46 protein-coding genes and 2 riboswitches (2 of these 48 cut by a window edge) are annotated in these 57671 nt (G+C 70.8%); of the genes, 18 read left to right on the top strand and 28 right to left on the bottom strand.

Features of this window, described 5'->3' with window-relative positions:
* On the top strand, positions 1–771 hold the 3' portion of the coding sequence (locus AB0D32_RS14150; protein WP_357089307.1) for a transposase. The gene continues 450 nt to the left of window position 1, outside the view; the window shows 771 of its 1221 coding nt (coding positions 451–1221); its start codon lies off the left edge, out of view; the stop codon is at positions 769–771.
* Here the strand turns inward: AB0D32_RS14150 and AB0D32_RS14145 are convergent.
* From AB0D32_RS14145 to AB0D32_RS14085, 13 genes are all read right to left on the bottom strand, one after another.
* Positions 768–1838 (bottom strand): ABC transporter ATP-binding protein, encoded by a 1071-nt coding sequence (locus AB0D32_RS14145; RefSeq protein WP_357089304.1) that lies wholly within the window; start codon positions 1836–1838, stop codon positions 768–770. The genes AB0D32_RS14150 and AB0D32_RS14145 overlap by 4 nt on opposite strands.
* A 27-nt stretch (positions 1839–1865) precedes the next feature.
* The gene (locus AB0D32_RS14140) at positions 1866–2816 is read right to left on the bottom strand and encodes an ABC transporter permease (RefSeq protein ID WP_357089301.1); all 951 of its coding nucleotides are present in this window, start codon (positions 2814–2816) and stop codon (positions 1866–1868) included.
* On the bottom strand, positions 2813–3754 hold the full coding sequence (locus tag AB0D32_RS14135) for an ABC transporter permease (RefSeq protein WP_357089298.1): 942 nt from the start codon (positions 3752–3754) through the stop codon (positions 2813–2815). The genes AB0D32_RS14140 and AB0D32_RS14135 overlap by 4 nt, the downstream gene beginning before the upstream one ends.
* Before the next feature lie 154 nt (positions 3755–3908).
* Entirely contained in the window at positions 3909–5483 is a 1575-nt protein-coding gene (locus AB0D32_RS14130; protein ID WP_357089295.1) for an ABC transporter substrate-binding protein, read from the bottom strand.
* A 129-nt stretch (positions 5484–5612) separates the two neighbouring features.
* Positions 5613–6794 carry a lipid-transfer protein gene (locus AB0D32_RS14125; protein ID WP_357089291.1) on the bottom strand — a complete coding sequence of 394 codons (1182 nt, stop codon included), beginning with the start codon at positions 6792–6794 and terminating at the stop codon, positions 5613–5615.
* Position 6795: 1 nt separating this feature from the next.
* Positions 6796–7221 carry an acyl dehydratase gene (locus tag AB0D32_RS14120; protein WP_357089289.1) on the bottom strand — a complete coding sequence of 142 codons (426 nt, stop codon included), beginning with the start codon at positions 7219–7221 and terminating at the stop codon, positions 6796–6798.
* Positions 7218–8345 carry an acyl-CoA dehydrogenase family protein gene (locus AB0D32_RS14115; protein WP_357089286.1) on the bottom strand — a complete coding sequence of 376 codons (1128 nt, stop codon included), beginning with the start codon at positions 8343–8345 and terminating at the stop codon, positions 7218–7220. Before AB0D32_RS14115 ends, AB0D32_RS14120 begins: the two co-directional genes overlap by 4 nt.
* Entirely contained in the window at positions 8345–9370 is a 1026-nt protein-coding gene (locus AB0D32_RS14110; protein ID WP_357089283.1) for a MaoC family dehydratase N-terminal domain-containing protein, read from the bottom strand. The genes AB0D32_RS14115 and AB0D32_RS14110 overlap by 1 nt, the downstream gene beginning before the upstream one ends.
* Positions 9367–10551, bottom strand: coding sequence for an acyl-CoA dehydrogenase family protein (locus AB0D32_RS14105; protein WP_357089281.1), 1185 nt, complete (start codon positions 10549–10551; stop codon positions 9367–9369). The genes AB0D32_RS14110 and AB0D32_RS14105 overlap by 4 nt, the downstream gene beginning before the upstream one ends.
* Positions 10552–10605: 54 nt before the next feature.
* On the bottom strand, positions 10606–12303 hold the full coding sequence (locus AB0D32_RS14100) for an AMP-binding protein (protein ID WP_357089279.1): 1698 nt from the start codon (positions 12301–12303) through the stop codon (positions 10606–10608).
* Between the two features lie 91 nt (positions 12304–12394).
* The gene (locus tag AB0D32_RS14095; RefSeq protein WP_357089276.1) at positions 12395–13555 is read right to left on the bottom strand and encodes a CaiB/BaiF CoA-transferase family protein; all 1161 of its coding nucleotides are present in this window, start codon (positions 13553–13555) and stop codon (positions 12395–12397) included.
* On the bottom strand, positions 13552–15192 hold the full coding sequence (locus tag AB0D32_RS14090; protein ID WP_357089273.1) for an AMP-binding protein: 1641 nt from the start codon (positions 15190–15192) through the stop codon (positions 13552–13554). Before AB0D32_RS14090 ends, AB0D32_RS14095 begins: the two co-directional genes overlap by 4 nt.
* 75 nt (positions 15193–15267) lie before the next feature.
* Positions 15268–16848 (bottom strand): ABC transporter substrate-binding protein, encoded by a 1581-nt coding sequence (locus tag AB0D32_RS14085; RefSeq protein ID WP_357089270.1) that lies wholly within the window; start codon positions 16846–16848, stop codon positions 15268–15270.
* Positions 16849–17247: 399 nt separating this feature from the next.
* Between AB0D32_RS14085 and AB0D32_RS14080 the strand changes: the two genes are divergently transcribed.
* The 6 genes from AB0D32_RS14080 to AB0D32_RS14055 all read left to right on the top strand — a co-directional run bounded on the left by AB0D32_RS14080 (position 17248) and on the right by AB0D32_RS14055 (position 22266).
* The gene (locus tag AB0D32_RS14080; protein ID WP_357089268.1) at positions 17248–17895 is read left to right on the top strand and encodes a PaaI family thioesterase; all 648 of its coding nucleotides are present in this window, start codon (positions 17248–17250) and stop codon (positions 17893–17895) included.
* Positions 17892–18767 carry an SDR family oxidoreductase gene (locus AB0D32_RS14075; RefSeq protein WP_357089265.1) on the top strand — a complete coding sequence of 292 codons (876 nt, stop codon included), beginning with the start codon at positions 17892–17894 and terminating at the stop codon, positions 18765–18767. The genes AB0D32_RS14080 and AB0D32_RS14075 overlap by 4 nt, the downstream gene beginning before the upstream one ends.
* Entirely contained in the window at positions 18764–19912 is a 1149-nt protein-coding gene (locus AB0D32_RS14070) for a TIGR03617 family F420-dependent LLM class oxidoreductase (protein ID WP_357089261.1), read from the top strand. Before AB0D32_RS14075 ends, AB0D32_RS14070 begins: the two co-directional genes overlap by 4 nt.
* Positions 19909–20805: an LLM class F420-dependent oxidoreductase gene (locus AB0D32_RS14065; RefSeq protein ID WP_357089258.1), complete on the top strand. Its 897-nt coding sequence runs from the start codon at positions 19909–19911 to the stop codon at positions 20803–20805. Before AB0D32_RS14070 ends, AB0D32_RS14065 begins: the two co-directional genes overlap by 4 nt.
* Positions 20806–20873: 68 nt before the next feature.
* Positions 20874–21392, top strand: coding sequence for a nuclear transport factor 2 family protein (locus AB0D32_RS14060; RefSeq protein WP_357089255.1), 519 nt, complete (start codon positions 20874–20876; stop codon positions 21390–21392).
* A 4-nt stretch (positions 21393–21396) separates the two neighbouring features.
* Positions 21397–22266 (top strand): TIGR03619 family F420-dependent LLM class oxidoreductase, encoded by an 870-nt coding sequence (locus AB0D32_RS14055; protein WP_357089252.1) that lies wholly within the window; start codon positions 21397–21399, stop codon positions 22264–22266.
* Between the two features lie 46 nt (positions 22267–22312).
* Here the strand turns inward: AB0D32_RS14055 and AB0D32_RS14050 are convergent, their stop codons facing one another.
* The 5 genes from AB0D32_RS14050 to AB0D32_RS14030 all read right to left on the bottom strand — a co-directional run bounded on the left by AB0D32_RS14050 (position 22313) and on the right by AB0D32_RS14030 (position 26875).
* Positions 22313–23143, bottom strand: coding sequence for an SDR family NAD(P)-dependent oxidoreductase (locus tag AB0D32_RS14050; protein ID WP_357089249.1), 831 nt, complete (start codon positions 23141–23143; stop codon positions 22313–22315).
* Positions 23140–23616, bottom strand: a complete 477-nt coding sequence (locus AB0D32_RS14045; protein WP_357089247.1) for a nuclear transport factor 2 family protein — start codon at positions 23614–23616, stop codon at positions 23140–23142. The genes AB0D32_RS14050 and AB0D32_RS14045 overlap by 4 nt, the downstream gene beginning before the upstream one ends.
* Positions 23613–24536, bottom strand: coding sequence for an NAD(P)-dependent oxidoreductase (locus AB0D32_RS14040; RefSeq protein WP_357089507.1), 924 nt, complete (start codon positions 24534–24536; stop codon positions 23613–23615). Before AB0D32_RS14040 ends, AB0D32_RS14045 begins: the two co-directional genes overlap by 4 nt.
* Before the next feature lie 388 nt (positions 24537–24924).
* On the bottom strand, positions 24925–25221 hold the full coding sequence (locus AB0D32_RS14035; protein WP_357089244.1) for a hypothetical protein: 297 nt from the start codon (positions 25219–25221) through the stop codon (positions 24925–24927).
* 169 nt (positions 25222–25390) lie between these two features.
* Positions 25391–26875, bottom strand: a complete 1485-nt coding sequence (locus tag AB0D32_RS14030; RefSeq protein ID WP_357089240.1) for a hypothetical protein — start codon at positions 26873–26875, stop codon at positions 25391–25393.
* Positions 26876–27086: 211 nt separating this feature from the next.
* Between AB0D32_RS14030 and AB0D32_RS14025 the strand changes: the two genes are divergently transcribed.
* Genes AB0D32_RS14025 through AB0D32_RS14015 form a run of 3 tightly spaced genes read left to right on the top strand, consistent with a single transcriptional unit; the run spans position 27087 to position 31852 of the window.
* Positions 27087–27896 (top strand): FHA domain-containing protein, encoded by an 810-nt coding sequence (locus tag AB0D32_RS14025; protein WP_357089237.1) that lies wholly within the window; start codon positions 27087–27089, stop codon positions 27894–27896.
* Between the two features lie 7 nt (positions 27897–27903).
* On the top strand, positions 27904–31563 hold the full coding sequence (locus AB0D32_RS14020; protein WP_357089234.1) for a protein kinase: 3660 nt from the start codon (positions 27904–27906) through the stop codon (positions 31561–31563).
* Between the two features lie 49 nt (positions 31564–31612).
* Positions 31613–31852, top strand: a complete 240-nt coding sequence (locus AB0D32_RS14015; RefSeq protein ID WP_357089231.1) for a hypothetical protein — start codon at positions 31613–31615, stop codon at positions 31850–31852.
* A gap of 99 nt (positions 31853–31951) precedes the next feature.
* Here AB0D32_RS14015 and AB0D32_RS14010 read toward each other — a convergent pair whose 3' ends face one another.
* From AB0D32_RS14010 to AB0D32_RS13980, 7 genes are all read right to left on the bottom strand, one after another.
* A complete protein-coding gene (locus AB0D32_RS14010) occupies positions 31952–32923 on the bottom strand; it encodes a pyridoxal-phosphate dependent enzyme (protein ID WP_357089228.1) in 972 nt (323 codons plus the stop codon).
* Between the two features lie 237 nt (positions 32924–33160).
* Positions 33161–33814, bottom strand: coding sequence for a hypothetical protein (locus AB0D32_RS14005; RefSeq protein WP_357089225.1), 654 nt, complete (start codon positions 33812–33814; stop codon positions 33161–33163).
* Positions 33811–37281, bottom strand: a complete 3471-nt coding sequence (locus AB0D32_RS14000) for a S8 family peptidase (RefSeq protein WP_357089222.1) — start codon at positions 37279–37281, stop codon at positions 33811–33813. The genes AB0D32_RS14005 and AB0D32_RS14000 overlap by 4 nt, the downstream gene beginning before the upstream one ends.
* A 294-nt stretch (positions 37282–37575) precedes the next feature.
* Complete coding sequence (locus AB0D32_RS13995) at positions 37576–37719, bottom strand: hypothetical protein (RefSeq protein ID WP_357089219.1); 144 nt, start codon at positions 37717–37719, stop codon at positions 37576–37578.
* Between the two features lie 53 nt (positions 37720–37772).
* Positions 37773–40694: an AAA family ATPase gene (locus AB0D32_RS13990; RefSeq protein WP_357089216.1), complete on the bottom strand. Its 2922-nt coding sequence runs from the start codon at positions 40692–40694 to the stop codon at positions 37773–37775.
* Between the two features lie 269 nt (positions 40695–40963).
* The gene (locus AB0D32_RS13985; protein ID WP_357089214.1) at positions 40964–41236 is read right to left on the bottom strand and encodes a hypothetical protein; all 273 of its coding nucleotides are present in this window, start codon (positions 41234–41236) and stop codon (positions 40964–40966) included.
* A 178-nt stretch (positions 41237–41414) separates the two neighbouring features.
* Entirely contained in the window at positions 41415–44708 is a 3294-nt protein-coding gene (locus AB0D32_RS13980) for a DEAD/DEAH box helicase (RefSeq protein WP_357089211.1), read from the bottom strand.
* Positions 44709–45136: 428 nt separating this feature from the next.
* Here AB0D32_RS13980 and AB0D32_RS13975 point away from each other — a divergent pair, with 428 nt between their 5' ends.
* From AB0D32_RS13975 to AB0D32_RS13945, 7 genes are all read left to right on the top strand, one after another.
* Positions 45137–46174, top strand: a complete 1038-nt coding sequence (locus AB0D32_RS13975; RefSeq protein ID WP_357089208.1) for a helix-turn-helix domain-containing protein — start codon at positions 45137–45139, stop codon at positions 46172–46174.
* A 258-nt stretch (positions 46175–46432) separates the two neighbouring features.
* Entirely contained in the window at positions 46433–47026 is a 594-nt protein-coding gene (locus AB0D32_RS13970) for a CHAP domain-containing protein (RefSeq protein ID WP_357089205.1), read from the top strand.
* Positions 47027–47561: 535 nt separating this feature from the next.
* Positions 47562–47735, top strand: a riboswitch (cobalamin riboswitch).
* A gap of 30 nt (positions 47736–47765) precedes the next feature.
* Positions 47766–48752 (top strand): ABC transporter substrate-binding protein, encoded by a 987-nt coding sequence (locus AB0D32_RS13965; protein ID WP_357089203.1) that lies wholly within the window; start codon positions 47766–47768, stop codon positions 48750–48752.
* 56 nt (positions 48753–48808) lie between these two features.
* The gene (locus tag AB0D32_RS13960) at positions 48809–49813 is read left to right on the top strand and encodes an iron chelate uptake ABC transporter family permease subunit (RefSeq protein ID WP_357089201.1); all 1005 of its coding nucleotides are present in this window, start codon (positions 48809–48811) and stop codon (positions 49811–49813) included.
* Positions 49813–50574, top strand: coding sequence for an ATP-binding cassette domain-containing protein (locus AB0D32_RS13955; protein ID WP_357089199.1), 762 nt, complete (start codon positions 49813–49815; stop codon positions 50572–50574). Before AB0D32_RS13960 ends, AB0D32_RS13955 begins: the two co-directional genes overlap by 1 nt.
* The gene (locus AB0D32_RS13950) at positions 50571–51275 is read left to right on the top strand and encodes a (2Fe-2S) ferredoxin domain-containing protein (protein WP_357089197.1); all 705 of its coding nucleotides are present in this window, start codon (positions 50571–50573) and stop codon (positions 51273–51275) included. Before AB0D32_RS13955 ends, AB0D32_RS13950 begins: the two co-directional genes overlap by 4 nt.
* A gap of 38 nt (positions 51276–51313) precedes the next feature.
* The gene (locus AB0D32_RS13945; RefSeq protein WP_357089195.1) at positions 51314–52093 is read left to right on the top strand and encodes a cobalt-precorrin-6A reductase; all 780 of its coding nucleotides are present in this window, start codon (positions 51314–51316) and stop codon (positions 52091–52093) included.
* Here the strand turns inward: AB0D32_RS13945 and AB0D32_RS13940 are convergent.
* From AB0D32_RS13940 to AB0D32_RS13930, 3 genes are read right to left on the bottom strand one after another with little or no spacing between them, the layout of a single operon-like run.
* A complete protein-coding gene (locus tag AB0D32_RS13940) occupies positions 52081–53595 on the bottom strand; it encodes a precorrin-2 C(20)-methyltransferase (protein WP_357089191.1) in 1515 nt (504 codons plus the stop codon). The genes AB0D32_RS13945 and AB0D32_RS13940 overlap by 13 nt on opposite strands.
* Positions 53596–53597: 2 nt before the next feature.
* The gene (locus tag AB0D32_RS13935) at positions 53598–54227 is read right to left on the bottom strand and encodes a precorrin-8X methylmutase (protein ID WP_357089188.1); all 630 of its coding nucleotides are present in this window, start codon (positions 54225–54227) and stop codon (positions 53598–53600) included.
* Complete coding sequence (locus AB0D32_RS13930; protein WP_357089184.1) at positions 54227–55423, bottom strand: precorrin-3B synthase; 1197 nt, start codon at positions 55421–55423, stop codon at positions 54227–54229. Before AB0D32_RS13930 ends, AB0D32_RS13935 begins: the two co-directional genes overlap by 1 nt.
* Before the next feature lie 67 nt (positions 55424–55490).
* Positions 55491–55573, top strand: a riboswitch (cobalamin riboswitch).
* 51 nt (positions 55574–55624) lie between these two features.
* Between AB0D32_RS13930 and cobN the strand changes: the two genes are divergently transcribed.
* On the top strand, positions 55625–57671 hold the 5' portion of the coding sequence (gene cobN / locus AB0D32_RS13925; protein ID WP_357089181.1) for a cobaltochelatase subunit CobN. 1592 nt of this gene lie beyond the right edge of the window; 2047 of the gene's 3639 nt are visible here — the first part of the coding sequence; it begins with the start codon at positions 55625–55627; its stop codon lies off the right edge, out of view.

The raw sequence follows: 57671 nt of genomic DNA, 5'->3' as shown, positions 1-57671 counted from the left end.
CTCGGCCACTGGTACGCCTCGTTCGTGGTCCGCCGTGAGATCACCACCGCACCCGAGTCGGACTCGCCGGGTATCGGCGTCGACTGGGGCGTCAAGACCACCGCCGCCACGACAGACCCGGCGTTCGACCTGCCGAACCTCGGCCATCGCCGCCGGTGCGCCGCCGAGATGGCCAAGGCCCAGCGCAAGATGGCCCGCCGCCGTCGTCCCAAGGGACACGCCCCGTCGAAGGGCTACCAGACCGCGAAGCGGCAGGCCGCCCGGGTCGCGAAGAAGGCCGCCCGACAGAACACCCACGACGCCCGCGTCTGGGCCAAGAACGTCACTGACCACCACGCGCTGATCGCGGTTGAGGACTTCAAACCGAAATTCCTCGCCCGCACCACAATGGCCCGCAAAGCGGCCGACGCGGCAATCGGCGCGTGTAAGAAAGAACTGATCGAGCGTGGTAGGCGGGCAGGCCGCAAGGTGGTGCTGGTACCGCCCGCCTACACCACGATGACCTGCTCCGAGTGCGGCGAGAGAGCCAATCTTCGCCTCGGACTGGGTATCCGTACCTTCGAGTGCGCAGCATGCGGCTATACCGCATGCCGCGACCGAAACGCCGCGAGGACGATCCTCGCCACGGCCGAACGCGACCGTGCCAGTGCCGACGACGTAAGACATCTGATCGCCTCCTTCCGCGACGGTGGATCAGGTGCGGTCCGAGCTGGGAATCCAGGGCCTGGCCCCGGAGGAAAATCCCCCGGATCCATCCGTGGGGATCGTTAACAGACCGTCACTCCATCCAGAGAGAGCTCCGCGGCGCGCACGCACCGCGCATGGTGCTCGGCGGCGCCGTCGAGACGGACCAGGCTCGGGTGGGCCACGTCGCACCGGCCCGGCTCGGCGTACTCGCATCGGCTGTTGAACCGGCACCCGTGCGGCCAGGCGCCCGGGGCCGGGATGCCACCGGGAATGGCGCGCAGCCGCCGGTCGGTGCTCAGGCCCGGCTTCGGAATCGAACCGATCAGGCCGGAGGTGTAAGGGTGCCGCGGGTTGAAGAACAGCTGCTCCGAGGGCGCGTTCTCGGCCACCTCGCCGGCATACATGACCACGATCTCCTGGCACAGCTCGGCCACCACCGCGAGGTCGTGGCTGACGAACAGCAGCGCCACACCGGTCTGCTCCTGCAGGTCGCGCAACAGCTCGAGGATCCGCTCCTGCACCGTCACGTCGAGCGCCGTCGTCGGCTCGTCGGCGATGAGCAGGCGCGGGTTGCACGCCATGACCATCGCGATCATGACGCGCTGGCACATGCCGCCGGAGAACGCGTGCGGGTACTCGTCGACCCGCTGCGCCGCCCGCGGGATCTGCACCATCTCGAGCATCTCGACGGCGCGGGCCCGGGCCTGCTTACGGTTCATGCCCAGGTGCTTGCGCACCGACTCCGCGATCTGGTCCCCGACGGTGAAGGCCGGGTTCAGGCTGCGCATCGGTTGCTGGAAGATCATGCCCATGCCCGGGCCACGCAGGTCCCGCCACTGCTTCTGGGTGCCCGCGGTGAGGTCCACGCCGTCGAAGACGATCCGGCCCGAGGCGATCCGCCCGCCGGTCGCCCCGGTCAGGCCCATCACCGCGATGGAGGTCACCGTCTTGCCCGACCCGGACTCGCCGACGAGAGCCATCGACCCTCCCGGCTTGAGCGAGAACGAGACGTCCTGGACGGTCGTCTGCCACCCACCCGCGGGTGCGGGGAACTGGACGTTCAGGTTCTCCACGCGCAGCAGGTCCGCCGCCCCGCCGGTGGCGGCGGTCCTGGTGCCGGCGATCACGCCGGGTGCTGTTTCACGTGCCATGTCAGCTCCTGGTGGTTGCCGGGCCGGTCAATTGCCCGACCGGGTGCGCACGAGGGCGCGACGGACACCGTCACCGAGGTAGGTGAAGGCGAGGACGGCGAGGAAGATCATCACGCCGGGCGGCCACACGAGGTACGGCGCGAGGCGCATGTTCGAGGAGGCCGTCGAGAGCATCGAGCCCCAGCTGGCCGCGGGGGCCTGGACGCCCAGCCCGAGGAAACTCAAGCTCGCCTCGGCCGCGACGGCGGTACCCAACGATACCGAGGTGACGAGGATGATCGGCGGCAGCACGTTGGGCAGCACGTGCCGCACCGCGGTGCGCAGGGTGCTGCAGCCCAGAGCGATCGAGGCCTCGATGTAGGTCTCGTGCCGCACGTCCATCGTGCCGGCGCGGGCCACCCGGAAGAAGCGCGGGGCCATGACGAGGCCGATGGCGAGCATCGCGTTGGTGATGCCGGCGCCGAGGACCGCGACGATGGTGATGGCCAGCACGAGCGACGGGGCGCTCATGAGCGCGTCCATGACGCGGGTGAGGATCGCGTCGACCCAGCCGCCGCGGTAGCCCGCGATCATGCCGAGAGGCAGGCCGAGCACGAGCGCGACGGCCGCAGCCTGCAGCGCCGCCCACAGCGAGACCCGCGCCCCGAAGATGAGCCGGCTCAGCACGTCCCGGCCGTAGTCGTCGGTCCCCAGCCAGTGCTCGGCACTCGGTGGCTTGAGCCGCTGCAGCAGGTTCTGCACGTCGGGGTCGTACGGCGCCAGGGCCGGGGCGAAGATCGCGATGAGGGTCAGCACGGCCAGGAAGACGCCGGCCACGATCGTCGCGGGGCGACGCACGATGCTCTTGAGGATGCCGGGGGCGGCGACCGGCTCCGGGTCACCCGTGCCGATGGCCGCCCTGGGCACCTCGGCGAGACCGCTGGCGTTGTGCGAGTCGTTCCCCGGCACCGGAGCCGTGGGGGTCTGGTTCGCGCTCATGACCGCACCTTCGGGTTGAAGTAGCCGTAGGAGATGTCGACGATGAGGTTGACGAGCACGACGATCGTCGTGCTGAACAGGACGAAGCCGAGCAGCACTGGGACATCGCGCCCCTGCACGGCCTCGACGGCGGTGCGCCCGAGGCCCGGCATGTTGTAGATCATCTCGATGGTCACCGACCCGGCGAGGACCTCCGCGACACGGAAGCCGAGGACGGTGACGACGGGGATGCACGCGTTCTTCAGGGAGTGCTTGAACACGACGCTGGCGCGCGACAGCCCCTTGGCCTCGGCGTTGAGGACGTAGTCGGTCTTCATGACCTGCCCCAGCGCCGAGCGCAGCTGCAGGGTCACCTCGGCGGCGGGGAGCAGGCCGAGGGCGATGCCCGGCAGGACGAGGTGCGAGAGCCACGGCCAGAAACCGTCGGACAGCGGTTGGTAGCCGAACGCCGGGAACATCTGCAACCCGACCGCGAAGACCGAGGCGAGCACGAGGCCGAACCAGAAGCCCGGGATGGCGATCGAGATCGACGCGAACCAGTTGACGACCCGGTCGACGATGCCGCCGGAGCGCAGCGTGGCCACGAGCGCCAGGGTGGCACCGAGCAGGATCGCGAAGATCATCGCGACGAGGACCAGCGACATCGTCGTCGCCATCCGTCGCGTCAGCAGGTCGGTCACGCTCTGGTCCGAGACGAAGGACGTGCCGAGGTTGCCTTGGAGGACGTCGCCGATCCACTGGAGGTAGCGAAGGAGGAGCGGATCGTTGAGGTTGAGTTCCTCGCGGATCACCGCGATGCGTTCCGGGGTCGGTTCTTCGCCGGCGAGGATGGTGGCCGGGTCCCCCGGCGCGAGCTCGATCAGAGCAAAGACGAGCAACGGGACGAAGAACAGCAGGGGTATCGCTGCGAGCAGTCGCCTGCTGGCGTATCGGAGCATCTCTTACCTCGGCTCTGAGCGTGGCACGTGCCTGGGAGTGAGCCCCGCACGGCCTGGTGCCGGCGAGACCGTGCTGGTGTCGCTGCCGGCCCCGGCCACAGCGGGTGGCCCTGACCACCCGGCGGCGACACCACCGGGTGGTCAGGCTCGACGGTTACTTCTTGACGGCGATGTTGCGCAGGTCCCAGATGCCGATGTTCGACATCGGGATGTTGTCAATGCCGACGATGTTCGACTTCGCGACGTTCGCGTTGGTCTGGTTGCACAGCGGCACGTACCAGCCCTGCTCGAGCGTCGTCTTCCAGATGTCGTGGTACAGCGGGGCGCGCTTGTCCATCGACAGCGCGGGGTTGGCGGCCTCGGCCGCCTTGGCCGCGACGAGCGAGGGGTCCGCGGCGAGCTTGTAGGTGTTCAGCAGGTAGCTGTTCACCGTCGCCGCCGGGTCGGCCTTCGGGCTCCACGACGTGGCGACCATCAGCTCGAAGTCGCCGGCGATGAAGCGCGGCTCGTTCTCGGTGTTGGGCACGGGGTTGAGCGTCGCGTCGATGCCGGCGGCCCGCAGCGACGCCTGCACGACGTTGGCGGGCTGCTCGGCGTTCGTGCCCGCGGCGAAGGTGACGGACACCTTGGCGCCGCCGGCCCGCTGCACCAGCGCCTTGGCCTTGTCGACGCTGAACTCGTACGGGTAGGTGTAGTTCGGGATTCGGCTCGGGTCCGTCTCAGGGACGAGCTGACGCGTCGGCGTGCAGTAGCCGCTGAAGAGCGCGCTGATCGCCTCCGGGTCGACCGCGTGGGCGATCGCCTGGCGGACCTCGGGCTTGGCGACGTCGCCCTTGTTGGCGCGCATGTAGACGCCGACGAGGTTCTTGAACTTCACCTGGTGCTGCTGCAGACCGCTGCCCGGGGTGACGATCTTCTCGACCGTGGCGATCTCACCGGCCGAGCTGAGCGGGGCCAGGTCGACCTGGCCGCTCTGCAGGCCGTTGAGGCGGGCCGCGGCGTCGGGCACACGCTGCAGCTCGATGCCACCGAGGCGCCCGACGTTCGGGTCCCAGTAGCTGTCGGCCCGCTTGAGGACGAGCTTCTCCTGCGGCACGAGCTCGGTGGCGATGTACGGGCCGGAGCCGGCGTTGCCGGGGTTGCTCTTGATGTTGACGCCGTCCTTGACGGCCTTCGGGCTGACCATCATGCCGGCCGTGCCGGTGAAGGACGCGGGCAACTGAACGCCTCTGCCCTTGACCAGCTTGAGGCGCACGGTCGTCGCGTTGGCGACCTCGACCGACTCGATGTCGGCGAGGTCGGCCTTGAGGGTCGAGCCCTGGAGGGTCTTGCCCCGCTCGATGTTGACCTTGACGGCCTCGGCGTCGAACGGCGTGCCGTCGTGGAACTTCACGTCGTCACGCAGCTTGAGCTCGAGGACGCTGCCGTCCTCGACGAAGTTCCACTCCTTGGCCAGGCCCGGCACGATCTTGTCGTCCTTGTCGAGCATGGTCAGCCGGTCCCACACGAGGAACAGGTAGCCCCAGCCGCCGTAGCTCGTCTGGAGGGCCGGATCGAGGTCGCGCAGCGGACCCGCCGACGCGAACTTGAGCACGGCCGAGGTGTCGATCTCGCCCTGCCCAGCGCTGGTGCTGCCGGAGCTGTCCGGTGAGCCACAACCGGCCACAGCGAGAGCCCCGATGGCGATCAGCGCGACCAGACGACTCCTGGCCTTGTTGTTGACGCCCATTCTCATCCTTCCAAAACGCGAGCCGAATCGTTCCGGCTGATCGAGAGGTGGTGTTGCCCGTTCGGCGGCTGCCGGTCGGGATCCGTGGGTCGCTGACGGCCTTCAGGGTCTGTGGTGGTGGCCGGCGTCTCAGCCTTCCGCGGAGAGGATCAGTGCGCTGGTCGGAACCCCGACGCCCGCCGTCACGAGGACGTTGCGTACACCGTCGGGCTGGTTGGTCGAGGTCCCCCGGACGAGGCGGACGCCCTCCGCGACGCCGTTCGTGCCATGCAGGTAGGCCTCACCGATCTGGCCACCGTGGGTGTTGGTCGGCAGCGAGCCGGTGACCTCGAGGTTGCCGTCGGCGATGAAGTCCTTGGCCTCACCGCGACCGCAGAAGCCGTACTCCTCGAGCTGGTTGAGCACGTACGGGGTGAAGTGGTCGTAGAGGATCGCCGCATCCATGTCGGCGGGTCCGAGGCCCGACTGGGCCCACAGCTGCCGGGCGCAGAGCTCGACCTCGGGGATCCGGGTCAGGTCCTCGCGGTAGTAGCTGACCATCTGGTACTGGTCCGGTCCCAGGCCCTGGGCCGCCCCGACGATGTAGGCCGGGGTGGCGGGCAGGTCCTTGGCGCGCTCGGCGCTGACGATGACCATCGCCTGGCCGCCGTCGGTCTCCTGGCAGCAGTCGAACAGGTGCAGCGGCTCGGCGATCCAGCGGGAGGCCTGGTGCTCCTCGAGGGTGAGCGGCTTGCCGTGGAACCACGCCTTGGGGTTGTTCGCGGCGTGCTTGCGGGCGAGCACGGCGACCCGGCCGTAGTCCTCGCTGGTCGCGCCGTACTCGTGCATGTAGCGACGGGCGAACATCGCGGTGTGCTGGGCCGGGGTGAGCAGGCCGTACGGGTTGACCCAGGAGCGGTACTCGTTGTCCGAGGTGGCCTGGGTCTTCGCCGGAGGCGGCCCCTGCCCGAAACGGACGCCGGAGCGCTCGTTGAAGGCGCGGTAGGCCACGACGACGTCGGCGACGCCGCTCGCGACGGCCATGGCGGCCTGCTGGACGGGGGCACAGGCGCCACCACCGCCGTAGGGGATCCGGGAGAAGAACTTCAGCTCGGGGATGCCGAGGCTGCGGGCGACCATGTTCTCCGGGTTGGTCTCCATGGTGAAGGTCGTCATGCCGTCGACGTCGGCGGGGCTCAGGCCCGCGTCGGCCAGGGCGGCCGAGACGGCCTCGACGGCCAACTGCAGCTCGCTGCGGCCGGAGTTCTTGGAGAACTCCGTCGCGCCGATGCCGACGATCGCGGTGCGCCCCGACAGGAAGTTGGACGTCACGTCACTGCTCCGTTCCGCGGGGCAGGCGCACGGTCACCTCGGAGATGGCGTGCGCGCCCTTGCTGTTCATGCCACGCACCGCGACGCGCACGGTGTCCTCCTCGACGCCGACGACCTCCCCGGTCAGCCGCATCACGTCCCCCGGGAAGTTCGGCACCCCGAGGCGGGTACTCAGGCGCACCATGCGCGCGGCGGGGCCGGCCCAGTCGGTGACGTAGCGGCCGACGAGCCCGTTGGTGTTGTTGATGCTCATGTAGGTGTCGGGGGTGCCGCGACGCTCGGCCTGGGCCGGGTCGTGGTGCACGTCCTCGTAGTCGCGGGTCGCGAGGGCGCCGGCGACGATGAGGGTCCGGGTCAGCGGGATCTCGAGCTCCGGCAGCGTGTCGCCGAGGCTCACCTGCTCGATGGTGATCTGCGTGCCGCTCACAGCTGCTCCCCTGCGTCGACGAGGTCCGCGAGCTGCTGCAGGTGCCAGGCCCCCGAGCCGGCGGTGTTGGCCAGCTGGGTGGTCCAGAGCATGTAGCGGTGGATCGGATAGGTGACGTCGGCCCCCATGCCGCCGTGCACGTGCTGCACGGTGCGCGCGACGCGGTCGCCCGCCTCGGCAGCCCAGTGCTTCGCGACGTGTACGGCCGCGCGAGACGGCCGCGCGGTCGTCTCGCGCCAGAGCGCGTTGAGGTAGGTGACCTCCATCGCCTCGGTGTCGATGTGGCAGTTGGCGATCTGGTGGGCGACGGCCTGGAAGGTCGCGATCGGCACACCGAACTGCTCGCGCCCGGAGGTGTAGTCGGCGGCCTGGCGTACGGCGGCCTGGCTGATGCCGCTCTGCAGGGCGGCCACGGCGATCCAGACCTGGCGCAGCAGCCAGTCGATCCGGTCCTCCCCGGGGCCCTCGGCGAGCAGCTCCGCGGCGGCGCCCTCGAGGTGCACGTCGGAGGCGAGTCCCCGGTCGGTGCGCTCGAAGGTCTCGCGGCGCACCCCGGCGCCAGCGGTCGGCACGAGGTAGAGCCCGACCGTGCCCTCCTCGTCGGTGGCCGGGACGACGATCGCGTCGGCGAGGTGCGCCGAGCGGACGCCGACGGCGGTGCCGCTCAGGGTGACCCCCGCACCGCCGGGCTCGGCGCCGGACCGCGCGCGGACGCGGGCGCCGTACGGCCGGGCGTCGGCCAGGTCGTCGACGGCCACGGTGAGAACCGTGTCCCCGGCCGCGACGCGGGGCAGCCACTCGGCCTGCTGCTTGGCGTCGCCGTAGCGCACCAGCGGCAGGACGCCGCCGACAAGGGTCTCCCACAGCGGGACGGTGCCCAGCGTGCGGCCCTGCTCGACGAAGACCCCGGCGACCTCCCACAGGCCCAGCCCGGCGCCGCCGTGTTCCTCGGGCACGAGCAGCCCGAGGACGCCGGACTCGGCAAGGTCGCGGTACAGGACGCGGTCGAAGCGGTCCTGCCCGGCCTCGATGTCGAAGAGTCGCTGCGGGTCGCCGTTGCGCGAGAAGACGTCGCGCGCCAGGTCGTTGACCGTGACCTGGTCCTCGGCGAGCTGGAAGTCCATCAGTTCTTCTCCTCTTCGGCGGGCTCCGATGCGGAGGTCGCGGCCCGGAAACGCGGCAGGGTGAGGTTCTCGTCGTAGTCGAGCCAGTCGACCTGCACGGGCATGCCGATCTCGACCTCGTCGGCGTTGCCGACGAAGTCGGCGACGAGGCGCGTGCCCTCCTCGAGGTCGACGAGCACGACGGTGAGCGGGTAGTCGTACCCGGGAGCCTTCGGGTGGTGGCTGACGACGTAGCTGTGCACCGTGCCCCGTCCGCTCGCCTCGACCTCGTGCCACGCGTACGAGTGGCAGGAAGGGCAGATCGGGCCGGGCGGGTGGCGCAGCGTGCCGCAGTCGGTGCAGGCCTGGATGACGAGGCGACGCTGTGCGGCGGCCTCGAACCAGAAGGCGTTGTCGCGCAGGATGAACGGCTTGTGCCGCAGTGCCGGGTCGGCGGCGGCCGGAGCCGCGGGCTTGGCGCCGGACGGGTCGAAGCGCAGGATGCGGAAGCGCTGTCGAGCCACGACCTCGTCGTCCTGGTCGGTGTAGGTGCGCAGCGTCGTGATGAAGTGGCCGGTGCCCAGACCCGTGGTCTTGCGCGGGGAGACGTCCTCGATGACCGTCGCCATCTTGATCTCGTCGCCCAGGCGCAGCTCGCGCACGTACTCGTGCTCGTCGTTGGTCGCGACGACCCCGACGAAGCCGGCCTCGGCGAGGATCGCGAGCAGCCGGGCCATGGGGGTGTCCGGCGTGGCGCCCGCGGCGGCGGCCGTGTGGGCCTTGTATCCGACCATGAGCCAGGTGGACAGCATCGGCGGCGGGGCGACGACACCCTCGCGGCCGGTGTCACGGGCGGCCCGCTCGTCGACGTAGACGGGGTTCTCGTCACCCATCGCCTCGACGAAGTGGCGGATCATCGCCTGGTTGACGGCGTCCTGGGCGTAGCGGGTGGGCGTGGCCTCGAGGCCGACGAACTCGCGCAGGCGGGCGAGGAAGGCCTCGTCGTCGGTGGCGTCGGGGGCCGGGATCTGCGTCGTGCTGCTCATGCGGACCGTCCCTTCCTCGGCATGCCGAGGCCGGCGACCGCGATCATGTCGCGCAGCACCTCGTTGGTGCCGCCGCCGAAGGTGTTGATGTAGGAGCCGCGGGTGTAGGCCTCGAGCTGTCCGCCGAGGACGGCGTCCGGGGCGCCGGGTCGCCGCGTCGCGCGGGGCCCGACGACGGAGACGAGGTTGCGGCAGACCCGGTCGTGGGTCTCCGTGCCGTAGACCTTGGCGACCGACGCGGCGGCGGGGGCCGGGTTCTGGCCCTCCTCCACGACGGCGATCTTCCAGTTGAGCAGGCGCATCGCGGTCAGCTCGGCGTAGTCGCGGGCCAGCTCCGTGCGCACCCACGGCTTGTCGAGTACGCGGATCCCGTCGGCGTCGGGCTCGGCCGCCCACGCGGCGACGTCGGTCCACAGCTGCTCGGTACGCCCGCCCATGGCGGCCAGGCCCACTCGCTCGTGACCGAGCTGGCCGGTGATGAGGCGCCAGCCGCCGTTGACCTCGCCGACGAGGGCCTCGGGGCCGACGCGCACGTCCTCGTAGTAGGAGGCGTTGGTGTGGGTGATGCCGCTGGTGGCGATCGGCGTGCAGCTGAAGCCGGGGTCCGACGTCGGCACGATGAGGATGGTGATGCCCTTGTGCTTCGGGGCGTCGGGGTCGGTGCGCACGGCCATCCAGACGAAGTCGGCCTGGCTGACGCCGCTGGTGAAGACCTTCTGGCCGTTGACGACCCAGCCCCCCTCGGGCGTGGCCTCGGCCCTGGCGCCCAGCGAGGCGAGGTCGGTGCCGGAGCCCGGCTCGCTGTAGCCGATGGCGAAGATGACGTCGCCGGTGAGCATGCCCGGCAGGTAGGTGCGCTTCTGCTCCTCGGTGCCGTAGCGCATGAGCATCGGGCCGATGTTGTTGATGGTGACGAAGGGGAACGGCGCCTGGGCGCGGTTGATCTCGTCGAAGAGGATGTACTGGTCGACCGCCGGGCGGCCCTGGCCGCCGAACTCCTTGGGCCAACCGAGCCCGAGCAGGCCGTCCTTGCCGATCTGACGGATGATCTCGCGGTAGGCCGGACGGTCCTCGTTGGTGCCGCCGAGCGCCTCGCGGACCTCAGGCGTGAGCAGGCGCGCGAAGTAGGCGCGCAGCTCCCGGCTCAGCTCTCGATGCTCCGGGGTGTACTCCAGGTACATGGATGTCCTCTTCTCGGGGCGTGCGCCCGTCGGTGTGCCGGGCGGGCCGGCGGGTCAGGTGGTCGGCAGGAGCGCGGTGCGCCCGTTGTCGGCGAACTGCTTCTCGAGGTCCTGGACGTCCGCCGTCGTGAGCGGGCGGTACGCGGTGGACGCCCCGTCCCGGACGTAGACGGGGTCGGTCGTGACCCAGGCGGCACGGCGCAGGACCTGCTTGGCGACCTTGCTGTTGCCGGTGGTGGGGATTTCGGTGACGATCCGCACGAAGCGGGGCCGCCACTTGGTGCCGAGGTCGGCCTGCTCGTCGAGGAAGGCGGTGAACGCCTCGGGGTCGAAGCTGGCGCCGCCACGCAGTTGGAGCGCGCACATGACCTGGTCGCCGGTGCGCGGGTCGGGCACGGCGAAGACGGGGGCGACCGCCACCCGGTCCCAGCGCTCGATGATCCGCTCGGCGGGTCCGGCAGCGAAGTTCTCGCTGTCGACGCGGATCCAGTCCGAGGAGCGGCCGGCGAAGTAGAAGTAGCCGTCGGCGTCGCGGTAGGCCAGGTCCCCGGACCAGAAGTCCTCGCCGCGAATCCGCTCGGCGGCGGCCTCGGGGTTCTTGTAGTAGCCCTCGAACCGGGCAGCCATGCCGACTCCGACGAGCTGGCCGATGGCCTCCTCGGCGTTGACGAGCCGCCCGGTTCCGTCGAGCCTGGCCGGCGGGCACTCCAGCCCGGTGGCCTCGTTCATGACCTTGATCTCGGCGCCGGCGACGGCCACGCCGAGCGCCTCGTCGGGCGTCTCGGGGGTGCGGTTGATCCGCATGACGCCCTCGCTGGAGCCGTAGCCCTCGGAGATGACGGCGCCGAAGCGCCGGGTGAAGCGGGCGATGTCGGCGGCCGAGGCCTCGGTGCCGACGGCGCGGCGCAGCGTGCTCGTCGCGTCGCGCGGGTCGACCGGCTGGGCCAGGACGTAGGCGAGGGCCCGGCCGACGTAGTTGAAGTAGGTGACGCCGTGCTCGTGCACGTCGCGCACGAAGCCGGACGCGGAGAACTTGCGGACCATGCAGATCGTCGCGCCGCAGACCATGGCGGGCCCGAGGTTGAGCATGACGGCGTTGCCGTGGAACAGCGGCATCGACAGGTAGCTGACCGAGTCGCGGGTCAGCTCGGTGCGGGCCAGCAGCGCCTCGGAGACCGCGGCGAGGCGCCCGTGCGAGCAGATGACCGCCTTGGGTGCCCCGGTCGAGCCCGAGGAGAACATGAGCAGCAGGTTGGCGCCGGGGTCCACCTCGTCGACGGGCACCGGCGCGCCGGCGTGCCGGGCCAGCCAGGCGGCGTACTCCGGGGAGTCGATGTTGCGCACCTGCTCGGCGGGGATGCCCAGGTCGAGCCCGTCGACGAGGCCGGCGAGGCGGTCCTCGGTGATGAGCAGGTCGCAGTCGGTGTGCCGCACGTCGTGGGCCAGCTCGGCGCCCCGTCGGGTCGGGTTGATCCCGACGACGGTGGCGCCGGACAACGCGGCCGCACAGATCCAGTACACGTGGTCGGGGGTGTTCTCCAGGAGCACCCCCAGGTGCAGCGGCCTGCCCGCGGGCCGGGGCACGTCGGCCAGGGCGGCGGCCCGGTCGGCGGCTTCCTGCACGACCTGGCCCCAGGTTATGGTGCGGCCCTCGAAGAGGAGGCCCGGGTGGTCGTCACCCGTGCGCCCGCGCACGATGTCACCGAAGACGGCGGGCCCCGAGGTTCGGGCTACCGGGGTCTGAGTCGTCATTGACGTCGCTCCGTCTCGTTCGTCGTCGAATGCGGATCAGCGGCAACAAGCAAGCGCTTGGTCGAGATCGTAAGGTCGGGTGTGACGCAGGTCAAGGCCTTGACAGGGCTTCCCACGGGCTGGCCCCGGCGAGCGCCGAGCGCACCCGGTCGGTGTCCTCACCACGGCGGCGCGGGGCCCGCGGGATCCCGGCGGGCGTCCGCGAGAAGCGGGGCACCGGGGCCGGCTGGGCGACCCCCTCGACCTCGACGACAGCGCCCCGGGCACGCACCTGCGGGTGCTCGGCCGACTCGGCGACGTCCAGCACCGGATGCACGCACGCGTCGACGCTCTCGAAGACGCTGCTCCACTCCCGCCGGGTGCGTTCGGCGAAGACCGGCGCGATCCGCCCGGCCCAGCCGGCCCACCCCGACTCGTCGAACTGCCCCGGCCCGTCCTCCGGATCGAGGCCGAGGGTGAGCAGGAATGTGCGGTAGAACTTCGCCTCGATGGCCGCGACCGACATGAACTTGTCGTCGGCGGTGCGGTACACCCGGTAGAAGTGCGCCCCACCGTCGAGGTAGTTCGTTCCACGGGTGAGGTTCCAGGCACCCCGCGAGAGCATCGAGTGGATGACGACGGTGAGCAGCCCGCTGCCCTCGAGCATCGAGGAGTCCACGACCTGCCCACGCCCGGAGGAGACGCGCTCGTGCAGGGCGGCCAGGACGCCGAAGGCCAGCACCATGCCGCCGCCGGCGAAGTCGGCCAGGTACATCGGCGGCACGACGGGGCCGGCGTCGGGCAGGCCGATCGTGTCGAGCACCCCGGAGACGGCGATGTAGTTGAGGTCGTGCCCGGCGGCCGCGGCGAGGGGGCCGTCCTGGCCCCAGCCGGTCATCCGCGCCACGACGAGGCGCGGGTACCGCTCGGTGAGCTCGACCGGGTCCAGGCCGAGACGTTCGAGCACCCCGGGACGGAACGGGTCGAGCAGCACGTCCGCGTCGGCGAGCAGCCGGTGCACGAGCAGCCGGTCGGCCTCGGACTTCAGGTCGAGCGTGACGGTCGTACGACCGCGGTCGATCGCGTTGACCTGCGCGCGCTCCCGCCGATCGGGCTCGCCGGGCGGGTCGACCCGCACGACCTGGGCACCGAGGTCGGCGAGCATCATCGTCGCGAACGGCACCGGCCCCTGCCCACCGAGCTCGAGGATACGCAGGCCGGCCAGCGGCCCCGCGGACCGCTGGCCGGTGACCGGGCCGGGGGTGGCACTCACGACTGCTTCCCGGCGCCGGCCGGGACCGGGTTGCCGGTCACGGCGCGGGGGTCCGTGCTCCACGTCTGCGGGGTCACGCCCTCGTCGCGCAGGACCCGCTTGAGGATCCGCCCGACGGCGTTCTTGGGCAGCTCGGTGCGGACCTCGATGTGGGAGGGGACGGCATACCGCGGAACCCGCGGGTGCAACCACTCGAAGAGCTCTGCGGGGTCGATCTGCGCGCCGGGCGCGGGCACGACCGTCACCTTGAGGTCGTCCTCGGCCAGGGGGGAGGGAACCGCGTGGACGGCGACCTCGCCGACGGCCGGGTGGGCCGCGACGACGCCCTCGATCTCGAAGCTGGAGATGTTCTCGCCGCCGCGGCGCAGGTAGTCCTTGCCGCGGTCGACGAAGTAGAGGTAGCCGTCCTCGTCGAGACGGCCGTAGTCACCGCAGTGGAACCACAGGCCCCGGAAGACCTCCAGGGTCTTCTCCGGCTGGCGCCAGTATCCGTTGAACATGATCGCCGGGCGGGTGGGGCGGGCGACGATCTCGCCGACCTCGCCGACGGGCAGCGGGTTGTCGTGCTCGTCGACGATGCGCACCTCGAAGGATTCGTTGACCTTGCCGGCGGCCCCGGCGCGGTACCCCCCCGGCGGGGTGAGCGTGATCAGGCTGGCCTCGGTCAGGCCGTAGGCGCCCGAGCCGACCCGCTCGACGCCGAAGCGCTCGGTCCAGCGAGCAGCGAGGTCGGCGGTGACCGGCGAGCCGGACACGACGCGCAGCTGGCCGAAGGCCTTGCGGGCAGCCTCGGACTCGGGGGCGCCGACGATCATCGGCAGCATCGAGCCCATGAGCGCGGCCATCGTCGCGCGGGAGCGCAGGATCTCGTCCCAGAAGCCACTGACCGAGAAGCGCTGCGCGAGGTCAATGGCCGAGCCGAGCTGGAGCGAGCCCATGACGTGCCCGACGGCGGCCATGTGGAACAGCGGCATCGCCGACCACAGGACGTCACCGGAGTGGCGCTCGAGGTTCTCGTGCATCTGGCGGGCCATGTTCGCCACGAAGCCGTGGCTGACCATGCACGCCTTGGAGGGTCCGGTCGTGCCGGCCGTGTAGATGAGGTGGCTGGTGGCATACGCGTCGAGGTCCGGGGTGGTCGTCACCGCCGAGCCCTCGGCGACGGCGGCGTCGAAGTCGATGACCTCGGTGGCCCAGGCGGGCACCGGGCCCGAGGAGAGCCGGCCGCCCTCGGGGGCGCCGACGAGGACCGGCGCCCGTAGCCCTGTGCCGACGAGGGCGTCGTCCAGAACGGGCACGAACTCGTCCTCGACGATCATCGCGACCGGGTCGGCGTCGAGCACCTGGTGGGCCAGTACGGGGCCGCGGTTGCTCGTGTTGAGCGGAGCGGCGAAACCGCCGCAGAGCGTCGTCGCCCACCAGGCGAGCAGGGCCAGGCGGCCGTTGCGGGCGAGGATGACGACGCGGTCGCCGGGAGCGACGCGGTCGGCGAGGAACCCGGCGAGGCGACGCGACGCGGCATCGAGCTCAGCGACGGTGAACGGGGTGCCGGCGAGGGTGAGGGCGAGGCCCGGCTGCTCGTCGAGTAAGCGGGACAGAGCTGGCAGGAGGGGGGTGGCTGCGGTGGGACGGGTCACTGACTCTGGCTACCTTTCTTCGGGCCGGCCGGTCGCGGTGGGCGACCGGCCGGCCAACGGGTGGGGACCTGACACTCAGCCCTTAGTCATCGCGACGGTGCGCAGGTCGAACAGGCCGAGGTTGGTCCACGGCAGCTGCTCGGCCCCGACGACCTTCGGGGAGGCGATGGTGGCGTTGGTGAGGTTGCAGACCGGAATGAACCACGCCTCGGTGAACAGCTGCTCCCACAGCTGGTGGTACTGCTTGGCGCGCTCCTCGACGCTGGAGCGGGGGTCGGCGGCCTTGGCCGCGATCGGGGCGATGGCCTCGGGGTCGGTGGCGAGCTTGTAGTTGCCGGTGAGGTAGTTGTTCACCGTGCCCGCCGGGTCGAGGCGCGGGTTGAAGGTGTTGGACACCTCGAGCTCGAAGTCGCCGGCGATGAAGCGGGCCTCGGTCTCGGAGTTCGGCGTCGGGTTGAGCTTCGCGTCGATGCCGGCCTGGGACATGGCGGCCTGGATGGCGGTGGCGGGCTGCTCGGTGTTGGTGCCGGCGGAGAAGCTGATCGACACCTTGGCCCCGCCGACCTCGGCGATGAGCGCCTTGGCCTTGGCCAGGTCGAACTCGTACGGGTAGGTCGCCGCCGGGTCCTCCCACGGGCTGCCCGGGTAGATGCTGCGGGTGGGCGTGCACGTGTCGGCGAAGAGCGCGCGGATGGCGGCCGGGTCGACCGAGCGTGCGATGGCCTCACGGACCCGCTTGTCCTTGAGGTCGCCCATGTTGGCGCGCAGCAGGACGCCGAGGACGTTGCGGAACGGGCGGGTGGTCACCTTGAGCTGGCCGGCCTCGCCGTACTGGCGGGCCTGGACGACCTCGTTGGCCGAGGAGACGAAGCTGAGGTCGGTCTGACCGCTGATGACGCCGTTGAGCCGGGTGGCGCCCTCGGGGACGCGGGTGATCTCCATCCCGGCGAGGCGCCCGGCGTTCGGGTCCCAGTAGGTGCCTTCGGCGCGCTTGAGGACGTACTTCTCGTTGGGCACGAACTCGGTGGCGACGTACGGGCCCGAGCCGGCGTTGCCGGGGGCGCGCTTGAGGTCGACGCCGTCGGCGATCGCCTTGGGCGAGACCATCATGCCGGCGGCGGTGGCCAGGGCCGAGGGGAGCACCGCGCCGGTGCCCGGCTTGAGGTTGAGGCGCACGGTGCGCGCGTCGACGACGGTGACGCCGGTGATGTCGGCGAGGTCCTGCTTGATGGTGCTCGTCGGCAGCGTCTGGCCGCGCTCGATGTTGACCTTGACGGCGTTGGCGTCGAAGGGCGTCCCGTCGTGGAAGGTGACGTCGTCGCGCAGGGCGAGCTCGAGGTAGGAGCCGTCCTTGGCGTAGGTCCACGAGACCGCCAGGCCGGGGACGATCTCGTCCTTGGAGTCGACCATGGTGAGCCGGTCGTAGATCAGCGTGAGGTAGGGGTAACCGCCGGGGGCCGGCTGGGCCGGGTCGAGGTTCTGGAACGGAGACGAGGCCGTGACCCGCAGGACGGCGTTGGGGTCGATCTCACCTGTGGCGGCACCGGTGGCGCCGGGGTTACTGGTCGGGCTGCCGGAGCAGGCTCCGACGGCGAGGGTGGCAAGCAGGCTGACGGCGACGACGGCGAGGCGTCGGTGGTGCGGGAGGCGAGACACGGTGCTCCTTTCCTGACCTGCGGTCCGAGCCGGGAGCGGCTCCGCGGCCGCCGGCGGGCCCCGGCGCCTGGGGCGGCTGGGTGCCGGCGGCCGTTCGGCAGTGGCCGTGTGGGCGCGGTGGTCACGATGGGTGATGGATGGCGTCGGCGGCGTGGTGCGCGCCTGGGGTTGATCGGCGCCGGCGTCCCACGAGGCTGCCGGCGTGATGCCACCCCGCGATCCAACCAAGCGCTCGATTGGGAACGGTAAGGGCAGGATGCGGGTGCGTCAACGGGGCGGACGCCACCGCGACCAAAGGGGGACGACGTCAGGGCGCAACCGTTGCCAGGGTGCCGCCGGATGGCTAAGGTCGGTCAAGCAAGCGCTTGGTTGCCCTGACCGGCCAAAGGAGTCCGCCCGGTGGAAGCCACCCTCGCCACGGCACAGCCCCGCGACACCGGCATCGACGCCGTCGCCTCAGCCACCCGCCGGCTCGTCGACGCGATCACCCGCGCGGGCGGGGCCATCGACGCTGACGCCGACCGGATCGTGGCCGACCTCGACGTGCTCACCGCCCGGATCGACGCCCACGCCCCGGACCTTCCCGAGCGGATCGCGACGATGTGGCGCCAGCCCGGCCCGGGCCGTTTCGACCCCGCCGGCGGCACCGAGAACCCGCTGTCGCCGCCGGTGAGTCTCTGGGTCGAGCCTGACGGCTCACTGCGCGGCGAGGTCACCCTGAGGCTGGCCTTCCAGGGGCCCCCGGGGCACGTACACGGCGGCACCTCGGCCATGCTCATGGACCACGCCCTCGGCATCGCCAACGCCCGCGCCGGATATGCCGCGGTAACCGTCGGGCTCGACGTCTCCTTCCGCGCGGCCATCCCGATCGGCTCGACGATCACGATCCTGGCCCGGCACGACGGGCGCGACGGGCGCAAGGTGCGCAGCTCCGGCGAGCTGCGCGTCGGGGACCTGACGTGCGTCACGGCCACGGGCACCTTCGTGCTCATGGACGACCCGTCGACGCAGGACAAGTTCCGACGACTCCCGAGGGAGCAGGCATGAGCACGAGTCCCGACCCGACCAGCGCCGCACCCGGTCCGCTCGCCGGCCACGGTGCGCTCGTCATCGGCGGGGGCGGCGGATTCGGCCGCGCCATCGCCGCCGCGCTGGCCACCGACGGGGCCGCCGTAACGATCATGGGGCGCACCGAGGCGACGCTGCGGGCGGCGGCCGCGACGATCGCCGCAGCCGCTCCCGGGGCGCTGCCGGTGCGGGTCAGCGTCGGCGACTCCACCCTCGAGCAGGACGTGGCCACCGCGGTACGCGTCGCCGACGAGACCCCGCTGGCGGCCGTCGTCACGACGGTCGGCGGCGGCACCTTCCGTCCCGTGCTCGCCCTCGACGCCGAGACCCTCGAACACGACTTCCGGCGCAACGTCACGACCGCGCTGCACGCGATCCGGCACGGCGGACAGGCCCTGGCCGCGCACGGTGGGGGCTCGATCGTGTGCACCTCCTCGAGCGCGGGCGGACACTCCTTCCCGTTCATGCCGTCGTATTCGGTGAGCAAGGCCGCGCTCGAGGCGCTCGTCCGGGTCGCCGCCGACGAGCTCGGCCACCTCGCGGTGCGGGTCAACGTCGTGCGCCCCGGCATCGTGGCCACCGACGGGGAGAACCCGGGCCTGCTGCTGGCCGACCCCGAGCTGGCCGCCGCGACCGTCGCCGAGAAACCCCTGTCGCGGGTCGGACGCGCCGAGGACGTCGCCGCCGCGGTCCGCTTCCTGTGCGGTCCCGAGTCCTCGTGGATCACCGGCGCGTGCCTGCCAGTCGAGGGCGGGGCGCACCTGCGCCGCGCGCCCCGGCTGGAGAAGCTCGCCCGGATCGTCAGTGGCGACGAGGTCGTCGACGCCGCCCTGGCGGGCCGCATCCCATGACGGCACCACAGGTGCCCGCCACCCGGATGGAACTGGCCACGACGCTGCCGGCGACGACGGCGCTGCGCGAGGTGCCCGCAGTCGTGGCGCGCATCGAACGGCTCGGCTTCGACACCGTGCACGTCCCCGAGACGACGCACGACTCTCTGGCGGTCGCCCTGCTCGCAGCCGAGCACACCAGCCGGATCACCGTGCGCACCAGCATGACGCTGGCGTTCCCCCGCAGCCCGATGGTGACCGCATACGCCGCATGGGACCTCGCGCGGTTCTCCGAGGGTCGCTTCCAGCTCGGGCTGGCCACCCAGGTACGCGGCAACATCGTCGGCCGCTTCTCGGTGCCGTGGGACCGGCCAGCCGAAAACCTGCGCGACTACCTCGCCTCGATCCGGGCGATCTTCGCCGCGTTCACCACGGGCGGGCCCCTGGAGCACGAGGGCAGCCACTACCGCTTCACCCGGCTCCAGCCCTACTTCAACCCCGGCCCGCTGTCGACCGCGGCCCCGGCGCTCTACACCGGCGGGGTCAACCGGCGCGTCTGCGAGGTGGCCGGCGAACTCGCCGACGGCTTCGTCACCCACGCGACGAACTCGCACCCGAGTCACCTGCGCACGGTCGTGCTCCCCGCACTCCGCGCCGGGGCCCGACGGGCCGGACGCGCCGGGATCCCTCGGGTTGTCGTCGTGTCCAAGTCGATCACCGGTCCGACGCAGGCCGCACTCGCCGCGAGTCGCGACTCCGCCCGCCAGGAGCTGGCGTTCCTCTTCTCCACTCCGGCCTACCGCACGACCCTGGACCGGCTCGGCCTGGGCCGGGTCGGCGAACGGCTCGCCGAGATGGCCGCCTCCGGGCGCTGGGCGGGACTCGCCGACACCCTCGACGACGAGACCCTGGCCACGCTCATCCCGCACGGCACCTATGCCGAGCTGCCGGACGTACTCGAGCAGGCCTACGGCGGGCTCGCCGACGGGCTCGGGCTCGGGCTGCCGCTCGACCCGGACGACGACGAGGACTTCGGCGCGCTGCTCGTACGCCTCCGGAGAATCCCGACGAGTACCACCGCCTGCGACCCGCCCGCGACCGGCGGCCCCAGCGACGAGGCGACCAGCGCGACGCGCGGCGGCGCCGGATCGGAGACCTTGCCATGACCGCACGCATCGGGCTGCTCACCCCGGTCGTCGTCCAGCACCCGCGCACCGCTGCCGCCTGGGAGCGGGACGTCCTGGCCGGCCCCGACGTCGGCGGCGCGCTGCTGGCCATCGCCCGCGCCGCCGACGACCTGGGTTACCACCACCTGACGTGCAGCGAGCACGTCGCGGTGCCCGCCCCGATCGCCGTCGAGCGGGGCGCGACGTACTTCGACCCCGTGGCCACGCTGTCGTTCCTCGCCTCGGCGACGCGCCGCGTCCGGCTCGCGACGAACGTCGTCGTCATCGGCTACCACCACCCGTTGGCCCTCGCCAAGACCTACGGCACCCTCGACCTGCTCAGCGGCGGGCGCGTCATCCTCGGGGTCGGTGTCGGCAGCCTCGAAGAGGAGTTCGATCTGCTCGGCGCCGAGTTCGCCGAACGCGGCGCGGTCGCGGACGAGGCGATCGCGGCCCTGCGCGCCGCATGGGGCCGTGCCGTGCCGCACCACGAGGGACCCCGGTTCACGTTCACCGACTTCGTCGTCGAACCGCACGCGCCGCGCACAGCGGTGCCGCTGTGGTTCGGTGGGCGCACCCGCCGCTCGCTGCGCCGCGCCGTGGCGCACGGCACCGGGTGGGCGCCGTTCGGCCTCGGGCCGCAGGAGTTGACCCGCCTGTGGACCTCCGTGGAGCGTCCGGACGACTTCGACCTCGTGCTGCAGATCCCGCCGCTGGACCCGCTCGGGGACCCGGACGGCTCCCGCGAACGCCTGCACACGGCCGATGCGGTCGGGGCGACCGCGGTCAACGTGAGCCTCGTGGCCACCTCGGCGGCCCACCACCTCGAGCAGATGGCCGCGCTGCGCGAGCTCACCCCGGAACGCTTCGAGACGAACACGTCCACGACCTGACCGGCCACCGACCGGGTCAGCCACTGGCCGGCTCGGCCCGCGAGAAGCCCCTCCGAGAGGAACCCACCATGACCGACTCGCAGCCCGACCGGCTCGCCCTGCTCGAGGCGCGCCTCGAACAGGCCGAACGGCGCCTCGCCGCCGCCGAGGACCAGCTCACCCTGTGGCGGATCGTCGCCGGCTACGGCCCCGCCGTGGACAGCGGCTCAGCCGAGGTCACCGCCCAGATGTGGACCGAGGAGGGCGTGTACGACACCTACCCGGTCGTGCTCAACGGCCGGGACGCGCTGCGCGGCATGGTGGTCGGCGAGCAGCACCAGGCCCTGATCCACTCCGGCGCCGCCCACCTCATGGGCCTGCCGCACATCGTCGTCGACGGGGACCGGGCCGTCGTGACGAACTACTCGCAGCTCGTGCTCAAGGCTCCCGACGAGAACGGCTACCGGATCTGGCGCACCGGCTCCAACCGGTGGGAGTTCACCCGCACCGACGAGGGCTGGAAGGTGACCCACCGCTGGAACCGCCAGCTCGACGGCACCGACGAGGGCCGCGACATTCTCGCGCGCGCTGTCGACTCCGAGGCCTGAGCCCGTGCGCATCGGCCTCAGCTCCCCGGTCCTGGCCGACTCCGGGCCCCGGCCCGCGTGGGAGGCCGAGGCCGGGGTCGCCGAGCTGCGGGAGGTCTTCACGACCGCCGACCGGCTCGGGTACGAGTTCTTCACCTGCCCGGAGCACGTCAGCGTGCCAGCGGGGCTGCCCCGGGGTGAACGCTTCTACGACCCGGTCGCGACGTTCTCCTACCTCGCGGCGATCACGGAGCGGATCCGCTTCCTGCCGTACGTGCTCGTGCTCGGGCTGCACCATCCGCTCGAGCTGGCCAAGCGGTACGGCACCCTCGACCACCTCAGCGGGGGGCGGGTCGTCCTCGGGGTGGGCGTCGGCAACCTCGAGGAGGAGTTCGCGTTGCTCGGGCGCCCGTTCGCCGACCGCGGACCACGGGCGGACGACGCCCTGCGGGCCCTGCGGGCGTCGCTGTCGGTGCGGCTCGCGACCTACCACGGGGAGTACTACGACTTCACCGAGCAGGTCATCAACCCGCACGCGGTCCAGGAGAAGGTTCCGATCTGGGTCGGCGGTCACAGCAAGCGTGCCCTCCGGCGCGCGGTCACCCTGGGCGACGGGTGGGCACCCGCCCCGGTGACGTATCGCGGCCCGGACCTGCAGACCCTGCCGCGGATGCTCGCCGAGCACGACCTGCCGGAGGGGTTCGAGGTCGTCATCACGCCTCCGGCCCGCCTCGACCCGATGGGCGACCCGGAGGCCACGCTCGACCTCGTCGGCCGGCTCGGCGAGGCGGGGACCACCGTGGTCAACCTCGTCGTGCGGCACCGCGAGCTGGCCGAGTACCTCGACCAGCTCGCGGCGGCAGCCGAGCTCTTCGGCCTCGACCGCCGCGACTGAGCACGGCCGTGGGCGCCGGGACCCGCGTGGGTCCCGGCGCCCACGGTCAGGCCTCGTTGGGCATGTTCGACCAGCCCTTGCCGTCGACCCGCGCGTACCAGCCCGAGGCGGCCAGGGTCCCTCCGTCGACGGGGATCGTGTGCCCGGTGACGAAGCGGGCGTCGTCACTGGCGAGGAACTCGACGACGGCGGCGTAGTCGTCGGGCTCACCGAAGCGCCCGACGGGGATCCACGTGCGGATGAGCTCCGGGTCGCGTCCGCGCAGCATCGCCGCGGCCGGGGTCTGGGGCGTGTCGGCGAGGTCGGGCGCGATCGCGTTGACCCGTACCCCGTAGCCGGCGACCTCGACGGAGAGGCTCCTGGTGAAGGCGCTGACCCCGGCGTTGTAGGCGGAGTACGGGGCGCACGCCGGGATACCCCGGAAGGCCTCGACGGTCGAGTTGTTGACGATGGCACCACGGCCTCGCTCGACCATGCCGGGCAGCAGCGCATGGGTCATCGCGAGCACGTGCCACAGGTTGATCTCGTAGAGCGCCTGCCACTGCTGCGGGGTCGAGTGCAGGAAGGTCTTGGAGGCCGGGCGGAAGTCGCCGACGTTGTTGACGAGCACGTCGACCCGCCCCGAGTCGAGGGCCGACGCGGCGGCGACCGCGGCGGCGACACCGTCAGCGGTGCGCACGTCGGCGAGGACGACCTCGACCTCGCCGCCGGCGCTACGGATGTCGGCGGCGGTGTCGTCGGCGGCCTCCCCGTCGATGTCGACGAGAACGACGTGGGCACCCGCGGCGGCGAGACGGCGGGAGATACCGCCGCCGATCCCGAGGGCACCGCCGGTGACGACCGCGATCTGGTCCTCGAGCCTGCGGGTGGCGCTCATCTGCCGGTTCCTTCCTCGTCGGTCCTGGTCACGGAGACGCGATGGCGTTCGATCCAGTTGATGGTCACCGCGCGACGCGTGAAGGCCCATCCTTCGCCGGTGCGCGCGTACTCGTCGTCGTAGTGCAGGAACCAGACGAGGTCCGAGGGCCCCTCGCGACCGGGCAGCAGGTGGTGAGCCGTGCCGCGGACCCGGCCACAGGCCCCGGTCGACGTCGGCAGGTAGCGCGCCCCGGCCACGACGTGGGTCGTCGCCAGGGTGGAGGCGAGTGCCCCGAGCGCGGCTACGACAGCGGGGCGGCCGACGTGGGACACGTGGGGGTCGAGGTGAGCCGGCGGCTCGGGAACGACGAGGACGCCGTCCGGGACGAAGAGCGCGCCGATCGCGGCTGCGTCACGGTCGTCGGCGGCCGCCGCGTACGTCTCGGAGAGCAAGCGCAGCGCGGTGAGGTCGGCCGCGTCGAGGGTGGTCACGCCGCGGGCGCGGTCGCCGCGCGCACGACCTCGACGAGCTCGGCGACGGCCCGCTCGCAGTCACCGCGGGTGTAGCCGAGCAGTGCGGTCTCGGCCGGATCCGGTTCGTAGGCGAGGACGTTCCCGCGGCCCTGGACGATCATCGAGTCGGGCATGAAGGGGTGTGGCTCGTCGAGCTCGGCGATGGTGCGGTTGCCCCCGGCCGCGTCGACGAGCAGCTGGAAGAACTGCGCGAACGTGAGGTTGGCGTCACCGATGAGGTATGCCGCGCCCGCCGTGCCGCGGTCGAGCGCGCCGCCGATCGCCTCGGCCAGGGACCGGACCGACATGTAGTTCGTGCCGCCGGCCGGTGCGTGGTCGGGGATCTGCGGCTCGTTGCCGGCTGCCCAGGACACCATGCGGCGGTAGCGCTTGGCCGTGATGCCGGGGATGGCACCGATGATCGAGGGCGGGTTGAGGGTGCAGACCGTGAAGGAGGCGTCAGCCAGCGCCCGGGCTCCCTCGTCGGCGTCGCGGCGGGCGGCCACGTAGGCGCTGGAGTCGGCCAGGGCGGGTTGCACGTGGTGGTAGTAGCTGCCGACCTGGACGAAGCGGGAGACACCAGCGCTCTTGGCGAGCGCGGCGAACGCCGGCACCCCCGCGCTCTGGGTCTCCTTCCAGAACCGGGTTTCGTCCACGTCGCGGGGCAGATGGCGCACGTCCTGCCCTGCGGCGAAGACGACCGCGTCGAAGGGGGTCAGGTCTTCCCGGGTGAAGGTCTGGCGGGTGTAGTCCCCGCGGAGGGCGGGCAGGTCGGCGACGGGCGAGTCCGCATCAACCGGCCCTCGGGCGGCGACGATGACGTCGTCTCCCCGATCCCGCAGGTAGCGGGCGGTGTGGGCCCCGATCATGCCGGTTCCACCGACCACGAGCACCTTCATCGTGAGGGTCTCCTTGCGTAGCGAGGCGACTCCCCCGGCGCGGATCTGGGAGTCAGCATGGCCGCTGAGTCTACCAAACAAGCGATAGGTTGGTGATCGTGTGACAGTGCGCTTCGACGTGGTGTCGGCAACAGGGCAACCCTCCGACGTCGAAGTGCAGGCGCTCAAGCGACAGCCACCCGGCCCTCCGGCCCGGCCTTCACGCAGCAGGCCGGTGAGGGCTTCGCCGGTGTTGTCCAGGAAGCACAGCAGCGGGTGGTAGCCGAAGGGTCTTCTTCCAGTGCGGGTCGCCGACTTCCGTCGAGGAACCGCTGGGTCTGCTGCACCAGCAGCCACCTGGCGGTGCATCAAATCATCGCGCAGAAAGAGACCAAGCGGCGACCTTCGGTCACGGCAGGGCAACGCCGGTCATCGCCGCGTCGAAACGACCGGCGAGAACGAGAAACTCCTCAGCCCATCCGCTGGACAGCGAGACCTCCTGGATCGGACCTGTCGGCGCGAACAAGACCGTGAGCATCAGCAGCGGCGGATCACCGGCACGAACCGCAGCGCTCAACCGCTCGACCTCCTGCAGCGCGGCATCCGCATCAGGAAACGACGACCACGAAAAGTCATTGCCTTCCCGCGTCAGGATTGCGTGCACATCCGCGAGCACGGCCAACAACGCCTCAGTGTCAACGCTCATGGTGCCGCCTTCCTGTTCGTGTCACCGGGCCCCGCGATCTGTCCGGTGGTCAGCAGATCCCCGGCGGGTTCGTCGATGATCGGCAGCCAGGGCGGGCCCGGATATGCGCGAGGGCTCGACTGCGGTGACGCTGTGGCTCGCGCGACCCGTACCGCCGGGTTGTCGTGGCTCAGCCGGTCAGCAGACCGGCCAGGTCGAGTTGGTTGACAGCGGTGTGCACGTCGGCGTCGGGCCTGTCGGCGAACAGCGCGGCCACCTGGCCGGCAGTGGCGCGGTGGCTGATGGCCGCGCTGAGCAGCGCCCCACACTCCCGCGCCGTACGCGGACCGGTTCGGCTGACCATCGCCTGGAGGGTCGCGTCCAAGGTCCAGACGTGAGGGAGGGAGACGTCAAGTTCGCCGAGGGTGTCGGTGGTGCCCCGGTGCCACCGCCCGTCGGCCCACCACCAGCAGAACGTCAGCAGGCCGTTTCGGTTGCGGGTGTTGAGAACGCTGTCCGTGACCCAGGCCGGAGCCCCTGTGTAGAGGTCGGGCAGGCGTGCACCACGGTTGTAGGCGGCCTCCAACAGCGCGGAGTTCCATCGTCCACCGGAGAGCACCGCGCGTTCGCCGGGGAGCAGGAAGAGGACGGATCCGTTGCGCTGGCCGTCCTCGTACCACGCGTGGCCGGGGAAGATGTGTGGCCCCGACTCCGCCCGGAGGCCGGCTTCGATCGCCGAGAGCACCGCCCAGCGCGCCCAGACCTCCGGGAGCGGAGGGACTGCGTCGGCAGCCACAGCGCCACGATCCGCGACGGCCGCGACAGCGGCCTGACCGGGGTCGCGACCCTGCGCCCCGGGCCCGGCAACGTACCCGGCGAGCCATACCGGCACGCGGGTACGCGGATACTGCGCCAGGTCGTTGCGGTAGTGCTCCGGAAGCATCAGTTGGTCGTCGGGAAAGGGTTGGTCGCCGTAGTCGTAGTTCACAGTCGTCTCGCCGCGGTTAGTGACAGTCAACAGCAGTCGCCACCAGGGCCCGGCCGGCATCCGCGCGGCAACCTCGCGCTGGCGGCGGACCAGCTCACCGAGCGGATTCGGCACCGGTACGAGCCCTGATCGGCCCTGTACGCGGAAGTGCAGTTGGGCGATCTCAGCGGAGACGGTGTACGCGAACTCGGCCGAGAACCGGTCCCAGCCGGCGGGACCGAGCTGGGCCAACTGCTGCACGATCGGGTCGATCAGCCGGGAGGCTTCGGCTGCGGTCTCGGCGTTGTCGGTGGGGGCGTCGACGATGCTGAACCCGCTGATCACCGGTGCGCCCTCGGACGCGGCCTGGTTGACCAGTCGCTCGAACTCGGCCATGAACTCCGACTCGTCGGAGCCGCCGCACCCGCCCCCGCTGCGGAGCTCGACCTCGATGAACTGGCCGTAGGCCTGCTGCGGCGGTACGGAGGACGAGACCTCCTCGATGCGCCCGGAATCACCGATGAGAAACACCGACCGCCCCACCGGCATGTCCAGGAAGGCCATCGGATCGCTGTCGTCGATTTCCACCGGCGCGTACACGGCCCAGCCCACCTCGAAACGGTCCGCCTCCAGCCCCTCCGTGGGGTAGTCGATGTCCTGGGACCTGATCCAGTCCACCACCCGCGAAATCGCTCGCGCCTCATTCATCCGCGTACCCTCCCGTGCTTCGCCATCGAGGACGCCGCGCGGCAGTCGTCGCCGCCGGAGCGGATGTTCTCGCGGCCTCCGGCGAGCCCTCAACAGCGAACCACGGCACGCCCGTTGCCCTCCTTCGAAGGCGACATTGCAGCACACGGTGACCGGGACCGGTCCCGAACCGGATGGGTTAGCGTGCGGTGGGGCCGGAAGGGAGTGCGAGGTGGCGATGAAAGAGTTCGTGCCGCAGGTGTTGCCTGCGTCCACCCGCAGCCTGGCCGGCGGGGTGCCGCCGGCGCCGCCGGGCACGATCTTCGCGCTGGGCGCCGATGGCGGGTTCGCCGTGCCGCCCCGGAAGTTCACGCTTCACTTCGGTCGCGACAGGGACGACGTCCATGTGCCGATCGGCCTCGACGATCCCTATGTCAGTCGACTGCACGGCATGATCGTGGGCGACGGGCTGGAGTGGCGAATCCGCAACAAGGGCAAGCTGCCGCTCCAACTGTCCGGTGATGCGATGCTGCTGTCCGGTCACGAACGGCTGATCGAACCGGGTTACAACCCGCTGTTCATCGGCTCCCCGAAGGGCCGGTCACATCTGCTCGAGGTTTACGTCGTCGGGTTCCGGATCACCGACGCCTACGTCGAACAACGCAGCCGGACGAGGACGCCGGAGGTCTACGACCTGAGTCTGGCGGAGCGGCTGGTGCTGACCGCGCTCGCGCAGCGGTACCTGCGCCAGGAACGCTATCCCCAACCCGTGTCCTGGAACCAGGTGGCGAGCGACCTCAACCGGGTACCGGACGGCAGGCAGTGGACGCCGAAGACCGCGGCGCACCTCGTCGCCGCGGTGCGCGAGCGCCTGGCCGAGGGCCCCGATCCGATTCCCGGGCTCCGGCGCGAGGACGGGGTCGGCGAACCGGTGGGCAACACGCTGAACCACAACCTGATCCAGGCGCTGCTGCTCAGCACCACGCTGATGCCGTCGGATCTGCGCCTGCTCGGCGAGGAGCAGGACGAGGAGCAGGGGTGAGCGTGCAATGACGTGGCAGGTCGGCGAGGTGATCGATGGCCGGTACCGGGTGACCCTCGTACACGAGCAGGGCGGGATGGGCCTGGTGTACCGGGTCCAGCACCTGACCTGGGGCATCAACCTCGCGGTGAAGAGCCCCCGGCCGGAGCTGTTCTGGCGACCGAAGGATCAGCAGCGGTTCATCGCCGAGGCGGAAACGTGGGTGTCGCTGGGCCTGCATCCGCACGTGTGCAACTGCTACTACGTCCGGGTGCTGGACGGTGTACCCCGGGTGTTCGCCGAGTACGTCTCCGGCGGCAACCTGTACGACTGGATCAGAAGCCGGCGGCTGTACGACGGTGACCCGACCGAGGTGACGGCCCGGATCCTGGACGTGGCGATCCAGACCGCGTGGGGACTCGACCACGCGCACAGCCGTGGCCTGGTGCACCGGGATGTGAAACCGGCCAATGTGCTGCTCGACATCGAGGACGGCGCGGTCACCGCGAAGATTACCGACTTCGGCATGGCCCGGGCCCGGGAATTCCCGATCACGGTCGGCACCGACGCGCCGGCCGGCGCCAGCATCCTGGTGCCCGGCGGCAGCGGAATGACACCGTTGTACGCCTCGCCCGAGCAGGCCGCAGGGGAGCAGGTGGGGCGGCGTACCGACATCTACAGCTTCGCTGTGTCACTGCTGCAGATGTGCGCCGGCAAGGTGACCTGGATGGCGGGTACCGCCGCGGGGGCGGCGCTGACCGGTCTCCGCATGGACGCCGTGGCAGGCGCCGTCGCCATTCCGCCGGCCCTCGGCGACCTGCTCGAGCGGTGCCTCCGCAAGGATCCCGCCGACCGGCCGAGCTCCATGCCCGACGTCGCCACCGAGCTGATCGACATCTACCAGGCGGTCACCGGCCACGCCTACCCGCGGGCGGCACCCGCCATGGCCGACCTGCTCACCGATGAACTCAACAACCGGGCGGTGTCGCTGCTCGACCTCGACCGACCGGACGAGGCCGACCAGGCGTTCGCGCAGGCGCTGGCGGCCGACCCACGCAACGCGCGGGCCATGTACAACGCCGGACTGGTGAAGTGGCGCCGCGGCGCGGTCACCGACGACGCGCTCCTCGCCGAGATCGAGGCGACCCTCGCGGACAGCAGTGATCCCCTGGAGGTGCGGTACGCGCTCGCCCAGATCCATCTGGAACGCGGCGACCTGGTTACGGCCCGCACGCTGCTCGCCGAGGTGGCCCGTGAGCGACCGGATGAACGCGAGGTCATCGAGGCCCTGGATCTGATTGCCTCCCCCGAGTTCATCGACGCGCGCTGCACCCGCGAGTGGCAGGTACCCTGGCCCCGGCGCCAGCGTGACCTCTACTCGGTCGGCGAGGATCCTTACCGGATCCCGCTCGCCGTCACCCCCGACGGACGGTTGATGCTCTCCGGTGGCTGGGACGGCGCGCTCAGACTCTGGGATGTCCACAGCGGGCAGTGCGTACGGACACTCGGCGGGCACCGCCGGCCGCTGCACGCGGTCGACCTCACGCCGGACGGACGCTGGGCCGTCTCCGTATGTGAGGACGAGTCCGTGTGGTTCTGGGAGCTGACCAGCACCCGCTTCCGCAGGTCGCCCAAGGGCCGCCGCCTGTACGCCAGCCCCAACCCGCCGAACTGGGGCAGCGGCGACCGGATCGGGGAACTCGCCCTGCGCGTCGACCGCACGGCGATCCGGCTGACCCCCGACGGGCGCTACGTCCTCTACGCGGGCCTGGACGGCGTGCTGCGCATCTGGGACACCCCTGGCCGACGGATGCGGACGCTCGACGAGGCCGCGACCGGACGGTTGGTGTCGACAAGCGACGACGGCCGCTGGGCACTGTCGGTCGGTTGGCGCGGGCGCGAGCAGGAGCGGGAGCGTGTCGTGCGGCTGTGGGATCTGGCCGACGGACAGTGCCGGCAGGAGTTGGCCCCGCACGAGTCGGGGGTGACCAGCCTGTGTTTCAGCGCCGACGGTCGTTACGCCGCCACCGGATGCCACGGCGGCACGATCCGGGTTTGGGATCTCGGCGATGGTCGCTGCGTACGCGTTCTGAAGGGAGGAACCACCCCCGACGCCCTTTCCTTCGACGCCGGTGCGCGACTCCTGATCTCCGGCGGCGACGGCCGCAGTATCCGGCTGTGGGAACTGGACAGCGGTCGGTGCCTGCGGACGTTCGGCGCTCACCAGGGCGGCACCACCCTGGTCCGGCTGGATGCCGACGGCCGTTCCGCGCTGTCGACCGGACAGGACAGGACGGTACGGCGGTGGGAGCTGCCCGGCCGGTACCGGGGCACGCCACGATTGAGCCGGCCGCGCCGGCACATCGAATTGAGCCGGCTCGGCGGCCGGGTGGACTCGCTGGTGGCCGAGGCGGAGCAGGCGATGGCGGGCGGCCGTTTCCCGGCGGCGCTTGACCTGTTGCGGCAGGCACGCTCGATCGAAGGGTACGAGCGGGCGCCGCGCCTCATATCCGCCTGGTGTGCACTGGGCCGCCACGGCGTGCGCACGGGTCTGCGATCGGCCTGGTCGTCAAGACTCCTGACGGGGCAGAGCAAGTCAGTGCAGGCGGTGGACCTGTCCGATGACGGCCGGATCGGGTTGTCCGGCGGCAGCGACGCAGCGGTCCGGGTGTGGGACCTCGAGGCGGGTACGTGCCTACAGGTTCTGGAAGGCCACCAGCACATGGTGGAGTCGGTCCGCCTGAGCGACGACGGACGGCGGGCCCTGTCCTCGAGCCGGGACGGCACCGTTCGCCTATGGGACCTCGACACCGGCCGGTGTCTACGCATCATCGAGCGCAACCGAGGGTTGACACACCGTTCATCGCCGGTGCGGTTCAGCCCCGACGGCACGCAGGCCGTGGTCGGCGGTAAGGACGGCACGATCCGATACTGGGACCTGGAGACCGGGGCTCCCGTCGGGGAACTGAGGGGCCGCGTCTGGGGCATCGACGACATGTGCGTCGGTGAAGACGGCCGTCTCGTCGTGACCGCGAAGGGCGGCGAGGTCGAAGTGTGGAGCCTGGCGGACGGCGGATCCGTGAGCCGGTTGCGAGGGGAGGAAAGCCGCCTGGCCGCCGCCCGGATGCGTACCGTGTCGCTCAGTGCCGACGGAGGTTCCGTGATGGCCGGCGGCGACGACGGCTTCCACCTGTGGAATGTCGCCACAGGGAGGATCACGCGGACCTTGGACGGGTCGCCGGCCCGTGGATTTCACACGGTCCGGATGACCGCGGACGGCCGCTTCGCCGTGTGCGCCGCCTTCTGGTCACCCATCGAGGTATGGGACGTCCATAGTGCACGGCGCGTACGGGTCCTCGACGGTCACGAACAGGGTGTCAGCTGCCTCGCGTTGACGCCCGACGGTCGCTTCCTACTGGCCGGAGTCGGTGACAACCTGCGGTGCTGGGAGCTCGACTGGGAGCTCGAGGCCCGGGCCGTGGCCGACTGGGATGACGGCGCAACACCGTACCTCGAAATGTTCCTGCGCCGATACGGTCCGCAGTGGACGACCCACAACGTCGACGTCCTGCTGCGCCGGCTTCAGGACGTCGGATACGGCTGGCTGCGCCCCGACGGCGTGCTGGCCCGGCTCGACCGCATGGCGGCCGACGAGGCGGCCCGGCAACAGGCCGAGGTCGGAAACTAAGTCGAGCTGCCGTCTCGAGGCGACAGCCTTGTCAGGATTGTGAGGATGCATGGACCCGCGACGAATCGAACTCAACCGCCGGCACAGCCGGGAAATGGGTCGGCTGTTCGCAGCGTTTCTCGACGCCCATCCAGATATCGAGTTTGAAGTCGACGGAGGCGACATGACAGCGGAGCAGGATGCCGCGTGGCGAACGTACAGCGATGAACTGCTCCGCCGGCATCAGGCCGAGCGGGCCGCCCTCGCGACCGTGCTCGAAGCCGAGCAGCGACAGCGCGCAGCACCGTGACCACTGCGGACTCGTCGACAGCTTGAACGTGTCGGCGCGGTGAGGTTTGAGGGGAGATCCGGAGCCCTGCGGTGGCCGACGGTGCGGCGATCCGCTCGCTCACTGCCTCGGGCCGTAGGTGTTCAGGAACAGCACCGGGCCGTCCAGATCGGCTGCCAGTGCGGCGGCGAACGCCTTGGCGGTGTACACGGGGTCCAACTGCAGCCCGGCGGCCGCGGCGACGTCCGCAGCGGCGGCGGCTTCGGATGTGGGGTGGCCGTAGCCGTTGCCCAGGTAGGCGCGGGTCGAGGCGAGCCGCAGCGGTGGAATGCCGAATGCTGCTCCGCGCTTGCGCAGCACGATCGCGGCCCGGTCAGCGAGCCGGGTCAGATCGCTCGCGGCGAGCGGCAAGGTGTCGTTGACCACCACCCCGAGCACCTGCGACCGCAGTCCGGCCAGCGCGCAGCCCAGTGCCAGACCCGCGGCGGTCCCACCCGAGCCCACGGCGGTGACTATGTGCCAGGGCTCCGGCAGCTCGCCCGCCGCCACTTGCTCCCCGAGTTCCAGTCCCACCTCGACGTAGCCGAGCACACCGATTGACGCGGAGCCGCCGGCGGGCAGGTAGCAAGGCAGCCGCAGTCCGTGCGCGTGTCGCAGGAACAGCCACGGTGCGGCGGCGATTGTCAACAACTTGGTGCGGGTGAAGTGGATGGTCGCGCTGGACGACCGCAACCTGCGCTGCTGCTCGCGCACATGCTCGTCCTCGGGCTGGTCGATGAGGGCGAGGACGGTGTCGATGCCGAGTTCGCGCGCGTACAGCGCCGCCGCCAGGCCCCAGTTCGTCCCGGTCGCGCCGACGGTCAGGACGGTGCGCGCCCCACGCCGTCGCACCTCGGGCAGGAGCCACTCCAGCTTGCGAACCTTGTTACCGCCCCAGCCGCCCGAGCCGTATCCGCTTTCGTCCTTGCACCACAGGTCGTTCCGGATGGTTCCGGTGAGCTCTCGCACCGGAGTCGGGCCGTCCCCGAGCCGGAGGAACGGCAGCTCTCGCTCGAGCGCGGGACAACGCCTGTGCAGCAGCGCCGTGTTCATACCTCTCCCAGCACGCAGCGGATATTGGAAGTGTTGCATGCGCGCCGTCAGCGGCGACCCACCGCACCTCAGCACCACCGGGATGAGCCCGCGCCCCTACCGCTCGCCGTATTGGCGCCAGCTTGCCACAGGGTAGACAGCCGGGTGGCGGATCATCCTGGACGAGGCGGTGACGCATGTCGCTGAGGGAAGAGGTGCCCGCGGCTGAGACCGCGGGCACCTCTTTGTTGGGAAGGGTCAGCTCAGTCGGTACGCCGTCGGCATGGTCTGCTTCACGGTGTTGCCCTGGCTGTCCGAGGCGGTGGTCCGCAGCGACACCGCGCCGGTTGCGTCCTTCTTAGGATTCCGGATCGTGGCGCCGAACGTGTTCGTGCCCTTCGCCGACACCGTCACCGGCTGCCAGGTCTTCCCGCCGTCGAAGCTGGCTTCGACCTGCATATTGGTCACCGTGGGCGGGGTGCTCAGCCGCTCCTGGTAGTACCCGGTGATGGTGATGGGGTGGTCGCTGCCGGCCTTGACCGTGTTGTCCAGCTCCAGACCGAGGTCGTAGCGCAGGAAGATGAGCGGCTCCGGCCGGCATTCGCCCTCGATGCCGAGCACCTCGCCCATGCAGGGCTGGCTTTTTGTGACGTCATCGGCGGTCGGCTTGGCGGATAGGTACTCCCACTGCGTCTTCACGCCGTCGGTCTCCGCCTCGAACGTGTACCGGGCCGACTCTGCCGGCAGGTCGTACGTGACGGCTTCGCCGGTTACCGAGCAGCCCAACCCGAACAGACCCGCCGCGATCAGCGTCGCTAGCACCATGCCCGAGCGGGACCGGCGGGCCGGCTCGGCCACGGACGGCGCTGTCGTCTCGGTCACCTCGATGTCCCTTCTCAAATCGGTGGTCATCGCTGTCCTCTGGAAGTCGTCGTGGACACCGCGCTGGAGCCGGCGCCGATGGTGAAGCCGAACTTGATCACCTTCTGCTCGTACTCGACGCCGGAGGAGTCGTAAAGGCTGACGTCGCAGTTACCGCAGTACGAGATCCCGTACAAGAAGGACAGGATGCCCTGGTCGTCCTTGAAGCCGGCCATGCTCTGCCGCTTACCGCTGCTACTTGTCGCGAGGAAGCTCGGCAGGAAGGTGTTGCCCTGCCGGCAACCCGCACACGGCAGCCCTTCGTCGAGCCCGAAGCCGGATGCCGTGCGGACCGGTGAAATCGCGCCCGGAAGGGTCGGCCCGGTGTTCCAGCGCACCGTGTTGTTCCTGCCCAGCATCAGTTCCTGGGTTTCCTGGCGGTTTTGGTCCGAGCCCACGGAGTCCGCCCAGTTGAGCTGGAAGTAATGGATCGCGTCGGCCTGACGGTTGGTGAAGGTGGTCAGCGTGTCGCGCGTCGCCACGGTCGGCAGCGGCAGCATCTGCGGAGCGGAGCGGAGCTCGACCCACGGGGACCACACCAGGCTCGTGACGTGGCCGGGCCGGTCGGCGTGAAGGCGGTGCTCAATCTTGCTCAGGTCACGCTGCTTCAACCGGTACGTAGGATCCGGGATCCGTCCGGCGGTGTGGAACGCGAGGGTGTAGACCTCCGGCTTGGCCTTGCCGCCGAACTTGATGTCGACGTCGGAGCCCTTTTTCAGCCGCGAGACCAGCCGGTCGGCCTCGCCCGCCGGAACCGAGACGGTCGGCAGCGCGAGGAACGCTTCCGGCGCCGGGCAGCTGTCGGGCCCGTCGGGGCATTCGACGTTAGTGGAGTCGTCCGGCATGCCCATACGGGTCATTCCGGCCGGGCCCGCGACCATGACACCGATCGCACCGGCTGTCGCCGCCGCCGCAACCCGCTCGCGCAGGGCCTGGAACGTGCAGCCGTTGATGGTGCAGATGTCGGTCGGGGTGAGCAGCACCAGTTTGCCGCGGGCGTTTACCTTGGCGAGCTCTCCGGGGGTACCGGTACCGGCGTGGACCACGCCGGCCTTTCCTCGGGTGGCCAGGCGCGGGACAGGGGCCACCAGGCTACGGAACTTTGTCTTCTGTCCTTCCATCCAAGACTGGGTACCGATGGTCAGGCCGGTGTTCGGAGCGTGGTAGCGGGCCTTCAGGTCGACCGGTGCGCCGCCGCCGAGCGCGGTCATGGTGACCACCGGGGTGACGAGCACCGCGAAGGTGTCGTGCTCCAGCGTGCCGGTCCGGACGGGACCGGTCGGCAGCGCCCACGCCGTGACATCGTAAGCACCGTAGGTCGGTGGCGACAGCTGCGCGGACATTTCCCGGTCACCCTTGGCCGACACCCGGCTGTAACGGACGGCCGAGCTGTATCGCTCGGTCGCCGGCAGGCCCTGCACGGTGACCGGCTTGGCCTTGCGCAGGTCCAGGGTGACGGTCGTGTCCTTGGTGAGGTTCACCTCGGGAACCAACGGCGCAGCCTCGTGCCGCCGCCCGGCGGAGTCCTTCCACGTGACGGCGAGGCCTGCGGCGAAGACACCGTTGAACAGCCGCGCGGAGAAACCCGGGCCGGACGGCGTGGTGGGCGTCTTCCCATGCAGATCCGACTTGTCGTCCACGTTGACAAGCAGGGGATTGCTGGAGGCGAAGTCGACGGCGCCGTCGGGCGGGATGACCTTGACGGACAGCGTGTGGCGGATCGGCTCCAGGAAGGTGTTGATGCTTGCGCTGGACCGCAGCTCACCGGCACTGTCGTGCGCGTTGAGCCGACCGTTGAACTTGCCGTACGGTCCGGCCTCACCCAGGACGCTGCCGTCGATCGTGACCGTGACGTCGGCGGACCCCTTCGCGGCGACGGTCAGCTCCGAGGCGCTGAGGGTCAGCAACCCGGCCGGCGCGTTCTGGCCACCGTTCGTCAGCGTGGTGGACAGCTTGAGGGTGATCGGCTGATCGGTGTGGTTGGTGTAGGTGTGCGTCCGGGTCATCGCCGAGTGCGGATACTCGTACCGGCCGAAGCCGAGGCTGCCCGTGCCGATGACGGTCGGGTCGATGGCGCGGACCAGGTCCACGCTGCCGACGCCCTGGGAGTAGATGTCGTGCCCGAGGTCTCTGGCACTGCCCATCAACAGCGCCTTGATCTGCGCCCCGGTGAGGTCCGGGTACTTGCTGGCGACGATCGCGGCAGCCCCGGCCACGTGCGGGGTTGCCATGGAGGTGCCGTTGGCGGAGGTGTAGTGGTCGTCGACCACCCTGCCCATCGCGGTGCCCGACGCGCGGGCGGCCACGATGGCGACCCCCGGCGCGGCGATGTCAGGCTTGGCCTCGCCGTCGCCCACCCGCGGGCCACGGCTGGAGAAGTCCGCCATGCCGTCTTCTTTGTCGATCGCGGCGACGGTAAGCGCCTCGTCCGCCGCGCCCGGCGTCCCTACAGTCCCCGCGGTCGGGCCGGAGTTGCCCGCGGCCACCACGAAGAGCTTTCCGGTGGTACGGCTCAGGTGGTTCAGCGTCTGGCTCATCGGGTCGGTGCCGTCGGTGGGCCCTCCCCCGAGACTCATGCTGATGATCTTCGCCTCGGACTGGGCAGCCCACTCCATCCCGGCGATGACGTCGGCGTCCGTGCAGCCGCCAGCGTCGGTGCAGACCTTGCCCACCAGCAGTTTCGCTGCGGGTGCCACGCCCTTGCGCAGCCCGTTGGAGGCCGCGCCGGTGCCCAGAACGGTCGCCGCCACGTGGGTCCCGTGTCCGTGACCGTCCTTGGCCTCGGAGTTGGTGCCGGTGAAGTCGACCTTGTCGATGAGCCGGTCGGCCACGTCGGGGTGGGTGGCGTCGATGCCGGTGTCCAGCACCGCCACGGTGACGTTGAAGCCGTTGAAACCGCGCGCCCAGGCGATCGGGGCGCCGATCTGGGGTACCGAATCCTCCAGCGTGATCTTGGTCTGCCCGTTGAGCCAGATCTTTCCGACCCCGGCCAGGGGGCCTGCCGCCCGGGCCGACGCGGCGGATCGGGTGTTGCTCTTGGCCCGAACCTCACGCCACCACTGGCCGCCGCCCTTGACGGTCATCGCCTGGCCGTTGATGCTGCGCAGGGTGCGCCCCTTGGCCGCGCCGGCCATCGGGGCGGACTTGGGGGCGGCCGACCGGGCGGCGATGGCCTTGTCGGTGTAGGTGATCAGCGTCGGCACCTGACCAACGGTGCCCCCCGCCGCCACCTTGGCAAGTTCGGCCAGGTCGAACAGGCCCCAGTCCAGCAGGCCGGTGCCGATCAACGACAACGCGTCGCTGGGCACCACATGCACGTTGCCCTTGTAGGTGATGGTGTGGAACGCGACGCCGGCTCCGTCCGCACGGGTCGCCGCCTCGATCCGGCGTACCTCCGGCTTACCCTGCGCGGACAGACCGACGTGGACGACATCACCGGTGATCAGTGTGAGAGGCAAGGTGGCTGGGGAGCCGGCCGCCAACTTCAACACGTCGTCGGGTAGGGACAGCGGCGGTTGCTTACCTGCGGAGGTGGGTGGCGGTGCCGCCACCGCAGGTTGGATGACCAGGGCCGGAGTGACAGTCCCGAGGACTGTTCCAGCCGTGATCAGGGCGACAAGACGTCGCCTGAGATTTCTCACTGGGGGTCTCCTTCTCCTGTGGGAGAGAGCACACGTCACGATCCGCAGGGCATCGCTTGCCTGATCTGGGGGTGGTACGACGCCTCGCGGGTATGTCCCGTGGATCGGTTCCTACAGCGGCTCGTACCCGCCGTCCGACTCCTCGTCGGCCGGGTCGGTGCGGGCCGCCTCCGGCCGTAGGGGGTCGCCGGACACGTGTTCCTCGTCGCTGGGCTCGCTCCCCGGTGACACCGGTTCGATGTGTGCTCTGGACATGTCACAGATTCTGGGCCGGGAACGACTGCCAATCGATTGGGCGATGTAGTGACCTAATTGCCGCGCCGGTGTGCGGACATTTTCTCGTCGCGGCCCGGAATTTCCTCGTCGGTGTTGACGAGGTCCTCCTCCACCGCCTTGACCGCCAACGCGGTGCGCGAGTTGACCCGTAGTTTGCGCATCGCCGACTGCAGATGGCTGACCACGGTCTGCCGGGACACCACCAGCGCGGCCGCGATCTGCTGGTTGGTCTGGCCGTCGATCACCAGCCGAACCACGTCGCGCTCACGCGGGGAGAGTTGGTCGCCGTAACTCGGCCGCCCGGGGCGGCGCACCGGGGCGGGACGGTGCGCGACACCAAGCCGCGAACAGGCGTCCAGGGCCTCTGCGAGCAGGGCACGGCCGGTCTCCTCCCGACCGCAGGCCAGCAGGCAGCCGGCCTGCTGTTCCCGGCTCAGGGCCGCCAGGTACGGCTGTGGCAACCGGTCGAACGCCCGCGCCGCCCGGCCGAACAGAGACGCGGCCTGAACCGGATTGCCCTTCGCCTGGGCCACGAACGCCCGGCACAACACGATCGCCGCGCGTACTCCCGGAACGTTCGCCTCGCCCACGACGTTCTCGAGCGCGGCGATCAGAGCATCCGCGTCGGTGGCCCGGCCGGCGCCGATGAGCGCCTGGGTGCGCACCGGCAGGACCAGGGCGCCCCACATCCAGATCCCTTTGTCGACGGTTATCTCCACCGGCTCTTCGGTCATCAGCAGCGCCGCCTCGAAATCCCCGGCGGAGACCCGCAGCGCGGCCAGACCCACCGTCGACTCGACCAGCAGGTCGGTGGCGTTGCGCCGCTCACCGTCCTGCCGCGCGGCCAGCAGATACTGTTCAGCGGCAGCATCATGACCCAGCGCCGTGTGGAGCCAACCGGCGAGCAGCGCTGCCTCACTTCGCCCCTCGGACGGCACCGCCTCGTCCTCGATGAACTCCTGCAGCCGCTCGGCCAGACCGTCCCAACGGCCGGTCAGCCAGTCAAGCCGCGCCTGTGTCACCGAGGTCATCGCGTGGGCACCGGGTAGCTCGTGCTCAGCCATCGCGTGGATCGCCCGCGCGAGCGAGTCCCGCGCCTCCTCGTAACGTCCCCAGTGCATGGTTGCCTCGGCGACATTCTTACGTATCACCGCGACGATGTTCGCTTCGGACGGATTCGTCGGCCGCTCCGGCAACAGGCGGACGTCGTCCCAGGCGTCGGACTCCTGACCGAGTAGGACCGAGGCGAGGACCCGATCAACGGCCACCACCAGCCGCTGCTCGGGAGTGAGCGCCGCCGGGATCACGGTCTCGCGTAGCCAGCGTAGGTGCTCCGCGGCCGGACGCACGTCGCCCATGGCGACAGCGAGAAAAAGCCGGCTGCGGAGCGCCTGGTAAGAGTCCGCCGGAAGGTCCTCGACGACCTGCGCCATCTGCCGCCGGACCTCGCGGTAGTTCGAGGTGCTCCGGTGCAGCCGAGCCAGTTGGAAGTGCAGGTCCGCGCGCTCCTGCCCGGTCAGACCCTCCCCGAGCAGAGCCGACTCCAACACCCGGATCACGTCGGCCACCTGATGCCACCGGGTCACCCCACTGAGCATGGTGACGAACCGCACCAGCTCCCCCACGGGCAGCACGAAACTGGTCAGCAGGCGATGCAACAGATTGCTGGCGGTAATCTCGTCGCCGGACAGGCGGCACATGGCCACCGCCCGCTCCACATACCGGCAGCAGTCATCACGCTGGTCGGACTCGCGGAAGTGACGCACCAACTGGATGGCGGGCACCGGCGTGACGCTCTCCAACACCCGCCCCGCCAGCAGGTGCCGGTGCCGCCGCTCCGGCGAGGGCACCTTCTCGTAGATCGTGCGGCAGACCAGCCCGTGGTGGTAGGAGACCAGACCACGCGGATCCTCCGTCAACAACCCGGAAGCCAACGCACCGACCAGCCCAGCGGCGAACCGCTCATCCGACAATCCCGCCACCGCCGCCAACGTGCCCTGGCCGGATGGATCGCCGAGCACGGCCGCGGCGTTCAACACGGTACGGGTGTCAGCGTCCAGACGAACAACCCGCTCCAGCACGGCATCACGAATGGCCGGAGGAACATCAATCTTGGCCAACGGCCGACGCATCCACTCACCACGCCGACGCACCAGATCAGCACGGTCGTACATCAACCGCACCGTCTCCTCCAACGCCAACGGCAACCCCGCCGTACCACGCCACAGAGCCGCCGCGAACTCCCCCGACACCGGTTCCTCAGCCAGCATCGAGGAGACAAACGCGGCGGTTTCGTCCGTGCTCAACGGATCCAGCCGCAGCCGCAGCCCGAACGAGGGAAGACGGGAGGAGAGCCGGCGCAACATCCCATCCTCAGGCACCTCCCCGGGCCGGTAGGTCACCACCACGTTCACCGGCGGCTGCGGACGCGACAGGACAAACAGAAGAAACTCGATCGTTGCCTCATCGGCCCAGTGCATGTCGTCGAGCACCAGCACCGTCACATCGAGCCAACCGATCAGCTCGACCAGAGCACGGAACAACCGGTGCCGCGCGGCACTCGGATCAGGTAGGGGATCCGGCGCCGCAGGCAGATCGGCAGCCCACTCGGGAAACAGCGGTCGCAGCGCCCCCGCCAGCCCGCTCAGCCTCGGCCCCGCGAGGGTGTCGGTCGCCTCGCGGATGGCGTCCACCACCGGTCCGAGGGTGTAGGGCTCACGCAGCGGCGGGCAGACACCGACCAGGCTACGGTGCCCCCCGCTGACGGCCGATTCCAAGAACTCGCGCAGCAGCCGGCTCTTACCGACTCCGGCCTCTCCCTCCAACAGCACCACGAACGGCGGCTCCGCCAACGCGCTGCCCAACGCCGCCAGCTCACGCTCCCGCCCCACGAACGCCGGAGCGGACAAGGCCGATACTCTGCCCTCACCGGAGATGGAGCGCCGAATCTGCACGAAGCCCCCTCACCAGTGAACGGCCGACGGGCCGATCTTCGCTGCTGGGAGGCAGCCTGTCCACTGCCAACCGTCCTCGACGATGACCACTCGGACGAGCGAGAGCGTGTGCGTCCGGGCCGGTATCGCGAACCCCCGTCCGCTCCTCAACGCGCTGGTGCAGAGCTTGAGTGGACACTCTTCAACTTTGTGCGAGGGTGTACGGCGGATCGGTCGCCGGGCCGCCGCGGCGATCGCGCCAGCCGGTCAGGACCGGCCGCGCCGCGACCTCACGGGGCGACCAGGAAGGGGGTGATCACGTCGACCGGGGCAGTCGGCGGGGACTCGTCGCCGTTCGCGTTGACCGCGGTCAGCCGGTACTGGTGGCGTTCAGCGCCGCGGGTGCGCAGGGTCACGGCGTTGCCCGGGTACGTGCCGACCACCGTGGCGCCGTCGTACAGGCGGTAGGCCAGGCCGGGCAACGCGGTCCAGGACAGCGGGACGTCGGCGTCGTAGGTGTTGACGACCGTCGGCTGGGCCACACGGAAGCCGAGCGGAGCCACCGGGCGGTCGGTGGGGCCCGGGCCGAGCGAGGCGGGTTACGTCGGCTTTGCCACGTCCGGCCAAGCGGGGATCCGGGTCGAGGGCCAGCAGAAGGGCGACGCAACTCGACGTCGACCCACGGCCACGCAGCACCTCGGTCGGCCGCCGCGACCGGCGTGAAGGCTGCTGCGAGGTGGACTATTGGAGCAGGTCTCGGATGTCGGCGGCGGTGAGCTGCGCGGACGCGAAGTCACCGCCGTCAAGGACGCTGCCAAACAGTTCGGCCTTGCGTGCCTTCAGTGCCATCACCTTCTCCTCGATCGTGTCCTTGGCGACCAGCCGGTAGACCATCACGTTGCGGGTCTGCCCGATGCGGTGCGCGCGGTCCACGGCCTGCGCCTCGGTGGCGGGGTTCCACCAGGGGTCGAGCAGGATGCAGTAGTCGGCCTCGGTCAGGTTCAGCCCGAACCCGCCGGCCTTGAGGCTGATCAGGAACACCGGTGCCGTACCGTTCTTGAACTCGGCGAGCACCGTCGCCCGGTCGCGGGTGGCGCCGTCGAGGTAGCAGCAGCGGATGCCAGCTGCTTCCAACCGCTGTCGGGCGGCGTCCAGGAAGCGGGTGAACTGGCTGAACACCAGAGTCCGGTGGCCTTCGGCGACGAGATCGCTGACCTGCTCGGCCAGCACGTCCAGTTTCGTCGATGGCACGGCGCGGTGTTTCGGGTCGACCAGGGTGACGTCGAGGCTGGCCTGCCGCAGCAGGGTCAGTGACCGGAAGATCTCGAACCGGTGCTGCTGCAGGTCGCCGAGCAGGCCGAGCACCTTCTGCCGCTCCCGCTGCAGGTAGGTCTGGTACACCTTGCGGTGTTTCGGATTCAGGTCCAGCTCGATGACCTGTTCCTGCTTGTCCGGCAGGTCGGCGGCCACGTCGGCTTTGCGGCGGCGCAGCATCAGCGGCCGGATCCGCCGTCGTAGCTGGGCGAGCCGTTCCGCGTCGTGGGCCTTCTCGATGGGATTGCGGTAGTGATCAGTGAACCGGTCCGCGCGGGGGAACAGGCCAGGCGCGGTGATGGACAGCAGCGACCACAGTTCGAGGAGGTTGTTCTCCATGGGCGTGCCGGTGATGGCGAGCTTGAACGGTGCCGGGAGTTGCTTCGCGCAGCGGTATCCCTGCGAGTGGGGGTTCTTGACGAACTGGGCCTCGTCGAGGATCAGCCCGGCCCAGTCGAGGGCCTCGTAGTCGTCGAACTCGAGTCGGAACAGGGTGTAAGAGGTGACCACCAGCTCCGCACCGCGGACCGCGTCAACGAGGGTCGCGCCGCGCCGGGCGCGGGTCTGGGTAATGGTGGCGACCGCGAGGTCCGGTGCGAACCGCTCTGCTTCGCTCGCCCAGTTGTGCACGACGCTGGCAGGGGCGACGACCAGGAACGGCGCCCGTGGACCGCCGAGCTCGCGGACGTGACAGATCAGGGCCAGTGCCTGCAGGGTCTTGCCCAGGCCCATGTCGTCGGCGAGGACCCCGCCAAGTCGGTGCTCGTGCAGGGCGGCCAGCCACCGGAACCCGTCCTGCTGGTACGGCCGTAGCGTGGCCTTCAGCCCCGATGGGATCGCCTGCCCGACGCGGCTGCCCGCGCCGGACAGTGAACGCACCGCATCCTGCCAGGCGGCGGCCTGGCCGGTGACCTCGCCGAGGTCGGCCAACTCCTGCCACAGCCCGGCCTGGAAGCGCCCGACCCGCAGCATCCCGGGCGGCGGGTCGTCCAGTGCGCGGGACTCGGCGATCAGGTCGCGCAGTTGGCGGAACTCGGCACGGTCGAGGCTGAAGTACGTGCCGCTGGGCAGGATGAGGTACTGCTGATCTGCGGCAAGCGCGACGAAGAGTTCGTCGAACGGCACCTGCTCACCGCCGACCGTAACCTGTACCGACAGGTCGTACCAGTCCGGCTGCCCGCTGGTGTCTGCGCCGGCGAACGTGAAGACCGGGGTCTGCAGCGTCTCCTGGTACGCGGGGCCCTCGTCTTCGAACTGCGTGACAACGTCGACGCCGTCAAGGTCGGTCAGCCGGGGCACGATGTCGTTCAGGAACCGGATCATCGTGTCGCCGGCCACGTCGGCGGTGACCGCCAGCCGAGGCCCCGCAGGCGTTGACTCCAGCAGGCCCAGCGCCGGGTCGGCGACCATTTCGGTGACCCGCCGCACCACCTTCTCCCGGTCGGCGGCGTGGGCGACGGGTCCGGTCGCCCACAGCGGCTCCCGATGTTGGCGGTCAACGACCGGCAGCACCCACTCCCATCTCAGCGAGAGCCGATGCCCGGTCATGTGGTTCACCGTCAACGTCAACGCAGCCGCCCCGAGATCGGGAAACCGCACCGACGGATCCACCGCGACCACTTCCGCCTGCCGTAACAGGCTCGGATAGTACTGCTCGAAGAACCGTGCCTCGTCGTCGGCGGGAACCTGGATCGCCGGCTTCGCCAGCATGGCGGCGATGCCCGGCTCCAGCGGCCGCGCGAGCGGTGCGAGCCGCAGCACCCTGTCCTTTGGCCGCGGGGCATCCTGGCCCCGCACGCCCCACCAGGCGACGCCGTGGATCGGCTGGCCCACCAGCAGGGACGAATCCGGGGCGACCGGCATGCCGTCGGCCAGCAAGGTTGGTACGAGTAGCAGGCCGTCACTGGTCCGGTCGACCCGTATTGACACCCGCGCCGGTTCCCGGCACACGACGACGCGCCCGGCGGTCTTGCCGGCCTGCACCATCGGCAACCCGGTCTCCTGAGCCTCGCTGAGCAGGTCCCAGATCCGCCGGCTCGCGAACGCGTCGAGGTAGATCGTCTGCTGGTAGCCGCTGTAGTAGTGCCGGCCTTCGGTCGCCGTGGACAGCGCCAGGATCTCCTTGAGGAGTTGCCCGTGCCGCTGCACCCGCCTCGGCTGCCCGTAACAGGCGTAACTGAGATTCGACCAGTCAATCCCCGAGCGCACCCACCCGCTGCGACCTGGCACCACTGGGCGCAGGGCGATCCGCCGAGACGATTCCGCGCCGGCCTGCCCGGTAGCCGCGACGAGATCGAACTGCAACCCGACGCCGGCCGAGGCCGACTCCGGATCGGCGGAAGGCTCGGGCGCCGTACCGACCAGCGGGGACAGCGCGGTCTCCCACGCCGGTGGCGCCGCCACGGCCCGCGGGCGGGGCACACCTCCGGCCGACAGGACGGCGAGGATAACCGCGGCCGGATGGGCGCAGCCCGGGTCGTCACCGCAGCTACACGATCCCTGCACCGCCGTGATGTCGCCGCTCGGATCGGTGGACGCGACGGCGGTCACCGTGCCGGACAGGTCGCCACGGAGCCGGGCATAGGCGTGCCCGGCCTGCGGATCCCACTGCACGTCGACCAGCTCGCCGCAATTGAGGTGGGCCCGTGCCTGGACGAACAACCGTGTACCCACCGCCACACGCACGGACTCCTCGTCCTCGGTCAGCAGTAGCCGTGCCAAGGTCACCTCCACGACATCTGGCCCGGGCAGCCGCGAGCGTATCCTCCCGCAAGGTGGGCACTGCCCAGCGCCACCCGGGCCGTCCGCCCGCCGGCTCGGGCGCAGCGGACCGCGGCCCGCCGTGGTCGACCGGAGGCTGCCGCCGGTGTTGATGGACGTCGGGCCGATGCTGCACGCCGATGACGTCGTCGCGGGCAAGATGTCCGCCCTGTACACGCGAGCCGAGCCCGAGACTTCCTGGACATCGACGCGGCTCTCACGACCGGCCGCTCAGCCCAACCGCCCGTCCCCTGCTCAACACACGCCGAGGACACTGCCATCGGCGCGTGCACGCCCGGCTGACGACGCTGCCTGGAGCCCGCAACTGCGCCTGCGACGGGACTGTACAAATAGCACCGGAGCCCGACGGCGTACGGAATGGGGATGCGATGTCGAACCTGCTGGCCGCACTGCGGCCTGAGGCAGCTCGAACGCCGGGCGAGTATGTGGCTTTGCTGCGTCGGCTCCGGACGCTGTCGTGCCTGACCTACCGGGAGATCGCCGATCGGGCTGACACTGCGGGCGACGTCCTGCCCGCCAGCACACTGGCCGCCATGCTGGGACGCGCCACCCTGCCTCGAGAACAGGCGGTTGCGGCGCTGATCCGGGCTTGCGGGCTCGGACCAGACGATGTCGCGCGGTGGCTCGATGCTCGTCGTCGACTCGCCATGAGCGAGGTAACGGAGCACGAGCCGTCCATCGTCGATGCCGAGCCCGGCGACGTACCCGAGGAAACCGGGCCGGAACGTTCCCCTACCGACCCGGAGGCTGCCGACGCACCGGGGGACCCGATGCCGGTTGGCACCCCGGTCGCGAGCGCAGGACCGCGACGTGGCTGGCTTCCGCCCGCGGCGCTGGGCTTCGTAGCCGGTGCCGTGACCGCCACCGTGACGATGGCACTGCTGTCCGTCGGCGGTCCACCTGACTCGCCTCAGGCGCCGGACCATGCTTCGGCGAGCGGCGGCGCGTCGGTGTCGCAGGCTGCCATGCCCGCCCCCGGGCCCTACCGGTTGCGGCTGGCGCACACCGGGCTGTGCGTGACCGAACGTCCCGACTCCGATCTCGGTCACCTCTTCCAGACTAACTGCGCGGCAGCGTTGCCCGCCATGACACTCACGGCCGAGGGCGACCGAGTGTTCCGTATCCGCACCAAACACCCGCGGTTCGGACCGGGCTGCATGGGTGTCGACCATGCCAACAAGGACGTCAACGGGATGGTCGCGAACAGCTTCTGCGACACCGGCGGCGGCCAGGACTTCCGTTTCGAACCGGTTATCGTCCCGGCGTTGGGATACCGCATCCGCCCGGTTCACAGTGACATGTGCCTCGGCGTCGTCAACGGCGCCACCGGTGACTGGGCACCGGTCCGCCAACTCGCCTGTGACGCCAACGCCGCTGGTCAGATCTTCCTGCTCGACCCGGCCTGATGCCGCCGCACCCCCTCGCCTGAGTTAACGGCGAGGGCGTCTCGAACGGTTCGGATCTGTTCGGAACACGGGCGGGACCTGCCGTTCGCCCCTGACAGCCGGTACAGGTAATCAGCAGCAGACGCAGTGATCGGCGGCTGCCCGGGGGATGGGCCGCTTCGGCGCAGGAACCGACAGGGACCGGAGGAGAAACAATGCCGCTACGAGCAGAACAACCGGATCCTTGCAAAAACACCGACCACGCCATAAGGTTCGAGAATGACTAGCATCAATATCTCGCGACGCCGGCTATTGCTCGCGACAGCAGCAGGAATGACCGCCCCGCTACTACTGGAAACACCCTCATTCGCCGACGCGAACAACACCCGCCGCCTGATCTCCAACCTCGCCGAAAGTGAAGTCGGATCAGCCGAGAGCGGAAACAACTACTACCCGATCCGCTACAAACTCAACAGCAACATCATACGGCCAGCCGAATGGTGCGGCGTGTTCGTGAACTACTGCTGGGCCCATGGCGGAGCCACCAAGAAGCCCAGCATGAAAGGCTCGGGCACCGCTCAAGGGCACTGGGCCACCTACTGGCAGGACTGGGCGAAGCGAAACGGCCGCTGGACGGGACTGTCGGGCACACCCGCCATCGGCGATGCCGTGGTCTACGGCAACTACGCCGTTTCCGGACACATCGGAATCGTCGTCGGCGTACGGGGTTCCGGCTCCAGCCGCGAAATCATGACCGTCGAAGGCAACGTCGGCAACAAGGTGACCCAATTCGGCTGGCGTAAACCCAGCTCCATGTATGTCACCCGCAACGGCGTCAGGCGTTACGTCTCCGGCTACGCGCGTCCGGTCTAGCTGATCCTGCACCGTTGAGAGGCCGGCGCGGGCCCTGACCAACCGCAGAAACGGCCCTTGGCTGATGATGCCCTCATCCAGAGAGAGCATCGGCAGCCAAGGGCCGCTCTGGTGACCAAATCCACCGGGGAACCGGAACCCGACGAACGCCGGCGCAGGCGGGATCGTCCACCGACCCGCCGCCATCGCAGACGCCGGAGGCGACTCCGCCTCTATCGCCACCTGGATGGCCAAAGTCAACGCCAACGCGACACAGCAACAACGCAAGAACAAGTCCCGACCGCCTGAACGAAGCCGACATCCGACGCCTCGTCGGCAGCTTCGACGAGATCCGCAACACCCTGCGGAACGTCCACAGCGAGGACAAGAGCAACGTCTACCGCGGGCTACGGCTCGCCTCACCCGCTCCATCCGGGAGGACCACCTCCTGGACCGCATCCGACACGACCGCGGACTGCACGTGCGAGCGGGCACGGTGAACCAACGTGGTCTCCGACCATGACCTTAACCACGGTGACGGGACCGCCTGCTTTGGTTAGGGTGGCCTCGCCGTGGTGTTCGGGAAGCCGGTGTGAGACCGGTGCGGCCCTCGCCACTGTGATCGGGATGCTGGAGGCCACCTAAAGGTCACTGGGCGCATGCCTGGGAAGGCCGGCCGCCGGCGCACCACCCGTCAGCCAGGAGACCGGCCACGGCACCTGCACGACCCGTCCACGAGGTGCTGGAAGGTGGTCCCGTCATGCGGTCCCCTGTGTCCTGGCGCGTTGCTGCGCCGCTGTCCGTCCTTCTCGCCCTGGTCGGCGGCTGCGCCGCGACCGGCGACAAGAAGCCGGCCACCACGGCGTCCGCCGCGGCCGGGCCAGTCGCACTCACCAACTGCGGCACACCGGTCACAGTCACGAAGCCCCCGGTGCGGGCGGTGACGATGAACCAGTCCGCCACCGAGATCATGCTGGCGCTCGGTGTGCAGGACCGGATGGCCGGCACCGCCTACCTCGACGACCGGGTGCTGCCCGAGTACGCCGCCGCGTACACGAAGGTGCCGGTACTGGCCAAGGAGTACCCGTCGAAGGAGAAGCTGCTCGACACCGCGCCGGACTTCGTCTATGCCTCCTTCGCGAGTGCGTTCAGCGACGAGGGGGTCGGCGACCGCGCCGAATGGCAGCGGCTGGGCGTGGGCACGTACATCTCCGCCGCCGGCTGCCCGAAGGACACACGACCGGCGAAGCTGACGATGGATGACGTGTTCGCCGAGATCCGTGACATCGCCGCGATCTTCGGCGTTGGAGAGCGGGCCGAGACGCTGATCGCCGACCAGCAGGAGCGCATCGCAAAAGCGTCAGCGGGCGCGAAGGGCACGCGGGTGCTGTGGTGGGACGGCGGCAACGACACGCCGAGTGCCGGCGCCTGCTGCGGCAGCCCAGCCATGATCATGTCTGCGGCCGGGGTCACCAACGTCTTCGCCGACCTGGGCGGCAGTTGGGCCGGCACCAGCTGGGAGACCGTCGTCGAGCGCAACCCGGACGTCATCGTGCTCATCGACGCGAGCTGGGACCCCGCCGCTGCCAAGCAAGCGTTCCTCGAAAAGCATGCGACGCTCAAAGACCTGCCCGCCGTCCGGGACAAGCGGTACGTCGTCCTGGACTTCTCCTCCACCTCCGCAGGCGTGCGGAACGTACTCGCCGTCGAGGCCCTGGCCCGGGGTGTCGGCGGGGTGGGCAACTGACCGCCACTACCACCCGGCTGACGCAGGACCCGGCACGGCCGGTTCGGGCGGTACGCATGGTGGCCGTGGTGGTCGTGCTCGCGGGCGGCCTGTTGCTGTCGGTGGCTGCGGCCGTGACGGTCGGGCCGGCGGACCTGTCGCTAGGCACCGTGTGGTTGGTCATCACCAACCATCTCGGCCTGACGAGCGCCGACGTGCCGTTGCTGCGCGACCACATCGTGTGGGAGCTGCGGCTGCCGAGGGTGCTGGGCGCCGCCGTGGTCGGGGCCGGGCTCGCCGCCTCCGGGGCGGTCATGCAGACCGTCACCCGCAACCCGCTCGCCGACCCGTACCTGTTGGGCGTCTCCTCCGGAGCGTCGCTGGGCGCCGTCGCCGTTCTGGTCCTGGGCCTCGGCGCGGGTGCTGCGGCGCTCACCGGGGGCGCGTTCGCGGGGGCGCTCGCCGCGTTCGCCGTCGTGGTCGCTGCCGCCGGCCGGCGCGCGGTCCTGCAACCGACCCGGGTGGTGCTGGCCGGCGTCGCCGTCGCGCAGCTGTGCGCCGCGCTGACCTCGTTCGTGGTCATCTGGGCGGCCGACCCGCACGCGACCCACAGCATCACCTTCTGGCTGTCCGGCTCGCTCGCCCGCGCCGACTGGGCTGCACTCGGATGGGCGGTGCCGGTGCTCGCGGCAGTGTTCGCCGTGATTCTCTGGCATGCCCGTGCGCTCAACACGTTCGCGTTCGGCGAAGAGGCCGCCGCCGCCCTCGGCATTGACGTCGGGCGTGTCCGATGGCTGCTGCTGGTCACCACCGCGCTGCTGACCGCCGTGCTGGTCGCGACCAGCGGCGCGATCGGCTTCGTCGGCCTGATGCTGCCGCACGCCGCGCGGCGGTTCACCGGCCCCGACCACCGGCGGCTGCTGCCGATCGTCGTCCTCGCCGGAGCGATCTTTCTGATCTGGGTGGACACCGCGGCCAGGACCCTTTTCGAACCCCGCGAGCTGCCGGTGGGCGTGCTGACCGCCCTGCTCGGGGTACCCGCGTTCGTGCTACTGCTGCGCCGACGGAATGGGAACGCCTGATGCTCGACATCCGCGATGTCTCGTGGTCAGTGCCGGCCGCTCGACTCCTCGACCGCGTGACCTGCTCGGCGCCGCGCGGCACCCTGGTCGGCCTGCTCGGCCCGAACGGGTCCGGCAAGACCACCCTGCTGCGGGTCGTCGCCGGCTTGATCGCCCCCGGGTACGGGACCGTGACTGTCGCGGGCGACGACGTGGCCGGGCTGCCGCGTGCCGCCGCAGCGCGGCGGATGGCGCTGCTCGCCCAGTACGCCGAGACCGACCTCGACCTGACCGCGCTCGACGTGGTGCTGCTCGGCCGCACCCCGCACCGCCGCTCCCGCTGGTCGGACAGCGATACCGACCGGGCGGCTGCGGCCGACGCTCTCGAACGCGTCGGCATGACCGGGTACGCCCACCGCAAGTGGCAGACGCTGTCCGGCGGGGAACGCCAACGGGTGCAGCTCGCCCGGGCCCTGGCCCAGGAGCCGCAGCTGCTACTGCTCGACGAACCCACCAACCACCTCGACATTGGTCACCAGCTGCAGTTGCTGCACCTGGTCCGCCGCAGCGGCCTCACCACCCTCGCCGCACTGCACGACCTCAACCTGGCCGCGATGTTCTGCGACCTCGTGGTGGTGCTGCACCACGGCCGGGTCGTCGCCTCCGGACCGCCTGTCGGCGTGCTGACGCCCGCGCTGCTCGCCGATGTGTACGCCGTGGACGCCGACGTCACCGTGCACGACGGACGCCCGGTCATCACCTACCAGGCACCGGCAGCATGAACGTTCTGCTCGTCTCACGCGGGTCCACCCACCACGGCGGCCACGACGCAATCCACCGCCTTGCCGCGGCCGCCACCGAGACCACGGGCGTACCGGTGCGAGCGTGTTTCCTCGACGGCGCCGAGCCGTCCCTGCACGCAGCCCTCGATGCCGTACCGGAGCATTGCGAAGTCCTGCTCGTGGCGACGCACCTACCGCCCGACCGGTACCTCGACACCTGGATTCGCCGCGCGGTCGCTCACTGGCGCAGCACACGGGGCCGGCGGGCACGAATCCTCGTAGCCGCGCCGCTGGCTACGCAGCCGGCGCTGGTCACGGCGGTCGGCGATGCCATCACCGGCGAGCACACCACGCTCGACGGCAACCCCGGACCGTTCCGCAGCCCGGCCTGGTCACAAATCACCCGCCACCGCCGGCACGTGTTGGTCTGCCGCGGGCCGCGCTGCACCGCGTACGGCGCCGACCATGTCGCCGCCACCCTCGGCAATCGCCTGAAGGAGCACGGCCTCGGCGACGACGTCCTGGTCACCGCGACCGGCTGCCTGTTTCCGTGCAACCTCGGCCCGCTCGTCGTCGTGTATCCCGACGACACCTGGTACGAACACGTCGACGCAGGCCTCGCCGTCCGTATCACCGACGAGCACCTGCGCGACAGCATGCCGGTCGACGGCAGGCGCCCACGCGACTCGCCGCCACTGTAAGAACTGCCCTGCCCGCACTGTTCAAAGGCACTGATTGGATGAGCGCCATCACGGGTTCCACACACCAACGACGAGTACTCCTCCTCGGCGGCACCGCCGAGGCGCGGGCCCTCGCCGCCCTGCTCGCCGACCAGCCGGCGATCGCGGTGGTCTCCTCCCTGGCCGGACGGGTCGTCGATCCTCGACTGCCGGTGGGCGAGGTACGCATCGGCGGATTCGGCGGCGCCGCCGGCCTGACACGCTGGCTCAGCGAACACCACATCGACGCGGTGGTCGACGCCACCCACCCGTACGCCGCCCGGATGCGGGCAGCCGCCGTCGAGGCCGCCACCACCGCCGGGGTGGCTCACCTGCGGCTCGAAAGGCCGGGATGGACGGCGCAACAGGGCGACCGCTGGCACCGGGTACCCGACGTGGACTCGGCGGTACGGATGCTGCCGGCTCTCGGACGGCGGGTGCTACTGACCACCGGCCGGCAAAGCCTCGCGGCTTTCCTGCCGCTGAGCGGACTGTGGATCCTCGCCCGGGTCGTCGACGCGCCGGCAGAGCCGGTCCCCGCCCACGTGCAGCTGCTGCGCAGTCGCGGCCCCTACAACGTGGCGGGCGAGCTGGAGCTGATGCGCAGTCACCGGATCGACGTGCTGGTGACCAAGGACAGCGGCGGCCCGCTGACCGAGGCGAAACTCGCTGCGGCACGTTACCTCGGACTGCCGGTGCTGATGATCGACCGTCCCGCACCGCTCGCCTCCTCGATGATGGTTACCACCGTCGAGGAGGCGATGCGCTGGCTGTCCGGGCTGCCGGCTCAGCCGGGATAGGTGCGCGGGGTCCAGACCACCGTGGACCCGTCGCCCCTGGTGCTGACCTGGGTGGTTGACGATCCGACGATGAGCAGACAGCGCATGTCCACCGTCTCCGGATCAAGGTCGGCCAGCGTGGTGACGGTGATCGTCTCACCGGGCCGGCCGACGTCACGGGCGATCACCACGGGCGTCTTCGGATCGCGGTGGCGCAGCAGGACGTCGCGCGCCGTGCCGACCTGCCAGCGGCGACTGGCAGAGGCCGGGTTGTAGAGGGCGAGGACCAGATCGGCCGCTGCGGCCGCCGCGAGCCGGGCCTCGATGACCGGCCACGGTTTGAGCCGGTCCGACAGCGACATCACCGCGAAGTCGTGTCCGAGCGGGGCGCCGATCCGGCTCGCCGCGGCCTGCGCGGCGGTGAGGCCGGGCAGGATCCGCACCGGTACGTCGGCAAAGCGGGCCTGGGCGGTGGCCACCTCGTAGACGGCGCTGGCCATCGCGAAGACTCCGGGATCGCCGGAGGAGACGACCGCCACCCGGGCACCGGCGAGCGCGAGTTCCAGGGCGTGGGCGGCACGGTCGGTCTCCACCTGGTTGCCGGAGGCGTGTCGCTGCTGGCCGGGGCGCACCGGCACCCGGTCGACGTAGGGTCCGTAGCCGACCAGGTGCTCGGCCTCGCGCAGCGCCCGTGCGACCTCCGGGGTCAGCCACCGGGGTCCGGCCGGGCCGACTCCGACGACCACGACCTCCCCCGCTCGCTGCGAGGTCGGGGCCGTTGGCTCGTCCCGGGTGGCGGCGCTGGTCGGACTGGGCAGCAGGGCCAGGGAGAAGTACGGCACCTCGTCGGCCGACACGTCGGCCAGGGGTGCGTGACGTTCCTGCGCCGAGGTGGCCCGTTCCACGTACCAGGTCTCAGGCAGCCGGCCGGCGTCGCTGATGGCGGCTCGGACGTTGTCGAAGGTGCGGCCCAGCTTGAGCACTGCGGCGGCGTCGGTGTCGGCGAGTCGCCGGGCGAGTTCCTCGGCGGGCAGCGTGCCGGGCAGGATGGTCAGCACCTCGTCGCGTTCGACCAGGGGCCGGCCGAGTACGGCGGAGGCGGCGCTGACCGACGTGACGCCCGGCACCACCTGGGCGGGAAACCGGTGGGCGAGGCGTTCGTGCAGGTACATGTAGGAGCCGTAGAACATCGGGTCGCCGGCGCAGAGCACCACGACGTCGCGGCCGGCGGTGAGATGGGCGGCGAGCCGCTCGGCGCTGTCGTCGTAGAACTGGCGGATGACGCCCTCGTAGCCGGCCGGGTCGTCGGTGCCCTCGGTGGTGACCGGGTAGACCAGCGGCTCGTGGATGTGGTGCTCGCGCAGCAGCCCGGCGGCGGTGGTGCGGGCGATGCTGCGGCCGTGCCGGGCCGAGTAGTAGGCGATCACTTCAGCCTCGGCGATCAGCCGGGCGGCCTTGACCGTCAGCAGTTCCGGGTCGCCGGGTCCGACGCCGACGCCATAAAGTGTGCCGGGCTGCGTCATCGTCACTCCACCTCGCTTGCGATGCCGTTCACCGCCGCCGCGGTGACGGCGCTGCCGCCGCGGCGGCCGTTCACGACCAGGTACGGGACCCCCGCCTGATGTGCGGCGAGGGCCTCCTTGGATTCGGCTGCGCCGATGAACCCGACGGGCACCCCGACAATGGCGGCCGGCCGGCCGACGCCTTCGTCGATCATCTCCAGCAGCCGGAACAGCGATGTGGGCGCGTTGCCGATCGCCACCACTGCTCCGTCGAGCCGGTCCCGCCACAACTGCATCGCCGCCGCGCTGCGGGTGGTGCCCAGCTTCCGGGCCAGGTCCGGCACCGCCGGGTCGCGCAGCGTGCAGAGCACCTCGTTGTCGGCGGGCAGCCGGCTGCGGGTGATCCCGGCGGCGACCATCGCCGCGTCGCACAGCACCGGCGCGCCCGCTTTCAACGCCGCGTGGCCCGCAGCGACCACCTCGGGGTGCGCGTCCACGTCGTCGGCCAGGTCGACCATGCCGCAGGCGTGGATCATCCGGACCACCACCCGGGACACGTCGGAGGAGAACCGGGACAGGTCGACCTCGGCGCGGATGGTGGCGAACGAGCGGCGGTAGATCTCCGCGCCGTCGCGGACGTATTCGTAGCTCATCAAGGTCTCCGTGCCTGTGCCACCCGCTCGGACAGCGGGCCGTGATGGTCCCCGCGGGGACTCGCGACACGGTAACCGGCGCCGGTGGCCACGGCGACGGCGGCCGGGCCGGCGGGCCGGCCGCAGCAGCGGTCGCAGCCGGCCCAGTGCAGCGGAAGCGCACCGGCGGCGGGCGGGCCGGCGGCGGTGAGGGTGGCCGTGGCGTCGGCGCGTACGTCGGCCAGGGCCTTGCCGCAGCCTGGCCGGCCGGTGCAGGCGGTCACACCCACCCAGGGTGATGCCGGATCGACGACAAGCCCGACCTCGGCCAGCCGGGGCGTCGTCGCTGTGGGCGGCCCGGACACGACGATCGTGCGCCACGGGGTCACCACCACGGGCGCAGCGGCGAGGGCGGCCACGGTTTCGGCCTGGTCGGCGGTGAGCCGGCCCAGCCGTGCCGCCGCGACGACGAAGCCGTCCGGGCGTGGGCCGACCTGAGGCGGGGCACCGTGCGGCGGGTCGAGCGGGTCGGCGTGCGGGCCGCCGAGCGTGGCGACGATCGCCGCGGGCGCGTGCGGCAGGTCGGCGAGGCGCCACACGTCTGGCCGGCCGCCGCGCTGGTGCAGGAACGCCCGCGCGGCGGCGACCAGTGCCTCGGGGACTTCGGCGGCGGCGGCCCGCAGGCCGAGGTCGCGGCCGGCCAGCAACAGCGCGCCGCTGCCGGCGATCCAGCACAGGTCGGCGCCGAGTGCGGCGACGTCACCGCGGCCGTCGTCGAGGGCGATCAGGAACCGGCCGCTGAGCTCGGTGAGGTCGTCGGCGGCGCAGATTGCCGCGTCGACGGCGGACACCAGGGGCCGCACGTCGAGGTGGCCGCCGGTGTCCAGGCCGCTCAGGGGTGAGGCGACGATGTTGCGGACCCGTTCGTGGGTGGCGCTGGGCAGCAGCCCGGACTCCACCAGGACGGCGGCGACCCGGTCGACGGTGCCCGGGTCGGGGATGCCGCGTAGCTGCACGTTTCCCCGTGAGGTCAGCTCCAGGGTGCCGTCGGCGTGGCATCGGGCGACCGTGGCCAGGCGGCGCAGCTGCGGAACGCTGAGCCGGCCCCCGGGAATGCGTACCCGCACCAGCAACCCGTCGGCAGCCTGATGGGCCCGCAGCAGGCCCGGGCAGCGGTCGCCCTCGAAGCGGCCGGGTGGGGAGGAGACAGCGGGCACCCGCTCATCGTAGAGTCGGGCTCTCGGCGCGGATCCGCGCCGAGATCAGCATCACGCGGTCGGCGTGGAGGAACCCGGTGCGAGTCCGGGGCGGTCCCGCCACTGTCACCGGCTCGGCACATCAGGTGCCGGGTCGGAAGCCAGACACTCCGGTCGACCGCGACCGACGACCTCGGGCGCGGACCCGGGGAGGAGTCAACCATGATCCTGCTGCTGTCCACCTCGGATACCGATCTGCTCAGTGCCCGTGCCAGCGGTGCGGCGTATCGGCTGGCCAACCCTGCTCGTGTCGGCGAGGAACCCGAGGCGTTGGCGAAGCTGCTGGCCGGTGTCGAGCTGGTGGTGGTGCGCATCCTCGGCGGCTACCGGATGTGGCAGCGTGGCCTGGACGAGCTGCTCGGCGGTGACGTGCCGGTGGTGGCGCTGGGCGGCGAGCAACTGCCGGACGCGGACCTGATGGCGCGTTCCACGGTGACGCAGGGCATCGCCGCGCAGGCGCACGCCTATCTGGCTCAGGGCGGGCCGGACAACCTGCGGGAGTTGCACGCCTTCCTCAGCGACACGGTGCTGCTGACCGGGCACGGGTTCGCGCCGCCCGTCGAGCAACCCAGCTGGGGAGTGATGCCACGTCCGGCGGCCACGGTGGCCGGTCCAACGGTGGGGATCCTCTACTACCGGGCGCATCAGCTCAGCGGCAACACCGCCTTCGTGGAAGCGCTCTGCGCGGCGATCGAGGAAGGTGGCGGGGTGCCGCTGCCGGTGTTCTGCGCCAGCCTCCGTAGCCCCGACAAGAAGCTGCTGGAAACCCTCGGCCGCGCCGACGCGCTGCTGGTCACGGTCCTCGCCGCCGGGGGGACCCGGCCGGCGGAGGCGTCCGCCGGCGGAGCCGACGAAGCCTGGGACGTCGGTGCGTTGGCCGCGCTGGATGTGCCCATTCTCCAAGCGCTGGCGTTGACGCAGGACCGGGCGACCTGGGTCGACAGCGACGACGGGCTCAGTCCGTTGGACGCGGCCACACAGGTGGCGGTGCCGGAGTTCGACGGCCGGTTGATCACGGTGCCGTTCTCGTTCAAGGAGACCGACGCCGACGGGCTGCCACACTACGTCGCCGACGCGGAACGTGCCCGCCGGGTCGCCGGGATCGCGGTGCGGCACGCCCGCCTGCGGCACGTCGCGCCCGCCGAACGGCGGATCGCGGTGGTGCTGTCGGCGTACCCGACCAAGCACGCCCGGGTCGGCAACGCCGTCGGGTTGGACACCCCGGCCAGCGCGGTGCGGCTGTTGCGGGCGCTGCGGGAGCGGGGTTACGACGTCGGCCCGGCCGAGGGCCCCGACGCGCTGCCCGGTCTGGTGCCCGGCGGCGACGGTGAGGACGCCGACGGTGACCGGCTCATCCACGCCCTGATCGCCGCAGGCGGGCAGGACCCGGAGTGGCTCACCGAGGAGAAGCTGGCCGGCAACCCGGTGCGGGTACCGGCGGCCACCTATCTCCGCTGGTTCGACGCGCTGCCGGTCGAACTGCGGGAGGCGATGACCACGCACTGGGGGCCGCCGCCGGGCGACCTGTTCGTCGACCGGCCCGGCGGCGGGGACGGTGAGATCGTGCTGGCCGGGCTGCGCGCCGGCAACGTGCTGCTGATGATTCAGCCGCCGCGCGGGTTCGGGGAGAACCCGGTGGCGATCTACCACGACCCGGACCTGCCTCCGACGCACCACTACCTGGCCGCGTACCGATGGCTGGACGAGCAGTTCGGCGCGCACGCCGTGGTGCACCTGGGCAAGCACGGGTCGCTGGAGTGGTTGCCCGGCAAGAACCTTGGCCTGAGTGCGAGCTGCGGCCCGGACGCGGTGCTGGGTGAGCTGCCGCTGATCTACCCGTTCCTGGTCAACGACCCGGGCGAGGGCGCGCAGGCCAAGCGGCGGGCGCACGCCACCATCGTGGACCACCTGGTGCCGCCGATGGCGCGGGCGGAGAGCTATGGCGACATCGCGCGGCTGGAGCAGTTGCTCGACGAGCACGCCAACATCGCCACGATGGACCCGGCGAAGCTGCCCGCCATCCGGGGGCAGATCTGGACGCTGATCCAGGCGGCCCGGCTCGACCACGACCTGGGGTTGGAGCAGCGGCCGCACGACGCGGAGTTCGATGATTTCCTGCTGCACGTCGACGGTTGGCTGTGCGAGGTCAAGGACGCCCAGATCCGCGATGGCCTGCACATCCTCGGTCACGCCCCCACTGGCGAGGCGC

Source organism: Micromonospora sp. NPDC048170, from assembly GCF_040652795.1.
GTDB lineage: Bacteria > Actinomycetota > Actinomycetes > Mycobacteriales > Micromonosporaceae > Micromonospora.
This window is presented reverse-complemented; position numbering and strand designations above follow the sequence as displayed.

Bases quoted from the DNA above. Each gene is read 5' to 3' on its own strand.
- AB0D32_RS14030 (WP_357089240.1), bottom strand. From the start codon at position 26,875: ATGAATGAGGCGCGAGCGATTTCGCGGGTGGTGGACTGGATCAGGTCC.
- AB0D32_RS14100 (WP_357089279.1), bottom strand. From the start codon at position 12,303: ATGACGACTCAGACCCCGGTAGCCCGAACCTCGGGGCCCGCCGTCTTC.
- AB0D32_RS13940 (WP_357089191.1), bottom strand. From the start codon at position 53,595: ATGACGCAGCCCGGCACACTTTATGGCGTCGGCGTCGGACCCGGCGAC.
- AB0D32_RS14070 (WP_357089261.1), top strand. From the start codon at position 18,764: ATGACGGCACCACAGGTGCCCGCCACCCGGATGGAACTGGCCACGACG.
- AB0D32_RS14110 (WP_357089283.1), bottom strand. From the start codon at position 9,370: ATGAGCAGCACGACGCAGATCCCGGCCCCCGACGCCACCGACGACGAG.
- AB0D32_RS13995 (WP_357089219.1), bottom strand. From the start codon at position 37,719: ATGTCCAGAGCACACATCGAACCGGTGTCACCGGGGAGCGAGCCCAGC.
- AB0D32_RS13965 (WP_357089203.1), top strand. From the start codon at position 47,766: ATGCGGTCCCCTGTGTCCTGGCGCGTTGCTGCGCCGCTGTCCGTCCTT.
- AB0D32_RS13935 (WP_357089188.1), bottom strand. From the start codon at position 54,227: ATGAGCTACGAATACGTCCGCGACGGCGCGGAGATCTACCGCCGCTCG.
- AB0D32_RS13970 (WP_357089205.1), top strand. From the start codon at position 46,433: ATGACTAGCATCAATATCTCGCGACGCCGGCTATTGCTCGCGACAGCA.
- AB0D32_RS14010 (WP_357089228.1), bottom strand. From the start codon at position 32,923: ATGAACACGGCGCTGCTGCACAGGCGTTGTCCCGCGCTCGAGCGAGAG.
- AB0D32_RS14065 (WP_357089258.1), top strand. From the start codon at position 19,909: ATGACCGCACGCATCGGGCTGCTCACCCCGGTCGTCGTCCAGCACCCG.
- AB0D32_RS14035 (WP_357089244.1), bottom strand. From the start codon at position 25,221: ATGAGCGTTGACACTGAGGCGTTGTTGGCCGTGCTCGCGGATGTGCAC.
- AB0D32_RS14005 (WP_357089225.1), bottom strand. From the start codon at position 33,814: ATGACCACCGATTTGAGAAGGGACATCGAGGTGACCGAGACGACAGCG.
- AB0D32_RS14130 (WP_357089295.1), bottom strand. From the start codon at position 5,483: ATGGGCGTCAACAACAAGGCCAGGAGTCGTCTGGTCGCGCTGATCGCC.
- AB0D32_RS14040 (WP_357089507.1), bottom strand. From the start codon at position 24,536: ATGAAGGTGCTCGTGGTCGGTGGAACCGGCATGATCGGGGCCCACACC.
- AB0D32_RS14050 (WP_357089249.1), bottom strand. From the start codon at position 23,143: ATGAGCGCCACCCGCAGGCTCGAGGACCAGATCGCGGTCGTCACCGGC.
- AB0D32_RS14020 (WP_357089234.1), top strand. From the start codon at position 27,904: ATGACGTGGCAGGTCGGCGAGGTGATCGATGGCCGGTACCGGGTGACC.
- AB0D32_RS13950 (WP_357089197.1), top strand. From the start codon at position 50,571: ATGAACGTTCTGCTCGTCTCACGCGGGTCCACCCACCACGGCGGCCAC.
- AB0D32_RS14140 (WP_357089301.1), bottom strand. From the start codon at position 2,816: ATGAGCGCGAACCAGACCCCCACGGCTCCGGTGCCGGGGAACGACTCG.
- AB0D32_RS13945 (WP_357089195.1), top strand. From the start codon at position 51,314: ATGAGCGCCATCACGGGTTCCACACACCAACGACGAGTACTCCTCCTC.
- AB0D32_RS14135 (WP_357089298.1), bottom strand. From the start codon at position 3,754: ATGCTCCGATACGCCAGCAGGCGACTGCTCGCAGCGATACCCCTGCTG.
- AB0D32_RS13960 (WP_357089201.1), top strand. From the start codon at position 48,809: ATGGTGGCCGTGGTGGTCGTGCTCGCGGGCGGCCTGTTGCTGTCGGTG.
- AB0D32_RS14075 (WP_357089265.1), top strand. From the start codon at position 17,892: ATGAGCACGAGTCCCGACCCGACCAGCGCCGCACCCGGTCCGCTCGCC.
- AB0D32_RS13975 (WP_357089208.1), top strand. From the start codon at position 45,137: ATGTCGAACCTGCTGGCCGCACTGCGGCCTGAGGCAGCTCGAACGCCG.
- AB0D32_RS14145 (WP_357089304.1), bottom strand. From the start codon at position 1,838: ATGGCACGTGAAACAGCACCCGGCGTGATCGCCGGCACCAGGACCGCC.
- AB0D32_RS14060 (WP_357089255.1), top strand. From the start codon at position 20,874: ATGACCGACTCGCAGCCCGACCGGCTCGCCCTGCTCGAGGCGCGCCTC.
- AB0D32_RS14015 (WP_357089231.1), top strand. From the start codon at position 31,613: ATGGACCCGCGACGAATCGAACTCAACCGCCGGCACAGCCGGGAAATG.
- AB0D32_RS14115 (WP_357089286.1), bottom strand. From the start codon at position 8,345: ATGGACTTCCAGCTCGCCGAGGACCAGGTCACGGTCAACGACCTGGCG.
- AB0D32_RS14105 (WP_357089281.1), bottom strand. From the start codon at position 10,551: ATGTACCTGGAGTACACCCCGGAGCATCGAGAGCTGAGCCGGGAGCTG.
- AB0D32_RS13955 (WP_357089199.1), top strand. From the start codon at position 49,813: ATGCTCGACATCCGCGATGTCTCGTGGTCAGTGCCGGCCGCTCGACTC.